General features: G+C 61.1%; 28 protein-coding genes and 1 pseudogene (1 of these 29 running past the window's edge). 9 read left to right on the top strand and 20 right to left on the bottom strand.

Annotated elements, in window-relative coordinates; translation table 11 throughout:
* The 8 genes from ACI38B_RS01935 to ACI38B_RS01900 form a co-directional block, all read right to left on the bottom strand.
* Nucleotides 1-1952, bottom strand: partial view of a PD-(D/E)XK nuclease family protein gene (locus ACI38B_RS01935; protein WP_439729293.1) — the beginning only. The gene continues 2575 nt to the left of window position 1, outside the view; 1952 of the gene's 4527 nt are visible here — the first part of the coding sequence; its start codon is at nucleotides 1950-1952; its stop codon lies beyond the left edge, outside the window.
* Nucleotides 1953-2127: 175 nt separating this feature from the next.
* Nucleotides 2128-3021: a class C sortase gene (locus tag ACI38B_RS01930; protein ID WP_439729292.1), complete on the bottom strand. Its 894-nt coding sequence runs from the start codon at nucleotides 3019-3021 to the stop codon at nucleotides 2128-2130.
* Nucleotides 3022-3072: 51 nt separating this feature from the next.
* Nucleotides 3073-4701, bottom strand: coding sequence for a SpaA isopeptide-forming pilin-related protein (locus ACI38B_RS01925; protein ID WP_439729291.1), 1629 nt, complete (start codon nucleotides 4699-4701; stop codon nucleotides 3073-3075).
* Nucleotides 4702-4808: 107 nt separating this feature from the next.
* The gene (locus ACI38B_RS01920; protein ID WP_439729290.1) at nucleotides 4809-8111 is read right to left on the bottom strand and encodes a choice-of-anchor A family protein; all 3303 of its coding nucleotides are present in this window, start codon (nucleotides 8109-8111) and stop codon (nucleotides 4809-4811) included.
* A 1400-nt stretch (nucleotides 8112-9511) separates the two neighbouring features.
* Entirely contained in the window at nucleotides 9512-13657 is a 4146-nt protein-coding gene (locus ACI38B_RS01915) for a DNA-directed RNA polymerase subunit beta' (RefSeq protein WP_439729289.1), read from the bottom strand.
* 92 nt (nucleotides 13658-13749) lie between these two features.
* Entirely contained in the window at nucleotides 13750-17319 is a 3570-nt protein-coding gene (gene rpoB, locus ACI38B_RS01910) for a DNA-directed RNA polymerase subunit beta (protein WP_439729288.1), read from the bottom strand.
* Between the two features lie 221 nt (nucleotides 17320-17540).
* Nucleotides 17541-18173 (bottom strand): hypothetical protein, encoded by a 633-nt coding sequence (locus ACI38B_RS01905; RefSeq protein ID WP_015449986.1) that lies wholly within the window; start codon nucleotides 18171-18173, stop codon nucleotides 17541-17543.
* A gap of 17 nt (nucleotides 18174-18190) precedes the next feature.
* Nucleotides 18191-19096, bottom strand: a complete 906-nt coding sequence (locus ACI38B_RS01900; RefSeq protein ID WP_168973144.1) for an A/G-specific adenine glycosylase — start codon at nucleotides 19094-19096, stop codon at nucleotides 18191-18193.
* A 17-nt stretch (nucleotides 19097-19113) separates the two neighbouring features.
* Between ACI38B_RS01900 and ACI38B_RS01895 the strand changes: the two genes are divergently transcribed.
* Nucleotides 19114-19755 (top strand): tRNA (cytidine(34)-2'-O)-methyltransferase, encoded by a 642-nt coding sequence (locus ACI38B_RS01895; RefSeq protein WP_439729287.1) that lies wholly within the window; start codon nucleotides 19114-19116, stop codon nucleotides 19753-19755.
* 218 nt (nucleotides 19756-19973) lie between these two features.
* Here the strand turns inward: ACI38B_RS01895 and ACI38B_RS01890 are convergent, their stop codons facing one another.
* Both ACI38B_RS01890 and ACI38B_RS01885 read right to left on the bottom strand, forming a co-directional pair.
* A complete protein-coding gene (locus tag ACI38B_RS01890; RefSeq protein WP_439729286.1) occupies nucleotides 19974-20939 on the bottom strand; it encodes a hypothetical protein in 966 nt (321 codons plus the stop codon).
* Nucleotides 20940-20950: 11 nt separating this feature from the next.
* A complete protein-coding gene (locus ACI38B_RS01885; RefSeq protein ID WP_439729285.1) occupies nucleotides 20951-24586 on the bottom strand; it encodes a starch-binding protein in 3636 nt (1211 codons plus the stop codon).
* Nucleotides 24587-24806: 220 nt separating this feature from the next.
* Here ACI38B_RS01885 and ACI38B_RS01880 point away from each other — a divergent pair, with 220 nt between their 5' ends.
* Both ACI38B_RS01880 and ACI38B_RS01875 read left to right on the top strand, forming a co-directional pair.
* A complete protein-coding gene (locus ACI38B_RS01880; protein WP_015449977.1) occupies nucleotides 24807-25076 on the top strand; it encodes a hypothetical protein in 270 nt (89 codons plus the stop codon).
* Between the two features lie 11 nt (nucleotides 25077-25087).
* Nucleotides 25088-26605 carry a hypothetical protein gene (locus ACI38B_RS01875; RefSeq protein WP_439729284.1) on the top strand — a complete coding sequence of 506 codons (1518 nt, stop codon included), beginning with the start codon at nucleotides 25088-25090 and terminating at the stop codon, nucleotides 26603-26605.
* Between the two features lie 293 nt (nucleotides 26606-26898).
* Here ACI38B_RS01875 and ACI38B_RS01870 read toward each other — a convergent pair whose 3' ends face one another.
* From ACI38B_RS01870 to ACI38B_RS01845, 6 genes and pseudogenes are all read right to left on the bottom strand, one after another.
* Nucleotides 26899-28263: a PFL family protein gene (locus ACI38B_RS01870; protein ID WP_439729283.1), complete on the bottom strand. Its 1365-nt coding sequence runs from the start codon at nucleotides 28261-28263 to the stop codon at nucleotides 26899-26901.
* A 67-nt stretch (nucleotides 28264-28330) separates the two neighbouring features.
* A complete protein-coding gene (locus ACI38B_RS01865; protein ID WP_015449974.1) occupies nucleotides 28331-28603 on the bottom strand; it encodes an ACT domain-containing protein in 273 nt (90 codons plus the stop codon).
* A 304-nt stretch (nucleotides 28604-28907) separates the two neighbouring features.
* Entirely contained in the window at nucleotides 28908-30131 is a 1224-nt protein-coding gene (gene galK, locus ACI38B_RS01860) for a galactokinase (RefSeq protein WP_439729323.1), read from the bottom strand.
* A gap of 172 nt (nucleotides 30132-30303) precedes the next feature.
* Nucleotides 30304-31587 (bottom strand): galactose-1-phosphate uridylyltransferase, encoded by a 1284-nt coding sequence (gene galT, locus ACI38B_RS01855; protein ID WP_439729282.1) that lies wholly within the window; start codon nucleotides 31585-31587, stop codon nucleotides 30304-30306.
* Between the two features lie 356 nt (nucleotides 31588-31943).
* Nucleotides 31944-32735, bottom strand: a pseudogene (locus ACI38B_RS01850) (DeoR/GlpR family DNA-binding transcription regulator); the annotation flags it as partial.
* 310 nt (nucleotides 32736-33045) lie between these two features.
* Entirely contained in the window at nucleotides 33046-33819 is a 774-nt protein-coding gene (locus tag ACI38B_RS01845) for a polyprenol monophosphomannose synthase (RefSeq protein ID WP_439729281.1), read from the bottom strand.
* Nucleotides 33820-33995: 176 nt separating this feature from the next.
* Here ACI38B_RS01845 and ACI38B_RS01840 point away from each other — a divergent pair, with 176 nt between their 5' ends.
* Nucleotides 33996-35141, top strand: a complete 1146-nt coding sequence (locus ACI38B_RS01840; RefSeq protein ID WP_439729280.1) for a quinone-dependent dihydroorotate dehydrogenase — start codon at nucleotides 33996-33998, stop codon at nucleotides 35139-35141.
* A 1428-nt stretch (nucleotides 35142-36569) separates the two neighbouring features.
* On the opposite strand, the gene ACI38B_RS01835 is transcribed toward ACI38B_RS01840, so the two are convergent.
* On the bottom strand, nucleotides 36570-37241 hold the full coding sequence (locus ACI38B_RS01835) for a hypothetical protein (RefSeq protein ID WP_439729279.1): 672 nt from the start codon (nucleotides 37239-37241) through the stop codon (nucleotides 36570-36572).
* A 948-nt stretch (nucleotides 37242-38189) separates the two neighbouring features.
* Between ACI38B_RS01835 and ACI38B_RS01830 the strand changes: the two genes are divergently transcribed.
* The 5 genes from ACI38B_RS01830 to ACI38B_RS01810 are packed head-to-tail and all read left to right on the top strand — an operon-like array spanning nucleotide 38190 to nucleotide 51372.
* Nucleotides 38190-39791, top strand: a complete 1602-nt coding sequence (locus ACI38B_RS01830; protein WP_439729278.1) for a serine/threonine-protein kinase — start codon at nucleotides 38190-38192, stop codon at nucleotides 39789-39791.
* 50 nt (nucleotides 39792-39841) lie between these two features.
* Entirely contained in the window at nucleotides 39842-46042 is a 6201-nt protein-coding gene (locus ACI38B_RS01825; protein WP_439729277.1) for an Ig-like domain-containing protein, read from the top strand.
* On the top strand, nucleotides 46039-47628 hold the full coding sequence (locus tag ACI38B_RS01820; protein WP_439729276.1) for an AAA family ATPase: 1590 nt from the start codon (nucleotides 46039-46041) through the stop codon (nucleotides 47626-47628). Before ACI38B_RS01825 ends, ACI38B_RS01820 begins: the two co-directional genes overlap by 4 nt.
* A 43-nt stretch (nucleotides 47629-47671) precedes the next feature.
* Entirely contained in the window at nucleotides 47672-48892 is a 1221-nt protein-coding gene (locus tag ACI38B_RS01815; protein WP_439729275.1) for a DUF58 domain-containing protein, read from the top strand.
* Nucleotides 48889-51372 carry a DUF3488 and transglutaminase-like domain-containing protein gene (locus ACI38B_RS01810; protein WP_439729274.1) on the top strand — a complete coding sequence of 828 codons (2484 nt, stop codon included), beginning with the start codon at nucleotides 48889-48891 and terminating at the stop codon, nucleotides 51370-51372. The genes ACI38B_RS01815 and ACI38B_RS01810 overlap by 4 nt, the downstream gene beginning before the upstream one ends.
* A gap of 184 nt (nucleotides 51373-51556) precedes the next feature.
* Here the strand turns inward: ACI38B_RS01810 and ACI38B_RS01805 are convergent, their stop codons facing one another.
* The 3 genes from ACI38B_RS01805 to ACI38B_RS01795 all read right to left on the bottom strand — a co-directional run bounded on the left by ACI38B_RS01805 (nucleotide 51557) and on the right by ACI38B_RS01795 (nucleotide 56096).
* On the bottom strand, nucleotides 51557-52729 hold the full coding sequence (locus tag ACI38B_RS01805; RefSeq protein ID WP_439729273.1) for an NADH:flavin oxidoreductase/NADH oxidase: 1173 nt from the start codon (nucleotides 52727-52729) through the stop codon (nucleotides 51557-51559).
* 328 nt (nucleotides 52730-53057) lie between these two features.
* Nucleotides 53058-55184, bottom strand: coding sequence for a transglycosylase domain-containing protein (locus ACI38B_RS01800; protein WP_439729272.1), 2127 nt, complete (start codon nucleotides 55182-55184; stop codon nucleotides 53058-53060).
* 192 nt (nucleotides 55185-55376) lie between these two features.
* Nucleotides 55377-56096 carry a Crp/Fnr family transcriptional regulator gene (locus ACI38B_RS01795; protein WP_439729271.1) on the bottom strand — a complete coding sequence of 240 codons (720 nt, stop codon included), beginning with the start codon at nucleotides 56094-56096 and terminating at the stop codon, nucleotides 55377-55379.
* Between the last annotated feature and the right edge of the window lie 1575 nt (nucleotides 56097-57671).

The following is a 57671-nucleotide window of genomic DNA, read 5'->3' as shown; positions in this document are numbered from 1 at the left end:
GCTTCATTCCGAGGTTGTGCGGCCGAATCTGCACCAGCCCCACCGGCATTTTCAACACCCTCAACGTGACCGGTACCCATAGCATTACCGGTATCAGAAGTTTGGTCTGTCTTTCCGGCGGTCTGCTGCCGTATGACTGTGGACAGCGAGACCAGAGACTGCATGGCCAACTCCACGGGTTCGATACGCGCCGGGGACTTACCACTCTTCCGCCGAGCGGTAATCAACGGCGAACCCATGACCATGCGCACACGGGAACGGATGAACGCAGCCAGCCTCGAAATATTGTCCCGCCCGGCTGCATCCGCATCAGAAGCTCCAACGAATCGCGCATCATTGACGGCGGATGTGCCACGCAGACGCACTTGGGCGAGTTCAATCAACGCGAAGAGTCCTTGGACGAACGGTTCGTCCTTCAACGGCGTGGTCACCGACGAGTACCGCACCGGCACACCGTCACGACGCAGCCTCTCACCGAACGCCCGCACAGTCGCGTTGTCATGCGCAATAACCGCCATATCATTCCACGCACGCCCATGATCGAGATGCTCTGCCTTGATGGCGGCGACCACAGCTTCGAGCTCTTCATTCGCCGAAGCATACAGCCGGGTGCCCACGCTGCCGTCCTGGGTATGGTCAGTGATGCTTCCGTCCGACGTTTCAGTGTTGATAGATGCAATCGGATAGCTTCCGGGCACGACCGCATTCTTCCACGGACGTTCCGGAATCGGCATATCGAGTTGTTCTTCAGAGGCGATGTCAAGGCTCACCCGCGAGGCGACCAGATTGCGGTACCCACCCTGCTCAGGCTTGTCCAGCGCACCTACCGCGGCATGGAATACGCCCTGCGCCGCCAACAGACGCCCCAACGCATATTCTGGATGCGACCCGCGGAACGCCTGCACTGATTCGTCCGGATCGTCCACAATGAGCAACCGTGCACCGGCACCGGTCGCTTGCTTGAGGAAAGCGAGACCTGCGAGCGTCAAATCCTGCGCGTCGTCGACCACAATGAGTTCGGGAAGATCCTCTCCACTCAACGAGGGCACCGCGAGCGCCCCTTCAACAAGCAGCATGGACGGGTCAAGCCGGTATTGCCCCGGATAATTGTGCTCAATCGCCGCCGCATATTCCTGCCGCAATGCGAAGGCTAAACGCCACTGGACATCAAGCCGTTTCGCCTGCGGTCCCATACCCGCGCCGGAAGTCCCCGTCGCTCCGGCAATCGTGTGCAAGCGCCCAATCAGCGGCTGCTCGTCTGACTCACGCAGTCCTAGCTCATTGATGCGGGAGATGATATCGCGCAACTGGATGATGAACGCGTCGCTGATACCTTTGGTGAACATCGCCAGCGATGTGGATTCCGATGCCGCACCACGCCCGGAAACCCCGCTTGGGTTGGCACCCGCACGCACACCTTGCTGCGATACAGGATCGCAGACCATATCTGCCCAGGAATCTTGAGCGAAATACTCGCGCAACAGCGCGCATGTGGGGCATTCGTCTCCACTACGGGCATGCTGAATATGCTCGGCAACCACCAAACGCAGCAGCGCATCTTGTTCGGCGCCGTTGAGCAGACGCGGCAACGCCTTGCCCTCGGCCGACCGCACTGCCGTAATCACCCTGAACGCGAGTGCCGACATGGTTGTCACCGGACGGGCCTGAGAAACCGCCCCGAGCGCACGAATGGCCTCGTTACCCAATGCATCCGCCGCAACGCGTCCCGATACGGTCATCACCGCGCGTGTGTCCCCAAACGCGCGGATGCCCCCAAGCAGCGCGCGATAGGCGAACTGCGTTTTGCCGCTGCAAGGCGCTCCCAAGACCACCAACGTCCGGGTAGGATTCCCGGAGCTGTTCGTCAGCGTGCCGGCGAGCAACGCCTGCACCAAATCACCGCAGGGCTGCCCGCTTTCGCTGCGCCCGCCGAACGTCGTGTTGCTTCGCATAGATGTACCTCCTATGAAATCCATCATATGTGCGCGACACGCCGATGATTCGAAGCGGAACATCTACCGCAACCGACGTCCGGCATGACGTCAAACCCGGCACAACCGACGTCCGGTGGGGCACCAAACCGAGCGCGGCACCAGACCCGGCATAACACCAACCCAGCGCAACGCCTCAGCGTCCCGTCGTGCCCCTATGCCGCACCGGAATCGGCCCCTCCTTACCACGCCGCCGCCAACCGGCAATCAGCAGCGCCAACCAGCCCGCGGCGAGCGTGCCGACCCCTGCTCCAAGGCCGCACAACCTCGCAAGCATGGTATTCGGCGTGTCGTACGCCGTGTGGTCGGGACGGTTGGCAATCCGGTGTCCGCGCACCAGCAGGCGATGCGTGTTGACTCCGTAGGGCGTGCACGTGATGAGTGTCGCCTCGTCTTTGCCATAGTCAAGCGTGAGTTTGCTCAAATCGCTCGGCAGAACCACGTCGATGCGGTCAACCTGATAGGTGTAGGTCTCCCCCAGCACGTGGAAGGCGAAAGTATCGCCTTTCCTGAGCCTGTCAAGATTGCTCAGCAGAGTCGCCGACGGCAACCCCGTATGCCCGGACATGGCAGCATGTGTTGAGACTCCGCCCACCGGAAGCGACGAGCTTTGCAGATGCCCGATGCCAACTTGCAACACCGATGGGTCCGTACCGTGGTAAATCGGCAGCTGCACATGGATTTTCGGAATGCTCAGGTAGGCCATCACCCCATCCCCGGTCACGTTCAGCGTGTTGTCGTAGCGTTGGGTGTCTTCGCTGCTCGGATGCCACCGGTCGGGCACCGTTGCAAGCCACGCATTGTAGGCTCTCGCCTGATCGATGGCCTGCTTGCGTTGCGTGGTGGAAAGGCGGTCGGAGCGGCTCACGTAACCCGCGACCGCCGCGGATTGATGCCAACGGTTCCACCAGTCGCTGACCGTCGGGTACGCCAGAAGTCCCAATCCCACAATCAGGACGACAAGGAACGCCGCAATCACAGCGTCATAGATGCCGAAACGGCGCCGGGCCGTCTTGTCCTCATCAGACAAGACGGTTCCAACGCCGTTCGGCTCTGTCACGTAATCGGTCATACCAGCAGATTAATCGCGATCACGACGACGTGCGGCTACGATGATGCCAGCAAGCGAAACACCGACCAGCAGCGCTCCGCACACATACATGATGACCACGCCGATACCGCCGGTGGACGGCAGCAGGCCGCCGCTCGACGTGTTCTTCATTTGGATGACCATCGATGCGTCCGTAGTGGTGACTGCAGGGTTATCGCTCGTCAAGGTGACGGTACCATCCTGGAAGTTCGGGGTCACTGTAAAGTGCACCGGGCTGGCGGCAGAATAGCCCGCAGGCACAGTGGTTTCTCGCACTTCATAGGTGCCGGAGTCCAATCCGCTGAACACAGCTGACGCATCGGTGCCAGAGACTTCGGTCTCAGTGCCGATCTGGGTGTTGCAGCCCTTGTCATCGCAGCTGTAGAGCGAATATTTCGCGCCATTTGACAACGCTTTGTTATCGTTGTTTATGTTGTTGATCGTCAGCTTGTAGGTGTACAACGTCGCGGTGCTCGGGGCGGTAGTACCGGTCATGGTTGAATCGAGTGGATTGCTGGAATAGCTCACGCTTGAGCTGATGATGTTGCCTTTGTTGCCGAGAGTCGCACCAGATGTGAGGTGCGCTTTCATACTCAGGCGGATGCTGGTGCCTGCGGCGATGGTGAGCGGGGCTGTGGTATCTGAAGCTGTAGCGGTCTTCAGGTCGCCGAAACTATAGGTGCAACCGGTTCCGTCCGCAAGCTTCTGGACGGTGAAAGCACCGGAAGCAATCGGCGTCTCGTTATCGTCGTTGACCGCCGAAGCGGTGACCACAGGGCAGCCATTGTTATCAGCTGAAACAGCGGCGACACCAGCAGGAAGCTTCACAGTAAACGCGTACTTATAGGCATCATAAAGCGAATAGTTGGCCGGCAACGTGCCGGTGGCACTCCATGTGAAGTTCTTACCGATTGCAAAATCGTCATGATATTGCGCGGCTGGATTGCCGTTGTCGGTAGCAGAAAGAAGCTGGATGGTATCGGTTTTCACTTCCACATCGACACCGGGGTTTCCGGCATTATCATTCGTACTGTTCGCAGTATTGGCAATCAGCAAGGAGACGGTCGATCCTGCTGCGCTGCTGTCGTCGGTTTGTGCAATCAGATAGTAGCCTTGTGGCATATTGCTGAACGTCGCTTGGTAGGCACCGGGCTTCTGCGCGTCGGTAGTATCGGCGGACGCGTTAGCATCTGGAGTGATCGCGGAGTTCGCCTTGATTGCCTTGTAGATGGTCTTCATCTGCTGGTTGAGACCTTGTTGGCTTGAAGCCTTGCTTCTCAGCAAATCGTAGATTTCGCTCGCACTCGTCTTTCCGGTTACCGTCGTCAGCACATTGGTAATATTCGTATCGTTGTCACTCACCTGGATATCGCTGGTGCTGGTATCGCGGACGTTACGTAGCGTGTATGAGTAATTCGTACCGTCATCCGTGGAATTGAGTAGGCGGTAAGCAGTAAAAGTCGCGCCCTGCATGGCGCCGTGAACAACGATCTCCGAAGTAGGCCAAGCGTTCGTCACAGCTTGTGCCTTACGTGCGGGTGCCGTCGCCATAACCGCGGATGCGGCGAGCGTGGCGACGGCCAACATGGCCGCTGCAAATCGACTGGTTATCTTTCTCATAATTTTCCTTTCTCTACTTTGTGATGGTCTTGTGTTTTCGCAACGCCTTACTGGCGCTGCGTCTTACCCAGGTGCATGGAAAGGTGCCCGCAATCGAATCATCTCCGTCATGCGTGTCTCCTGCCCCTGAGCCGAATGGTCACGGCAAGCAGCATCGCCGCGATACCGGCGACCAGCGCAATCAGCGCGACCGGCCAATGTCCGCCGTGGCCACCTGCCGAAGGCAGCAGCACGTCGGAAGTGTTGACCCATGTTCCGGCGTCCGCCTTGGTGGTCAGCCCCGAAAATCCGCTGTCGGCGTTGATGGCATCGGTTCCCGACGGGCCGACCGTAATCGTGGCCACCCGCGTGTCGGTGTGGTACCCTTTCGCAGCGGCGGTCTGCCGGATTTCGTAGGTTCCCCAGTCAAGCGAATCCACCGTAAGACTGCCGCGCGTATGGTCGGCATCGGCGAGCGTCCCGGTTCCCGTTGCCGTGCACCCCTCGGACGACCCGGCGTTCCCGCCCTGCCCATCAGCACAATCAACGACGGCGACGGCATGGCGGGCATCTGCATCAATTGGCTGGTAGGCGTATGTTCCGGTGTTGGCATCGTAGCGGACCGCGCTGGTCTGGGTGATGGTCCACTGCGAATCGCCGAGCGCGTCATTACTGGTGTTCGTCACCTTCCAAGACATCGTGCCGCCGACACGCGAATTGCCGACCGTCAACGCTTCGCCTGCGTTGTGTCCGCTCCATGTGGCGATGCCGTTCGACAGCGTGCATATGTACTGTGTGCCATCTGCGACAAAGCCTTTACCCGCGGTCAGTTGCGTGATCCGGTAGGTTCCGTCCGCCAATGCGGAGCCGCTTGCGCCAGTGTGCAGGGTGACGATACCACGGGACGGGTCGGCGTCACACGAGGCGGTGGAGGCATTGCAGATAACGGATCCGCGCGTGTTGTCAGCGACTGTCCAGTGTTCGACGACCTTTCCGGTGGAGTCAAGCCGTTCCACTTTCCATGTCGCGCCAGCCACACCGGTATGGGATGGGTCAGAATCGTCGATGGCCTTCCAGCTGATGGTCGGGTCGTAATGGTTGACGATTGCCGGATTGCCGCCAATCTCAACGAGTCCCTGCGTGCTGCTCCACGAGTTGTTCGCGTCAAGCGAATAGCCGACCCAGTTCGGCGTGTCGGCAGTGTAGGCGGCAGTGACACCGTAAATATACGGGCTGACGTCATAGGCGCCTTCCGCCCCGAGCTGGCGCAGATAATACACAGCTCGGGGCGTAACGCCTTTCAGTGTGATCACCCCCGGCGTCGAATCCCAATCGTTGCTGCCATCGTCAGTGACGGTGGTAATCGGATTCTTGCCGTCGCGCGCGTCATCGGGAGATGCGTACACACCCCACGACGAACCGCCTAACAACGGGCTGCCGGATTTGTCGCTGGCCACCTGCCATTGCAGCATCGAGCATTGCGTGGTTATTTGGCCGCTCCACGGGAGGTTGTAACGCACCTGGTCCATGTCGATTGCGGAGGCGGAATTGCCGCCCTCCCAGTTGACGAATTTCTTGTTATTGAAGGACACCGGCGTTGGATTGTACATCTGGAAATCGCCGCCGACATAGACACGCCCTGCGGTGGAGACATGAGATTCGAAATCGCCGTTTGGCAGCAGGACAGACCCCATCCAAGTGGCGCTGGGATCGTCATACACTGTCATCGCGCCGCTCTTCTTCGGAATATAGGCCTCTGAGGACGCCTTCGAATACTGTGTTCCTGTCGCCTGGCCACCGCGAATCGTCAACGAAGGGGTATCTGTGAAGTTCCAGAGCACCTGCTGCGCACGCTTTGAATATTCGGCCACGCGATCGGCGTCGGAATTGCTCTGTCGCGCATAATCATTTGAAATATCGCGGACACCGTTCGTTTTACTGTCTGGATTGTAGACGCTACTATCCGCCTGGGTGATGAAGGTGTCATCGGATGTACTCGCGTCCCCACCCCACCAGAAACGCCATCCGTTATGGAAATCGATGGCTTGGCCGCCGGTCACATTCACGACGACCGAAGCGTATTCGGGAATCCCGCGGAACCAGAAGTCGATGCCAGTGTATGTTGACGCGTTCAGCTCACTGGCAGGCAAGTCGAACACCTGTAGTGAAGAGTGGCCGTCACCGGTGAAGGTGATGAGTTTCTCATTCTCAAGCGAAGAATCTTTGAAAATATATTCATATGTCTCTACCGGATTGGCATTCCAAACTTCACTTGCGAACCAATCGTATTTGTAGTTGACATAATCAATCTTGTAGTTGCTCTTCGAACTCTTGTAGTCCTCGTTCGGACGCGGCGCGATATCATACGACACGTCACCCGTGGGCGTCAAACTGGAAAGATCGGTCGAATCCTGCCTTATTTGCGAGCCGAAGGTGCTGTAATCGGTGCCGTTCACCGTGAAATCCTGCGCAAACTGGTTGGTCTGGCTTGCCGGCAATGGCTGAATAGTTCCTACGCCGTTCGAGTTGAGCGTGTCCTTGTTGTACTGGTACAGCGATGGTGCAAACGGGTAGCCCCACGCGTAGGTCTCGGGGCCGGCGATGCGGATGTTGTAGTTCATATTCTCGGTTTCGCCGCCCGAGGGGAATCCCGCCCAGCCGCCACCCAGATTCATATGGCTGCCGCGGTTGGTGTCGGTCTTGAAAGTGTTGTCGGGGGCGTTCCACGACAGTACCGCAATCTCACCTGCATTTGCGCCAGAGCCGAGAGTCACGCTCTTGCCGTTACGCCGACCGACCGCAAGAACGGTATTGTTCGCGGCAGGACGATATTGCGTGCCGTACCCCGTGTTGCCGAAACGGAAGCCCATGCCGCCCCAGCTGTTCTTGATCTGCTTCATGGCGAGTTTGCCGTTGACGACGGTCAGTCCCTCCGCTTCCGCCGCATAGGTGCCGTTCGGACCGGTGGCGTTTTCAAGCGAGCTCAAGTTCGAGGGCTTGCCGCCGATGTACATGTCCTTGCCGACGTACGTCGCCACGCCGGTGTCGGCTTGGGCGAGTGAGGTGCTGCCGCCGCCCAGTGCGACGGTTTGTTCGGTGCAGGTGCCGGGGGTCGCGTCTGCTGATCCGGTTGAGTTGCCCAAACCGTCTGATGACGATGACGTTGGCGCTGACGCGGATGTGCCGGTGGAGTCGTTGGCGAACGCCGACGCAGGCTTCCATCCCATAGCGAACACAGCGCCGGTCGCCAGCAGCGCGATGACCACAACACATGCCCACAGCCGCTGCACACCGAAGCGAAGGGTGGCGGCATGACGGGCGCGGATGACCGTGCCACCTGCATGACGGGCGCGGATGGAAGTTATTCCGCGATGACGGGCATGGGCGCGGCGAATCACCCCCTTGTTGGACGAAATGCCGGCAAACGGCAACCGTCCAACGTGCCGTCGGCTTATTGCCGGTCTGCGACTTGCGGACGATTCACCGCATGCGGTATGACGTGCGTTCTCCATGCTCTCACCCCCTGGAATTGTCCGGCAATCGATTGATCGCGATGCGAATGGTTACGCAAACATTCCGATGGGCCAAGGGATTCATTTCAGCAACGCGCCAACTTCTTCAAGCCGGTACAGCTTCAATGCATTTCTATTTCTATTTCCCCATTGACCACCCCCTATTTATAGAACACACTTGCGACCACGTCAAACGTTTAACGACATTTTCGTCTGTTGTGTGGCGAAAGTTACATCATGGTGACATACATCGGGCGCTCAATCATTATCCGAGCAATCCCAAGTATTCCTCAACGTTCCCTTGCACTCCTCTGTATTCCCTACTGCCGATTGGGTTCCGCAGCTTCCGGCGCAGCTGTGGTTCCGTCTGTCCCCTCCACCGATACCCCCTAATCTTCCGCGCTCTCGGCGTGTCGTCTCGCTCGCTATCGGCGAACGCGGTATGAGAAGCCTGGTGTCGCGGACATTGCCGACTGCCGCGTACCATCATTGCCACAACTGTCCAGAATCGTCGATGATACCGCCCGTCCCAGTGCGAACAACTCTGCCGTGCGACACGTCAGTCGCACAGCACCGAGATATCCCAGCTCCCAAGGCGGAAATCCACCAAAACCACCCTGCCGTGCGACCTGCCAGTCACACCGCAGCCAGATAACCAACCAATCAACCCCAACCCCGGCGACACTCACCCGCCATGCAACCCGCCAGTCACACGGCAGCCAGATACCTTGTCAGAACCGTGGAAATCAGCCAGAACCTAGCTGTAATGCTACCTGTCAGTCACACAGCAACGAGATACTCCAGCTCCCGCGGAGGAAACCCAGCCGCTGTGCAACCCGCCAGTCACACAGCGGACAGATATCCCCCACCCCAAAAACACAATCCGACCAGCATCTCCCCGCCATGCAACCCGCCAGTCACGCGGCAGCCAGATACCTCACCAGAACCGCGGAAATCAGCCAGAACCTAGCTGTAATGCGACCGCACAGTCACACGGCGACGAGATAGCCAACAGATCAACCCTCTACCCGGCAACACTCACCCGCCATGCAACCCGCCAGCCACACAGCAGCCAGATACCTCACCAGAGCCGTGGAAATCAGCCAGAACCTAGCTGTAATGCGACGCGTAAGCCGCACAGCAGCGAGATACTCCAACCCCCAAGGCAGAAACCAAACAAAACCCGCTCACCATGCGACCGCACAGTCGCACATCCCCGAGATACACGAAGTCGGGCCGGGCGACTGCGTTTCCACAGTCACCCGGCCCGACTCGAATATACTGAGCGCTCTCAGCGCGCCCAGTGGATCACAGGTCTATCAGGCCTGTTGCCCGTCACCGTCAGCGCCATCCGACGCATCGGCACCATCGGCACCAGCCCCGTCAGCACCATCAGCGCCCTTGGCTGCGTCACCAGACGCATCATCACCGGCGTTGTCGATATCTTCCTGACCACCCTGGTCGTCCAGGAAGTCGTCAGGGTTGAAATCGTCGGCGTTGAAGTCGTCGGGGTTGAAATCGCCACCGAGCTTCATGTCGCCGAAATCAATGTTCGACAGGTCGATGTCGCCGTTCTCGTCGCCGAAGTCGAGCGAAGCGTCGGCATCGCCACCCAGCCCGAAGTTCGGGTAGATGGTGTCGCGGATCGCCTTGTCCGGCTCGACCGTCGCGTTGCGGTAACGCGCCAAACCAGTACCGGCCGGGATCAGCTTGCCGATGATCACGTTCTCCTTGAGGCCCTTGAGATCGTCTTCCTTCTCGTTCAGGGCGGCCTCGGTGAGCACGCGCGTGGTCTCCTGGAAGGAAGCCGCGGACAGCCAGGAATCGGTGGCGAGCGAAGCCTTGGTGATACCCATGAGCTCCGGACGACCGGCGGCCGGCTTTCCACCGTTCTTGACGGTCTGCTTGTTGATCTCCTGGAACTTCTGGCGATCGACGAGCTCGCCCGGCAGCAACGCGGTGTCGCCCGCATCGAGCACGGTCACGCGATGCAGCATCTGGTGCACGATGACCTCGATGTGCTTGTCGTGGATATCCACGCCCTGGGAGCGGTACACATTGTGCACTTCCTCAACGATGTTGACCTGAGCGGCACGCGGTCCAAGGATGCGCAGAATCTTCTTCGGATCGACAGAACCTTCGCACAGCTGGGTGCCGGCGGCGACATGGTCGCCATCCTTGACCAGCAGCGGGGCACGACGCGACACCGGGTAGACGATTGGCTCGATGCCTTCGCCGTCCGGAGACAGCGTGACCTGACGGCCGCGATCGGTGTCCTGCACCTTGACGGTACCGGCGTAATCCGTAATCGGAGCCTCGCCCTTAGGAGTACGAGCTTCGAACAACTCGGTGACACGCGGAAGACCCTGCGTGATATCGGATGCCGAAGCGACGCCGCCGGAGTGGAAGGAACGCAGCGTCAGCTGAGTACCAGGCTCACCGATGGACTGGGCAGCGACGATACCAACGGCCTCGCCGACATCGACCAGCGTGTTGGTGGCCAGCGACCAGCCGTAGCACTTCGCGCACACGCCGCGCTTGGATTCGCAGGTGAGCACGGAACGCGCCTTGACTTCCTCCACGCCGTGAGCGACCATGTCGCGCAGCACATCCATGGACATTGCTTCGTCACGCTTGTAGAGCACTTCGCCGGTCTTCGGGTCGAGCACATCCTCAGCGAGCAGACGCGAGTACGGACCACCGTCGGCGGCCTTGACGAGCACGAGATTGCCGTTCTCATCACGCTCGGCGACCTTCATGACAAGGCCGTGCTTGGTGCCGCAATCCTCTTCACGCACGATGACTTCCTGCGCGACGTCGACCAGACGACGGGTCAGGTAACCGGATTCTGCGGTACGCAGTGCGGTATCGGCCAGACCCTTACGCGCGCCGTGCTGCGAGATGAAGTACTCGAGCACGGACAGGCCTTCGCGGTAGTTGGACTTGACAGGACGCGGGATGATCTCGCCCTTCGGGTTAGCCACGAGGCCTCGCATACCTGCGATCTGGCGAATCTGCATCCAGTTGCCTCGTGCACCGGACTGAACCATGATGTTCACATTGTTGTCATCATGGAAGTTGTCGCGCATGGCTTCGGCGACCTTGTCGGTGCATTCGGTCCACAGGTTGATGAGCTCCTGGCGGCGCTCCTCGTCTGTCAACAGACCGAGGTCGAACTGGGAGTTGACCTTGGCGGCCTGGCCTTCGTAGTCCTTGATGATCGGCTCGCGATCCGGCGGCTCGACGATGTCGGAGAATGCCATGGTCACGCCGGACCACGGTGCGCGGGTGAAGCCGAGATCCTTGAGCGCGTCAAGGGATGCGGCGACCTGCTGCGTGGAGTAGCGAGTTGCGATGTCATCGACGATCTTGGCGAGACGGCCCTTGGGGACCTGCTCGTTGATGAACGGGTAGTCCACCGGCAGGGTGCCGTTGAACAGGACACGTCCGTAGGAGGTGGCGAACAGGTAGGTGCCGTCGGAGAAGCGCTCCTCCTTGACGACATCCGGGCTGCCCGGCTCCGGGTCGGTGACCTTGAGCTCGCCCGGCTCCCAACCGGTCGGCAGCACGAAGTCCTTCGGCATGCGAATCAGCACCTTGGCCTGCATGTCGATGTCATGCTTGTCCAGAGCCATGATGACTTCGTCCAGAGAGCCGAACACACGGCCCTGGCCCTTGGCTCCCTCGACCACGGTGGTCAGGTAGTACAGACCGAGAATCATATCCTGGCTCGGCATGGTAACGGTGTGGCCGTCTGCCGGCTTCAGGATGTTGTCGGACGCCATCATGAGCGTACGGGCTTCAGCCTGTGCCTCGGCACTGAGCGGAAGGTGGATTGCCATCTGGTCGCCATCGAAGTCCGCGTTGAATGCGGCGCATGCGAGCGGCGGCAGGTGGATGGCCTTGCCTTCGACGAGGATCGGCTCGAAGGCCTGAATGCCCAGACGGTGCAGCGTAGGTGCACGGTTGAGGAGCACCGGATGCTCGGAAATGACTTCCTCGAGCACGCCCCACACAGCCGGGTCGCCGCGATCGACCAGATGCTTCGCGCTCTTCATGTTCTGCGCATAGTTGAGGTCCACAAGACGCTTGATGACGAACGGCTTGAACAGCTCAAGCGCCATCGGCTTCGGCAAACCGCACTGGTGCATGCGCAGGCTCGGGCCGACGACGATCACGGAACGGCCAGAATAATCCACGCGCTTACCGAGCAGGTTCTGACGGAAGCGGCCCTGCTTGCCCTTGAGCATGTCAGCCAGGGACTTGAGCGGGCGGTTCGAAGCGCCGGTGACCGGACGGCCGCGACGGCCGTTGTCGAACAGGGAGTCGACGGCTTCCTGAAGCATGCGCTTCTCGTTGTTGAGCATGATTTCAGGGGCGCCGAGCTCGATAAGGCGCTTGAGGCGGTTGTTACGGTTGATCACACGACGGTACAGGTCGTTGAGGTCTGAGGTCGCGAAGCGGCCGCCGTCCAGCTGGACCATCGGGCGCAGATCCGGCGGGATGACCGGAATCACGTCAAGCACCATGGCCTCCGGCTTGTTATCGGTGGTCAGGAACGCGTTGACGACCTTGAGACGCTTGAGCGCACGTGCCTTGCGCTGGCCGGTGCCCTTGTCGATCTCCTCGCGCAGCTCTTCCGCAGCAGCCTTCAGATCGAAGTCCTGCAGGCGCTTCTTGATGGCTTCGGCGCCCATGCAGCCGTCGAAGTAATCGCCGTAGCGATCCTTCATTTCACGCCACAGATCGACGTCGCCTTCCATATCGCCGGGCTTGAGGCTCTTGAAGCGGTCGAACACGGCGGTCAGACGCTGGATCTGGTCGTCGTAACGCTGGCGGATGGCCGCCATATCGCGTTCGGCGCCGCTGCGCAGCTTGGCACGTGCGCTACCCTTGGCCTCGCCGGCCTCTTCCAGGGCGTGCAGATCCTCTTCGACCTTCTTGGCGCGCGCCTCGATGTCGCTGTTGCGGCGACGTTCAAGGTTCGCGATCTCGTTGTCGAATTCTTCCTGGAGGTCAGGCAGATCCTGATGACGCTGCTCCTCGTTCACTTCGGTGACCATGTAGGCCGCGAAGTAGATGACCTTTTCGAGGTCCTTCGGAGCGATGTCCAGCAGGTAGCCCAGACGGCTCGGAACGCCCTTGAAATACCAGATGTGGGTGACCGGGGCGGCCAGCTCGATGTGGCCCATGCGTTCGCGGCGCACACGGGAGCGGGTGACTTCCACACCGCAGCGTTCGCACACGATGCCCTTAAAGCGCACGCGCTTGTACTTACCGCACGCGCACTCCCAGTCGCGCGTCGGGCCGAAGATCTGCTCGCCGAACAGACCGTCCTTCTCAGGCTTGAGGGTACGGTAATTGATGGTTTCAGGCTTCTTGACCTCGCCATAGCTCCAGCCGCGGATGTCGTCGGCGGTGGCCATGCCAATGCGAAGCTTGTCAAATGCGTTGACGTCCAGCACTCTTGATTCCTGTCTTTGAAATTGTTTCCATCACGTTTGCGGGAGCTGTCCGCGCCCGGCCCGCTTCAGGCGGGACGCGGACAGCTGTGTCGTCACTTGTATTCGGGCTCTTCCGCGGCCTGGTCCTCCTTGGCGGAGGCGTCCGGGCGGGCACCGATGTTGAAGCCGAGATCGTTGGAGTTGGAAGCCGGGTCGTCGTCTTCCTCGCGCATGTCGATCGCCTGGCCGTCGGCGTTGAGCACCTCGACGTTCAGGGCGAGCGACTGCATTTCCTTCAGAAGCACCTTGAAGGACTCCGGGATGCCTGCCGGCGGCAGGTTCTCGCCCTTCACGATGGCTCCGTAGGCGCGCACGCGGCCGTCGACGTCATCGGACTTGGTGGTCATCATCTCGTGCAGCGTGTAGGCGGCGCCGTAAGCCTCGAGGGCCCACACCTCCATCTCGCCGAAGCGCTGGCCACCGAACTGGGCCTTGCCGCCGAGCGGCTGCTGGGTGATCATCGAGTACGGGCCGGTGGAACGCGCGTGGATCTTGTCGTCCACGAGGTGGTGGAGCTTGAGCATGTACATGTAGCCCACGGAAATCGGCTTCGGGAACGGTTCGCCGGTGCGGCCGTCGAACAGTTGCGCCTTGCCGTCCTCGCCCACGAGCTTGTTGCCGTCCTTGTCCGGCAGCGTGCACTTGAGCAGGCCCTTCAAGGTGTCCGGACGGACGCCGTCGAACACCGGGGTCGCGACCGGGGTGCCAGGCGCGCCCTTTTCGGCGCCCTGAGGCACGTACTTCTTCCAAGCGGCCTCGACATCCGGGTCGATGCTGATATCCCAGCCGGCGTGTGCAATCCAGCCCAAGTGAAGCTCGAGCACCTGGCCCAAGTTCATTCGGCTCGGCACGCCCAGCGGGTTGAGCATGATGTCAATCGGGGTGCCGTCGGCCATGAACGGCATATCCTCTTCCGGAAGGATCCGGGAGATGACGCCCTTGTTGCCGTGGCGGCCGGAGAGCTTGTCGCCCTGCGTGATCTTGCGGTGCTGGGCGATATACACGCGAATCATCTGGTTGACGCCGTTGGGCAGCTCGTCGCCATCCTCCTCGGCATCCTCACGGGTGATTTCCTTGACCGCAATGACAGTACCGGTCTCGCCGTGCGGCACGCGCAGCGAGGTATCACGAACTTCACGGCTCTTCTCGCCGAAGATGGCGCGCAGCAGGCGCTCCTCCGGGGTCAGCTCGGTCTCGCCCTTCGGGGTGACCTTGCCAACGAGGATATCGCCGGCCTCGACCTCGGCACCGATGCGGATGATGCCGCGCTCGTCGAGGTTCGCGACCGCGTCCTCACCGACGTTCGGCAGGTCGCGGGTGATTTCCTCAGCGCCGAGCTTGGTTTCGCGGGCGTCGATCTCGTACTCCTCGATGTGGATCGAGGACAGGGTGTCGTCGCGCACCAGACGCTGGGAGATGATCACGGCGTCCTCGTAGTTGTAGCCGTTCCACGGCATGAACGCGATGAGCAGGTTCTTGCCCAGTGCCAGATCGCCCTTCTCGGTGGCCGGGCCATCCGCGAGAACAGTGCCCTTCTCCACGCGCTCACCGTGCTTGACGAGCGGAACCTGGTTGTAGCAGGTGGTCTGGTTGGAACGCTGGAACTTGGCGAGCTTGTAGCTGGACTGCGTGCCGTCGTCGTTCATCGTGCGGATGATGTCGGCGGACACGTAGGTGACCACACCGTCCTTCTCGGCGAGGATCACATCGCCGGAATCGACGGCTGCACGCCATTCGGAGCCGGTGCCCACGAGCGGGCGCTCGGACTTGACCAGCGGGACGGCCTGACGCTGCATGTTGGTACCCATCAGCGCTCGGTGGCCTTCATCGTGCTCGAGGAACGGAATCAGGGAGGCGCCTACGGACACCATCTGACGCGGGGAGACATCCATGTAGTCGACCATCTCGACCGGGACATCTTCCGCCTCGCCCTGGGCGTCACGCACAAGGGCTTCCTTGGAGACGAAGTTGCCGTTCTCGTCAAGCTCCTGGTTGGCCTGCGCGATGACGTGCTCGGCTTCGCGGTCGGCTGTCATGTAGACGACCTCGTCGGTCACATGGCCATTGACGACCTTGCGGTACGGGGTCTCGATGAAGCCGAACGGGTTGATGCGGCCGAAGGTCGCCAGCGAGCCGATCAGGCCGATGTTCGGGCCTTCAGGGGATTCGATCGGGCACATACGGCCGAAGTGGGACGGGTGCACGTCTCGCACTTCCATGGATGCGCGGTCACGGGACAGGCCGCCGGGGCCGAGGGCGGACAGACGACGCTTGTTCGTCACGCCGGCCAGCGGGTTGTTCTGGTCCATGAACTGGGACAGCTGGGAAGTGCCGAAGAACTCCTTGATGGTCGCGTTGACCGGGCGAATGTTGATCAGGGACTGCGGGGTGATGGCCTCGGCGTCCTGGGTGGTCATGCGTTCGCGCACGACACGCTCCATACGGCTCAGGCCAGTGCGCAGCTGGTTTTGGATCAGCTCGCCGACCTGGCGGATACGACGGTTGCCGAAGTGATCGATATCGTCGACGTCCACACGCAGATCGACCGGCTCACCGTCACGCATGCCCGGGAAGGTCTTGTCGCCGGCATGCAAAGTCACCAGGTACTTGATGGTGGCGATGATGTCCTCGCGGCTCAGGCTGCGATCGTTGTAATCACGCTCAAGGCCCAGCTTGCGGTTGATCTTGTAGCGGCCGACGCGTGCCAGATCGTAGCGCTTGGTGTTGAAGTAGAAGGAATCCAGCAGGTTCTTGCCAGCCTCGGGGGTCGGGGTGTCCGCCGGGCGAATCTTGCGGTACAGGTCGATGAGGGCCTCGTCCTGCGTGTTGATCGAGGTTTCCTTCGCCAGCGCGTCAAGCACGAGCGGGTAATCCTTGAAGGACTCGGCGATTTCCTGCTTGGTCATGCCGATGGCCATGAGGAACACGATCGCGGACTGCTTGCGCTTGCGGTCCACGCGCACGCCGAGGACGTCACGCTTGTCGATCTCGAATTCAAGCCATGCGCCGCGGCTCGGAATGATCTTCGCGCCGAAGACCTCCTTGTCGGAGGTGCGGTCCTGCTGGCGGTCGAAATACACGCCCGGGGAGCGCACGAGCTGCGAAACGATGACACGCTCGGTACCGCCGATAATGAAAGTGCCGTGCGGGGTCTGCAGCGGGAAATCGCCCATGAAGACGGTCTGGCTCTTGATCTCGCCGGTGTCGCCGTTTTCGAACTCAGCGTTCACATACAGCGGCGCGGAATAGGTGTAATCCTTCTCCTTGCACTCCTGGACCGTGTGACGCGGCTCTTCGAAGTACGGGTCGGAGAAGGTCAGGCTCATGGTCTGGGTGAAGTTCTCGATCGGAGAAATCTCCTGGAAGACCTCGTCAAGGCCGGAGACGTGCGGCACGGTGTTGGTGCCGTTCTTTTCGTCTTCCTCGACGCGCTTCTTCCAGCGCTCGTTGCCGATCAGCCAATCGAAGCTGTCGGTCTGCACGCCCAGCAGGTAGGGCACATCGATGGGCTCACGGATGGAGCCGAAATTCACGCGATCCGACGCCTTGTGCAGTTTGATGTCATGCTCGTCGGCACGTGCGATGACTTTGGTGGTGTTCGTCGTAGCTTGTTCAGCAGCCAATGGACGTTCCTTATCGCTCGCTTTGTCGTTTGTTCCCCGGAAACGCGGGCGGACGGCCACTATATGCTGTTCGCGGGCGCTTCTTCACTGTCAGCATGCCCGCAATATGACACACTTTACGCAAATTCAATAGGATAGCCGATTGTTATACGATACGCAACCACGACACGCTCGACGTCACGGTTGTGGGAGCTGATTCATGCGCCACCGCATCCCACCCGCTACTGGACCGTGATGGTGACCTTGTTGCTGACGATTTTCGGATGGTCTCTCATCGACAATTGCGCGGTATACGTACCCGCGTCGACCTTCGGCAATTTCGAATCCTCGGTGCAGGTTTGCCCGGAACGATTCGTATTCCACGTCATCGTCTGCGTATCGGTGTCCCCCGCCGCGAGCAGCAGTTTACGCGAATCGACATCGCACGCGTCGGAACGCCATACAGTGTCGCCGCCCGAGGTGATGGTCAGGACCCGCGAATGGTCCGAAGCGTCAATCAGGCAACTGCTGCTGTCTTTGGGGACGAATGTGATCGTCGCAGTGAATTTCATCGCCCCGCCGACAGGCACCGACTGCGAATCCGATTGCAGTGACAGTTTGACGTTCGACGCCGTGCAATCCTTCACCTTGCTTTTCTGCTTGGGAGCAGGCACAGCCTTGCGTGACAACGCCATCAGATCGTCATGCCGGATTGTCGCGTCAATCGCCGCCATGCCACGGCCGAGACTGTACACGCAGAACACCGTCAGCGCAACGGCCAATACCAATGCGATACCGACGACGATGCGACGGCGACGATACACCGCCCGCCGCCGCTTGCTGAGTTTGCGCTTGCGCTTCTTGCCCTGTGTCATAACGTACCCCAGTCTACCTACTGCGGCAGGCGCAACGAGCCGTCGGCAAGCATCTCGACAAGACCGTCATCATCCAGTGAGGCGATGCACGCGTCAAGCTGGATACGATCCTTCCAGAGCCGTTCTGCCTGCTCGCGTTCCAATACTGAGCCAGCCGGCAGCCCGCGCAACGCCTCAAGCACCAGTCCGCGCACCTGCCGGTCCGTGCCTTGGAACCGTTGGCGAGGCCTGGTACGCCGCTCCCCCAAGCCCGGCCTGCCATTGCGCAGAAAGGCGCATTGCCCAGCGATCGGGCACCGGTCGCATAACGGCGCTTTGGCGGTGCATACCGTCGCACCAAGTTCCATCAGCGACTGGTTCCAGACCACGGATGCGCGGTCGTTCTCTGGAAGCAGACGACGCGCCGTCTCACGCTCCACCGGGCTTGCCGCGCCGCCAAAGGATTCCCCACCACGGAATACGCGCGAGATCACGCGACGAATATTGGTGTCGATCACGGCGATACGTTCACCGAAGGCAAAGCTCATCACCGCGCTGGCGGTGTAATCACCCACACCCGGCAGCGCCAGCAGCTCGCCGTAGGTGCGCGGCAGCTGATTATCGTATTGGCTGGCCACAGTACGGGCGCATTCCTGCAAGCGCAAGGCGCGGCGCGGGTAGCCGAGGCGCCCCCAAGCGGTGATGACCTCAGCCTTGGGCGCGGCGGCGAGCGCACTGGCGTCGGGCCAACGCTCCATCCATGCCGTCCAATACGGTACGACACGGCTCATCTGGGTCTGCTGGCTCATCACTTCGGAGACAAGGATGCCCCAGGCGCCGGTCCGTCCGAAGCGCCACGGCAGGTCACGCGCATTGGACCGCCACCATGCGGCCAAGCACAGCGCGACTTCGGTTGCGTTAAGGTTCTTGGTGTCATTCATCATTCCTATTCTTAGCATTCATGACTAACGAAGCAGCAAATCCCGAGGATCATGTCGAAAAGATGTTCGAATACGGGTACCGCAAGTCCAATTACGGGCCGGACGAGCTGGTGACCGACGCGCACGGCAACCCGATTTCCGTGGTGGACGCCATGCTGAGCGCGAAGGATGCGGCCAAAACGGAAACCTCCACGCCGCATCTGTGCTACTACTCCCCACGCATTCCGGGCAACACGGGTTCCGCAATCCGCCTGTGCGCCGTAACCGGCACAATCCTGCACTTGGTGGAGCCCTTGGGCTTCAATCTACGCGACACCAAGCTGCGCCGCGCGGGGCTTGACTACCACGACATGGCACATGTGGTGCTGCACCCGAATTTCGAGGATCTGGTGGAATCGATGCCCGATTCGCGCATCATCGCCTTCACCGCGCACGCCACCAAGTTGTACACCGACATCGAATACAAGCCGACCGACATTCTGCTGTTCGGCCCGGAACCGGGCAATATTCCCGATCCGATGGACATTATGGCCGGCCCGCATGTGGCTGAGCAGGTGCGTCTGCCGATGCGCCCGAGCCTGCGCAGCTTGAACCTTACCAACTGTGCTTCCATCGCCATCTACGAAGCCTGGCGCCAAATGGGCTTCAAGGGCGGGGCGTGACGTAGAAGCCCGGTGGGCTTCTACGTAGCCCCGCCGAGAGAGGCACGACAGTGCCGAACGAGGAGATATGACCGTCCGGCCGCAAGGCCGGTCAATAATTGCAAACGGAGCGTGACGCAGAAGCCCAGTGGATTCCTTATGCTCCACAATAATCGCGGTGAAAGCAATGCAAACGCTGCTTTCACCGCGATTATTGTTTTCACTATTGCCTCACATTCTCAAGATTCCGTTTTGCCTGGTCGGATGGTCGCGGCGCGTGCGATCCGATGGAGCTCTTCCTCCCAGCGCCCCACGGCCTTGGGACGACGCCCGGGCCGGGCCGCGTCCAGGCACAGCATGACGGCCAGGCCGTCCGGCCGGGGCGCGAGCAGCGCGACCGTCAGACACGAGCCGTTGCGCGCCTCCCAGCGGCGGGTGAACGGGCCCTCCCCGCACGGCTCGCGCGAGACCGAGCGCGCGGGCCCGTTATCCCCCTCCCAGCGCTCCAGCCACTCGTCCCACGCCTCCCTGCCGTCCGCCTCCGCGTCCCACTCCGCCTCGGCCAGGTACAGGGACGCCACGGGATCCCCGCCCCGTCCGGTCCGTTCGAAGGCGAGCAGCACCTCGCCCGCGGCCGACGTGCGCTCCGCGAACCCCTCTCCCGGACCGGGCATGACCACCTCGCCCCCGTCGCACAGTCCCGCGCTCCGCGCAACCGGCACGCGGGGCGCGGGCCTCCGGCCGTGCGTTCTCTTCCACTCGTCGATGGCCGCGTACGCGTCCAGCACCGCCTGTCCGAGCTCCTCGGCGGACGCGCCGGCAGGCACGGTGCCCCGCCACACCTCGTCGTCCCAATCGTCGCCGATTCTTGGCGGATATGCGTACACCCAATATTCCTTGTCCTTGTAGTTGGTGACCTCGACGAGGTCGTTGTTCCGGACGAACGCCCGATACGTCCTGTATCTGGTGTCGTGCCGCCAGAAGTTCTCCTGCTCCTCGAGGCTCAGCTCGAGCGGGCCCGTGCGCTCGATGAACGCGAACGAGTCCAGCAGCGCCACGCCCACATCCCCGGCCGTCACGCCGGGGCCCTTCAGACTCCGAAAGAACCGGTCCGTCACCCGATTGATGCCCCAGCTCATCACGAACGGGCAGACCAGGAACCTGTCCTTCTCCCTGTTTATGGAGACTATCCTTATCTGGCTCATGTATTTTCCTCCTATTTCGCGATCTTGTACACGATGCGTATGCCCGTGCCGGCATGCTCCCTCTGGAACGCCCTCAGCGCCCCGGCGATGTCGTTGCCGATGGCGGTGTCCGGGAACACGACCTCCAGCATCTTGGAGTCATAGTCCTTTTCGGACAGACGTTTATCCCTATTTCCAATCTTTCTGTACCTGTGGCCTTCACTATCCACCTTATTCAGATACTTGTCCTCGAATCCCTCGAGATCCTTCACGTACTTGTTGAGTCTGGATCTCAGCCTGCCGGGCGTCTGGTAGCTGCGCGCGTCCAGGTCGAGGCTTTTCGTGCTCACCAGGACCCTGTTCTCCAGCCTGTCCGCGACCGGGAACGTGCGGCCCAGGCCGCGGCCCGTGGAATGCCCGTTCAGGTGTTCGTCGATGATGTCGCCGCGTTTCAGCCACCGCTCGTTCCAGACGTTCTTGCCGGTGTCGATTGTGGCCGCGATGGGCAGGTCCCTACCGGATGTGACCAGATGCTTGGCGAGACCGGCCTTGTTGACGGCCTTGACGAGATGCTGCTTCTCTTTTTTGGTGAGTCTTGCGTGGCCGGTCTGGGAGAAGCTGGCGGCGGCCTTGACGAATCCGTCGCTGCCGCCGAGCTTGGCGACCACGCTCGGGCAGCTCTCCTCCAGTATGGCCAGCAGTCTTGCGGCCTTCGCCGGGTCGTCTATGTTGCGCAGGATGAATCTGCCGGCCTTCGCCGCGCCCTTGGCCGCGTCGCCGGCGGCGGGGACGATGCCCGCGGCGCTGATCGCGGCGAATGCGTAATCGCCGTGCTTCACGTTCGCTATGGCGTCGCGAACATCGGATGTGGGGATGACGCCCCCGATGATCTGGCCGGCCAGGGTGACGGGGTCGTCGTCATCGGTGATGAAGTCCCCCGCAAGCGCTCCGACCACGAAGCAGGCGAACTGCTCGTACCATGCCTTGTCGTACACGTACGGGCTGGTGTCGTCGGCGAGCTCCCTGTCGTCGCGCCGCCCGTCGCCGTCTGGGTCGGGCGAGGTCGGGTCGAAGTTGCGGCGCACTTCGTCGCCGTCGGTCAACCCGTCGCCGTCCGTGTCGGGATTCATCGGGTCGGTCGTCGGGTCCGGTTCGTCCGCGTCGGCGATGCCGTCACCGTCCGAATCGACCAGTGTGGGGTTCGTGATGAGCCGTCCGGTGACAATCACCTTGGTGCGGTCGGCGTTGTACCGGTAGTCGAGGCGGTCGATCTCCTCGCCGTCGGGGATGCCGTCGCCGTCCGTGTCGGGATTGTTCTTGTCGAGTTTGAGCGAGACGCCGTTGAACAGCACGAGATGGTCCTCGTACCAGTCGGCGATGCCGTCGCCGTCGTTGTCGGTCTCGATGTCGATGAGCTTGCCGATGTTCTCGTAGATGCCGGCCAGCGCATCGGCGTCCTGGGCGAGATAGGATTCGCCGCCGGTCTGGCTGGCCAGCGGTTTCATCCATCGCTCGAAATATGATCCGGGGCCGCCTCCGCCCAGTCCGACCGCGTTGATCTTGACCTTGCGCTTGTTGGCTTCGGCGACCACGCTGTCATGCAGCCGCGTATCGGCAGTCTCCCCGTCGGAAAGCACGATGATGTTGCGTAGCGTCGCATCATCGTCGCCCTGGAACATGTTCAGGGCCTGCCGTACGGCCAGGTACATGCTGGTGCCGCCCGAATCGTGGAAGTTCGCATCCGCCAGGGCGTTCTTCGCGGTCTGCGCATCCGTAAGCCCGCCGGTCAGGTCCGTGGCTCCGTCCGCGAAGCGCACGACGCCGGTGCGGGTGTTCCCCGGGAAGCGCCCTACAAGGTCGCGGGCCACGGAAAGGCGCTTCTTCCCGCGGTCGTTGCTCCACATGCTGCCCGAATCGTCTATGACGAACACCGTCTGCACCGCGTTGAACTGTTCGTCGCCCCACACGTCCTCCCATGAGAACGAGTCGTGGAACGTGGTCCGGTTCACCAGCACGTATTTCGAGAAATGCGAGACCGTCGCCGTGGCCTCGTTTCCGGTCACGGTGGTATCGAGTTCCTCGAGCCGCTGTTCCTTTTCGTCGAACCAGCAGATGGCCGGGTCGAACGACGAATCCGACAACAGCGATTCGTCGAAGCGGAAGCGCAGCGTCGCGGACCCCACCTGCCCGTCAACGGTGAACTCGTACGCATCCCCTATGAGCCCCGGCATATCGTCCGGGAAATACGACGGGTTGTCGTATCTGCGCACGTCGAGGGTGGCGGCCTGGCTCGCGGGGAGATTCACCGACACGGACACGTCCACGTCGCCTTGCCCAACATCCTCGGCGGGTGCCGTCACATCGAACGTCTCCTGAGGTACGAGCGGGTCCGTGCCCCATTGGATCTCACGCCGGTCGTCCACGCCATCGCCGTCCGTGTCCGATTTGAGGGGATCGGTATGAGTGCGCGTCGTTTCCTCGCCGTCGGTCAGCCCGTCGCCATCCGTATCGGCCGCCATCGGGTCCGTGCCGATCTCCCGCTCGTTCAGGTTCGTCAGCCCGTCGCCATCCGGATCCTCATCGCCATCCGCCACGCCGTCGCCATCGCTATCGGCGCGGGAGGGGTCCGTGCCTGTTCTGATGGTTTCGAACGCATCGGGCAGTCCGTCACCGTCGGTGTCGCTATCGCCGCCGAGCATCATGCCCAGTACATCGGGCACGCCGTCATCGTCGCCGTCGATGGCCGGATCGCCGCAGGACCAGTCGCCGCCGTCCCAACGGCATACCCCGGACGCCTCGTAGCCGGGCGCGCTCTTTGCGGGAACCTGATGCCCGCCGTCGTTGAACAGCACACGCGCCTTGGCGTATTTCGTTATCGTGTAGGAATACCAGCCGTCCGCCATGTGCTTCATGGCGTTGCCCGGCCAGGCGGGCCCGGTGTCGGCATCGGACGTGTAATAGTAGATTCGGGGGCTGCCCCATCCCGATGGCTTATGGAACATGACGAGCACGCCGTCGGGTCTCGTGTCGGTCCATACGCCGTTGCGGCACCATGCCTCGGCCGTTACCAGATGACCTTCCTGACCGCTTGCCGGGGTCTGCCTCGAGCCGCCATCGTTGAACAGCACGCGGGCGGGCTGCGTTCCGAAGATGGTCGCGGTATACCATCCGTCACCGTCTGCATGCATGGCCTCGCCCGGCCACGTCGGCCCTCTGGCCGCTTCGGAATAGTAGTACAGGCGGACCTTGCCCCAGTTCGCGTAGTCGTAGAAGTGCACCTTCATGCCTTCCGGCATGGAGTCGTGCCGCGTGCTCCCCACGAACCAGGCTTCGCCATTGACCTCGTACCCCGGTTGGTTCGCTCCGGGGTGCTGCGATTTTCCGTTGTCGCTGAACAGCACGCGCAATCCATGCGGCGCGTCCACGGTGACGCTGTACCAGCCGTCGCCGTCGTCCGTCATCCGTTCGCCCGGCCAGGACGCGGAGCGCACGCCGTCGCCGTACATGTACGCGAACGGCTTCGCCCAGCCGGCACTGTCGTAATAATGAATCGTCACTTCGCCTGATCCGCCGCTTCCATCGGTGGCTGCGGACGCCACCGAGGCGGGCATCACCATGAACATCGAAAGCAGCGCGCACAGCACGCATGACAGACGGGAACCTCTCATAGGCCCTCTTCCCTTGACCTCATCGCATGGGCGCGTGCGCCGCCGCGGACGCCCCACGCATCCCTCACTTCCCTGCGGGCCCGCACGGCCGCGGCCCGCAACCGATTACAACAGACAAACACCCCGGAACGCAAACGACGGCAGAACACAAAACGCCAACGGAACCATTGGAACCACAGCCGTCAAACCTTTGACCCACCAACCAGGAAACGTCCAGAATATGAGACAACACAACAACCAGCCACAGGGATTAGACAATCTGAACACAGATAGCAATCGTGCATCTAATGAGGCTTCCGTTCCCGTAGCCACCGCCGATACCGGGGAGCGGAAGACGGGGAAGGCGATACACGGCAATGCCTTCACCAAGATGCTTGAGGTCGTGTTCCCGGACACTGCGATCGGCAACGACATCGCCGAGGCGCTGAGGGCGTTCCAGAGGGAGCATGCCGGCACGGGCATACGCATCGTATACAAGATCGCCAAGTGAAAGGACCGCATATGGAACCGGACTTCGATCCCAGATTCGTGTTGATAGACAAGGAGGGCAGTCGTTTCTTGATTCGCCCATGCGTAGAATCCTGGGGCGTCAATCGGGTGACGGACCGATTCTTCAGGAGCCTGAAGGGCCCCGGCATGACGGCCGGGGACATAGGCGGGGCGGTGCTGGACGCGTTCGCGTTCATCGAGCGCACGGGCCAGCTCGAGCTGAGCCTCGAGGAAAGGAGGAATTCCTGGAGGTATGACACGAGGTACAGGACGCATCGGGCGTTCGTCCGGAACAACGATTTCGTCCGGGTCTCCACCAGTCCCGGCGGCAGGTATCTGGTGTGCGCCTATGCGCCAAGGTCGGGCGGCGACGATCCGGGAGACTCCATATGGCACGCCATCGTGCCCGCCGGCGCGTCCGCGGGGGAGCTCGGGCGGGGCAGTGATGGACGCGTACGGGGCGATCGACGAGTGGAAGAGGGCGCGCGGCGAGCGGGGAGTGAACAAGGCTCCGGATCGTGTACAGGATTACCAGAAGGAAAGGAAGCAGATGATATGGGTGTGATGACGGTATCGGTGAACCGGGAGGGGAATAGGCTCCTGCTTCTACCTTATGTGGAGTGTTGGGGCGTTGATCGATTAACGGATCGGTTCTTTGCGAGTCTGAAGGGCCCCGACGTGACGGCCGAGGACGTGGGCGGGGCATTGCTGGACGCGTTCGCGTTCATCGAGTGCACGGGACCGCTCGAACTGAACCTCGAGGAGCAGGAGAACTGCTGGCGGCACGACACCAGATACAAGACATGGAGGGCGTTCGCCCGGAACAACGATTTCGTGGACGTCACCTACTACGAGGATAGGTACTACTGGGTGTGCGCATATCCGCCGCGTACCAGTGATCTGGTGGGCGACGAGGTGTGGAAGGGCACCGTGCCTGCCGGCGCGTCCGCCGAGGAGCTTGGGGATGCGGTGATGGACGCGTACGGGGCGGTCGACGAGTGGAAGAGGACGCACGGCCGGCGGGCCGGGGGACGCGAGCCGGTTGCGCGGAGCGCCGCACTGTGCGACGGGGGCGAGGTGCTGCTGCCCGGGCCGGGGGAGGGGTTCGTGGAGCGCACGTCGGCCGCGGGCGAGGTGCTGCTCGCCTTCGAACACACCGGCCGGGACGGGGATCCCGTGGCGTCCCTGTACCTGGCCGAGGCCGAATGGGACGAGGGGCCGGACGGCGGGGAGGCGTGGGACGAGTGGCTGGAACGCTGGGAGGAGGAGAACGGGCCCGCGCGCTCGGTCTCGCGCGAGCCGTGCGCGGAGGGCCCGTTCACGCGCCGCTGGGAGGCGCGAAACGGCTCGTGCCTGACGGTCGCGCTGCTCGCGCCCCGGTCGGGCGGCCTGGCCGTGATGCTGTGCCTGGACGCGGCCCGGCCCGGGCGAAGGGCCAGGGCCGTGGAACGCTGGGAGGGCGAGCTCCTGCGGGTCGCGCGAGCCGCGACCATCCGACCAGGCAAACCCGAAACGGAAACAGACGAATAAACCAGCTGCATTAAGAAAATATGCAATCAACAGAAAAGCCCGGAGGCGAACGCCTCCGGGCTTTAGAGAGAGAAGAGAGAAGAAGGGGATTCAATTATCGGGAACCTTGCGGTTCGAGGCTTTTTGCAGCTGAGACATAGTTAACCTCCCTAACCTTCAGGAACCACCATGTTTTTCTGCGAGTTTCCTGTGAATCCGCACTCCCCTACCAAGCTCGCATCTCACATCCATGCGCAAACACAACGGCCCCTCCGCGGAGGGGCCGAAGCAATGCACTCAAGCGTGAAGATGCGCTAGTTCTTGAAGGAGTGGATCGGTGCCGGAATGCGGCCGCCACGGGTCACGAAGGCCTCGCAGCTGGCGGTGTTGACCGGCATGATCGGCGCGTAGCCCATAAGACCGCCGAATTCCGCAGATTCGCCGACACCCTTGCCGATGACCGGAATCACGCGCACGGCGGTTGTCTTCTGGTTGACCATACCGATGGCCGCCTCGTCGGCGATCAGGCCGGAGATGGTGGACGGCGTGGTATCGCCCGGAATCGCAATCATGTCAAGGCCGACCGAGCATACGCAGGTCATCGCCTCAAGCTTTTCGATACGCAGGCAGCCGGATGCCGCCGCGTCGATCATGTTCTTGTCCTCGGACACCGGAATGAACGCGCCGGACAGACCGCCGACATACGAGGACGCCATGATGCCGCCCTTCTTGACCTGGTCGTTGAGCATCGCGAGCGCCGCCGTCGTGCCTGGAGCTCCGACCTGTTCGAGGCCGCACTTCTCCAGCACTTCGCCGACGGAGTCGCCGGCTGCGGCGGTCGGGGCGAGCGACAGATCGATGATGCCGAACGGGATGCCGAGTCGGCGCGACGCCTCCTGGGCGACCAGCTGGCCGACACGCGTGATCTTGAACGCGGTACGCTTGATGGTCTCGCACAGGAATTCGAAATCCTTACCCTTGGCCTCGTCAAGCGCGCGGGAGACCACACCCGGGCCCGAAACACCGACATTGATGACCGCGTCGCCTTCGGTGACACCATGGAAGCCGCCCGCCATGAACGGGTTGTCATCCGGCGCGTTGCAGAACACCACAAGCTTGGTGCAGCCGTCACTGTCGGTCTCGCGGGTGGCGTAGGCGACATCCTTGACGATGTGACCGAGCAGGTAGACCGCGTTCATATCAATGCCGGTCTTGGTGGAGCCGACGTTCACCGACGAGCACACGATGTCGGTTTCGCTCAGTGCCTGCGGCAGGGAACGGATGAGCATCTCCTCGGCGGGCGTCATGGATTTGGAAACAAGTGCGGAGTATCCGCCAATCAAGTCAACGCCGACAGTTTTCGCGGCTTTGTCAAGCGCATGGGCGATGCGCACAAAATCCTCGGAGCTCTTGCAAGCACTGGCTCCGACCAGCGAAATCGGCGTGACGGTGATGCGCTTGTTGACAATCGGAATGCCGTAATCGCGCTCGATGGCCTCGCCTGTGGAAACCAGGTCCTTGGCGTACGTGGTGATCTTGCGGTAGATGTTGTCACACACCTCGTCCACGGTGTCGGCCGCGCAGTCAAGCAGGCTGATGCCCATGGTGATGGTGCGCACGTCGAGCTTCTCCTGCTCGATCATCTTGTTGGTCTCGTGGACCTCCATGATATTCAGCATGGTCGTGTCTGTCCTTTTCGATTCGTTCGGTTGCGTTCTTGCGCGTCGATCCGCGTGATAACTGGACTCAGACGCGATGCATCTTGGTGAAGATCTCTTCGCGCTGGCAGCGGATGCGCACGCCGATTTCCTCGCCGAGCTTGTCGAGGTCGTTGACCATGGTGCCGAATTCGTTGTCGGCGTTGCTGTAATCGACGATCATCATCATGTTGAAGAACCCGTCGATGATGGTCTGCGAAATGTCGAGGACGTTGACATGGTGACCGGAAAGGTACGTGCAGACGCGGGCGATAATGCCGACGGTGTCCTGGCCTACGACGGTGATGATTGCCTTGTTCATGGATCTCCCTTGGAAAATCGGTGCGATGGTATCCAGATGGATTCAAGTATAGGGAATGCACACGTCATCGGGCCGGGAATGTCCGTTTCGGGACGATTTGCCTAGGGCTGAAGGGCACCGACTCGCTGTGAGAATAACGGACGCCAAGTCAACGACGCCTGAAGCGGGGACACGCGACACAACAGGCAATCGAAACAACAAACACCCGAAATAACAGACGCCCGAAACGAACTCGGCATTGTTGCCGACGGTCCGTTCCGGGCATCTAGGCGTTGCTGACGTTCCCCGTGTCAGTCGATTTGTATCAGTCGACGCGGTGCGCCGAAGCGGATGCGACCGCGGCGAGCGCCCGAGGCTGGTGGAATCCATGCACTGCAAACGCGTCAGCGATCTTTTGCGCGACCTCACGGCTGCGTCCCTTGTCTACCAGCGCGATGATGGAGCCGCCGAAGCCGCCGCCGGTCATGCGGGCGCCGTACGCGCCGTTGGTCCGCGCGGTGTCCACGGCGACATCGAGCTCCGGCACCGTGACTTGGTAGTCGTCGCGCAGGGAATTGTGGGAGGCGTTGAACAGTTCGCCGGCACGCTTGATATCCCCAGCTGCGAACGCATCGACGAACTGTCCGACACGACCGATTTCGGTGATGACGTGACGTACACGCCGACGCTCCACGTCATCATCGAGCTTGCCGAGAACGTCCGCAAGCGCGGCCTCGGGGTCGTCGGCGGCGTTGACCCGGTCGGCAATCACCCGCAGGTTCTCCACCCCGAGCCCGGCAGCCGCCTGTTCGCAGGTGGCGCGGCGCTGGGCGTATTGCCCGTCGTTGAGCTGATGCGGGGCCCGCGTGTCCACGACCAGCAGTTCAAGCCCATACTTGTCGAGGTCGAATGCCTGCTGGGACACGCTTTCGAGGGCGCTCAGGCCAGGCCGGCAGTCCAGCAGCAGGGCGTGCCCCGGCGTGCATCGCATGGAGGCGTTCTGGTCGAGCCCGCCCGTGGAAGCGCCCGCCATATCGTTTTCCGCGGCAATGGCAGCGTTGATCAGGGTGATGCGTCCCGCATCGCTTGAACCGAAGCCGAGCCCGTACACGTCGTCCAGGGCGAGGGCGGTCGAGCAGGTCATCGCGGCGGAGGAGCTCAGCCCGGAGCCGAGCGGCACGCATGAGGCGAAGGCCGCGTCAAAGCCCTTGACCTGTCCAAATCCTGCTTTACGCAGCGCCCACGCGACACCGACCGGGTAGGCCGCCCACCCGTCGACGCCTCCTGCTGCGAGCCCGTCCAGATTGGCTTGTGCGACCTTGTCGGGGCTAACGTCTGAAACCACACGCACTCGCGTGTCTTCGCGCGGCTTCAGCGCGATATACGTGCGGTGCGGCAGCGCGATCGGCAGGCACAGGCCTGCGTTGTAATCGGTGTGCTCGCCGATGAGGTTCACACGCCCCGGAGCCGCCCACACACCTGCCGGCGCCTCACCGTAGGCTTGTTCGAACAGCTTTCGGGCTGCGGCGGCGCCTTCCGCGTCGCTCATCGCGTCGATGAACGGGATGCTTCCGGCGGCATCCTTCGTTGCATGCTGCTGGTCTGGTGTTGTCATGATTATTCCTTTCGAATGATGTTCTGCTGATGTGCCGCTTTGCTGCAGGCCGCCTGCGGCCCGGCCTGCCGACGTTCCGCACGCCGACGCCCGGACCGCCGCGCGTTCAGTCGTCGATGTCAATCGGCCCGAGCTCATGGAACCGCTTGGCGATGAGTTCCGGCGTCGTGTCGGACACCCATGCAGCCATACCTGATTCGGAACCCGCCAGATACTTGATCTTGTTCGCCGCCCTGCGGAAGGAGAAGAACTGGAGGTTGAGCCGGTAGTTCGCGCGGCGGGCGTCATGAATCGGCGCCTGATGCCACGCGGCGATGTACGGCAGATCCATGCCCTTGCCGTCGCCCTTATCGAAGAAGGCGTTGCCACGCTTGAGCAACGTGGAGTACATCTGCGCCAAATCCCAACGCTCCTGGTCATCAAGCTCGTCGATGGTGAGCACGTCGCGCACAGGGGCGACATGCACTTCCAACGGCCAGCGCGCCGCCGCCGGCACGTAAGCGACCCAGCTGTGATTGCGCATGACGATCCGCTCCCCCGCCTCGATTTCGGCGTTCATCAGGTCACACAGCAGGTTGCCGCCGGTACGCTCGTGGTATGCCTCGGTGTGCCGCAGTTCGGTTTCCAGCTTCGGTGCGATGAACGGATAGCAGTAGACCTGGCCGTGCGGGTGAGCGAGCGAGACACCGATTTCCTGACCGTGGTTCTCAAACGGGAAAATCTGCTCAATACCGTCGATATGAGAGATCTCGGCGGTGCGGAAAGCCCATGCCTCGACAACCGTGCGCAAGCGGCGCACCGGCAAATCAGCGGGCAGACCATGCTCGTTGGGGTCGAAGCAGATGACCTCGCACCTGCCACCGGCCATTTTCTGCTGCCACAGCGGGTTGCCGTCGACATTCGTCACCGTGTCAGGCACGCCGGGCACGCGCACCATCGAGGGGAAACGGTTTTCGAAAATGACAACGTTGTAATCGGTATCCGGCACTTCGCCGTCCTGATACGGGTCACCCGGCTTGCGTGCGGCGAGCGGGTTGCCCTTCGCGGTTGCCCCCGGACCGGCGGTGATCGGCCGATTCATGCGCGCAGTGGCCATGGGGATCCAGTCGCCGGTCAGCGGGTCGCGGCGCATCTGCGGTGCGGCGTACGGCACCTCGTTGCCGTCGGCGTCCAGATGAGGCGCGAAACGGTAGGCGAGATGGCGAGGATCATGCAGTTCGCGGGTCTTCTTGCCGCTGACGTACTCGGGGTCGTCGTCGAGATAGAAGAAGTCGCGCCCGTCGGCGAGGGTGGTCGGCGTGATGCGGATATTGGCGCTCGCGTATGCGCCGGGCTGGTAGTACTGCCATGCTGGCGTCTGCTGAGCCGATTGAGATGATTGGGTGGTCATGTCGTCTCCTTTGTTGGACGGTTGAGCTTGTGTTGTCTGTTTCTTTCGCGGCAGAGCCGTTGGTATGCGTCGCAAAACGCTGAATACGCCGCATTGCGCCCCTGCCACGGCGACGGGCTGCACTGCCCGCCGCCGGGTCTGGTTGTGGTTGTCTGTTACTTGCCGGCCGGCTTCGGCGCCCCCGCCGTCCGGCTGCCCTTCGTCTCCCTGCCGCGAGGGGCACGGTCCGCCGGAAGGTCATACTCGTCAGCGACGGGATCGGGATACCCCGGGCTTCCCGCGGCCGCATGCGCCCCGACGTGTTCGGCGACCACGCCGTTCTCGTTCGGGTGAATCCGGCGGGGCGAACGAACCGATTCATCCGACTCGCCCTGCTTGGCGAGCACGAGTTCCTTGACCAGTTCGCGTGTTTTGGCGACGGAATCAGGGTCGAGCCCATCATCGGTGATCACGGTGTCGACTTGGTCGAAGTTGGCGAACAGGGACAGCGAGGTGCTGCTCCATTTTGTGTGGTCGGTGAGAATGATCGTCCGGTCGGCGATATCCATCATCGCCATATCGGTGGCCGCTTCCAATGAGTTCGGCATGAGGAATCCGCGCGGGATGGACACCGAATGCGTGCCGAGGAACACGGTGTTCACGCGCAAGGATTGCACGACCTTGTCCGCAATCGGCCCGACCAGAGAGTTGGAACGGGTGATGACGCCACCGGTGACAATCACCTCGACATCCTTGGATTCGAGCGCCTGGACGAGTTCAGCGACGGGAATTGAGTTGGTGAGGATGGTGACGCCGCTGGATTGCTGGGATTCAAGCAGATGCTGGGCGAACACGTAGGCGGTTGTGCCGCCGCCGATGGCGATGACGTCGCCCGGGGAGACGTAGTTGACTGCCTCCTGCGCGATGGCATCCTTGAGGCCGATGTCCATCTGCGATTTGACGGAGAACAGTGGCTCGCTCAGCAGGGTGCTGGTGGTCACTGCGCCGCCGTGGACGCGTTTGAGCAGGCCCTTGTCGGCGAGTTCGGCAATGTCCCGACGCACGGTCATGGCTGACACGCCGAGCTCTTTGGACAGCGCGGTGATGCGCACCGCACCGCGGGTGCGCAATCTGCTGAGAATCAGATGCTGACGTTGTGACGAAATCATATGAACATTATCGCACACAATTGCGCACACAAGTGACAGGCTTGAGCGGATAACGCTCGACAACGCTGATAAAACTCACAAAAACGCTAAGTTTTCCGCACTTTCCATAAGCAAGACGAACAAAAACGAACGCATCCTTGTTATGGCTATCGGCGTGTCGCCCGCTGCGCGTCGCCCGCTGCGCGTCGCCTGTTGCGCGTCACCCGCTGGGTGTCGTCTGTCGGATACCGTCTGCTGGCTATCTTCTGCTGCGTATCACAGGCTGAATGCTCTCTACCGCGCGTTACCCGGCACCCCGCCAGTCGATCCGCTAATCGGCACGACGGCCATGGGCAAAACGTATCCGCGCAATCCCCCACAAGGTGACATTCCGCATCGCCTCAACGACAATCGCCGAATCCATCTTCGACACACCACGGCGACGCTCAGGGAAGACAATCGGCACCTCGAGAATCCTGCCGCCGACCGCCGCAGCGCGCCTAGTCATATCAATTTGGAAGACATAGCCGTTCGCCTCAACGGACCGCAAATCCATCCGCCTGAGCAAATCAGCCCGGTACGCGCGGAACCCGGCGGTCATATCGCGCACACCCAACCCCAGCATCCTGCGCGCATACCATGATCCACCCCTGGAAATCAAGTCGCGATACCACGGCCAGCCTTCTGTGCGCCCGCCCGGCACACGCCTCGAGCCGATCACCAGATCCACGCCACGGTCGCAGCGCATCACCTTGAGCATGCGCGCCAGATCCTGCGGGCGGTGCGATCCATCCATATCCATCTCGCATATCACGGCATACCCGCGATCCAGCGCCCACGCGAACCCGGCCAGATACGCCGGCCCCAGGCCGCCTTTGCCAGCGCGATGCAGCACATGAATGCGCCCGTTGTCCTGCGCCATCCAATCGGCGAGCTCACCCGTGCCGTCCGGGGAGGCGTCATCGACAATCAACACGTCGACACCCGGATTGTAGGCGAACACGCCATCAAGGGTCGTGCGGAGGTTCTCACGCTCGTTATATGTCGGCATCACCACGCACACGTTGCCCCCCGCCATGCTGGTTCCGCTCGCAGATGCTGTCATGACTCCCCTTTCAGTCTGCTTCACGTTGTTTTCCATCATTTCATGTCACATCAAACGATATTCAGGCCGTCTGTGCCGCCTCAAGCCGTTTGATGCCACCAGTCCCAATTGGACTCTGTGTTCAGAGTACCCGCGTTTGTTGCGAACACGCTGACAACAGTGCCACAATATGAGGTATGAGTTACGTTTCCGAACAGCCGTTGCACGACGCCGTCAACAAGGCGACCACAGACCTTTTCACTTTCGGCTACAAGCACATCGTCAAGCCGTTCTTCGTGTTCAACCACACGCCCGACGTGGCGCACGACCAGATGATTGAATTCTGCCGGGTTACCCGCAACATTCCGCCGCTTATGTGGCTGTTGCGCGAAATGCTCAACTACACCGACCCAATCCTCGAGACCGATGTGATGGGCGTGCATTTCGACAACCCCTTCGGTCTGTCCGCCGGCCTCGACAAGAACTGCGACATGCCGGTGCTGCTTGACAACGCCGGATTCGGTTTTGAAACAGTCGGCTCGACCACCGCACGCCCGTGCGCAGGCAATCCGCGGCCATGGTTCCACCGGCTGCCGGAATACGATTCGATGATCGTCCATGTCGGGCTTGCCAACGACGGCAGCGAACGGATCATTCCGCGGGCAGAACGCGCATGGGATAAGGCCAAAAGCATGCAGGTGTCCGTGTCCATCGCGCGGACGAACGACAAACTGTGCGGAGACATCGACGAAGGCATCGAAGATTATTGCACGTCGATGCGTCGGGCGGCCGGGCACACGGCGATGATCGAAATCAACATCTCCTGCCCGAACACCTATGTCGGCGAACCGTTCGGCAAGCCGGAAAACCTCGATCGGTTGTTCAGCGCGTTGGACAAGATCGACCGCCCGCAGCCAGTGCTCGTCAAGATGCCACTGAACAAGACATGGCCCGAATTCCGCGAGCTGCTTGACGTGCTGGCGGAACACAATGTGCAGGGCGTCAGCATCGCGAACCTGCAAAAGGACCGCAGCGGCATGGAGATCCCGGCGATGTGGAAGGGCGGACTAAGCGGCGGGCCGACCTACCGCGCGAGCAACGCAATGATTCGGCAGGCCTACCGCGAGTACGGCGACCGGTTCGCCATCGCAGGCATCGGCGGCGTATTCACCCCCAAGCAGGCGTACGAGAAGATTCGCGCGGGCTCCAGCCTGGTCATGTTCATCTCCTCGCTCATGTATCGCGGACCGCAGCAGATCACTGTACTCAAGCGCGGGCTCGCCGAGCTGCTGCGGCGGGACGGGTTCGAGCACGTCAGCGAAGCGGTCGGCGTCGACGCTTGATTGGGGTTTGATCGGGGCGGCTTGATCGGGCTTGATGGCGGTGTTGTGCTGCGCCTTGATTGCGTTTGATTGTGCTTGATTGTGCTGGGATTCACGTGGCAGGGTTCGCGCGACGGATGAACTCCACATCAAGCATGTCACCACATACAAAACGCGACAGATAACTGACGGTCCGACACTAACCCGCGGCATCTGCCAAGTTGCGCATGCCCCGACATACAAAACACTACAGATAACCGACGGTCCGACACTGACGCGACGGGCTCGGCGGGTACGGCGGATCCGACGGGTGCGACAGGTGCATGAAGCGCACTGAGCAAACGCAACGTCAAGCATGTCGCAACATACTAAGCGTCCCAAAGTATGCATGCCGGACATGCCATGCACGCGAAACGCGGCGGATGAGCGCCGCATCAAGCATGCCGCCACATACAAAACGCGACAGATAGCTGACGATTCGACACTAACCCGCAGCATCTGCCAAGTTGCGCATGCCCCGACATACAAAGCTTGCCAGAAAACTGATGATCCAACACTGGCGCGCGGCAGTTGCCGGGTTGCGTATGTCGGGGCACGCACAATCCAGCAAATGCCTCGGAAATCAGCCGCCGAACAAGCCAATCAGACGGTTCGCGTATGTCAGGAGATACACGAACTGACACCACCGAACCGCTCACCAACCTATCCGACAACTCACTGACCCACTGCACCGCTGTGACCCGCCGAACCGCTCAGCGACCTACCGCACCGCTCTCACCACCCCACAGATCCACTGCACCGCTGCAATCACTCATCCGCTCTCTTTCTACAAACTGGTTACCCTGACAAGGGAGTTAGCGTAACCAGTTTGCAGAATGTGCGAAGTCCCCGCATTGGTCCCGCAAGAGGCGGGATTGATGACTGGTTGATGCTCCACCATGTGAGTCAATCCTCACACAATGGCCTTCAAGGACCACCACACCAGCCTCCAAAGACCACTCGGCCCGCCATCATGTGAGCCAATCCTCACACATTGACGCTCGGAGCCGCCCAGAACCCAAAGCCCGGCCGCCCGACCCGCCACCATGCGAGCCAATCCTCACACAGACACGGCATACCAAGCCAAATCAGCTCTCCCCGCGCACCCAAACCGTCATTGTGTGAGCGAATCCTCACACAACGGCCTCCGGAACCGCCAAATCAGCTCTCCCCATGCTCCTGACCCACCATCATGCGAGCCAATCCTCACACATTGACGCTCGGATCCGCCCAGAACCCAAAGCCCGGCCACCCGGCCCGCCATCGTGTGAGTCAATCCTCACACAGGCGCGCCTTCACGCAGATCGGAATCAACAGACATGGCAACCGCAACCACCGCGATCAAAACGGCGGCACCCGCAGACACCCGCAGACACCCGCAGACATCCGCAGACGCCCGCGCCACCCCGCTCATTCGGCGAGTGTTGGCGCGGGATCGGGCACCAGGATTCCCGTCCGCGAGTAGTACGTCAGGGTGACGCGCTGACCGGATTCGAGGTCTGCGGGCATGAGTCCCTCGTCACCGTTCGCCAACGAAATACGGAATTTTCTGCCGTAGTCAGTGCGGAATTCGTAATAGGCACTTGTCGTGGAGCCGCTGAGCGTGCCCCTTTCCACGAATGTGGCCATGTCGGTCACCGGGCCGGTTGAATAATCCGAGACCGTGAACGCCGTCAAGACTCCGCCTGCCGCCAGCACAATCGCTGTCAGCACCACCGCCGTCCGCCCGGACATGCCGACCTTCCAGCCGCACCCCACGTCTTTGGCCAGACGCAGTCGCGGCACCGCCTTGACAAGCATGTAAACGATTCCAACCACACCGACCACAAGCAGCACCACTGCCAATATGAGCTTGCCGCGCAGACCACTGGCGCCGACGCCCCAAGAAAGGCCGGGCAGGAACATGATGAACAACGATACGACACTGAACACGATATTGACGATTCGATTGGGTAGCAGGTCGAAACGATGATCCTGTGATTCAGTCGCCACCACACCAGCCGCAGGATTGGGATTGCTATTCGGCCCGCCTTGCTGCAGGACTTGCTGCGGGACTCGCTGCGACCAAGGTGACCGTTGCATGGGTTGCGGTTGCTGCGATATTGGCGATTGTTGCAAAGGCTGCGGTTGCCCGGAAACCACCGACTGCTGCGACCAAGGTAACCGTTGCGGAGTCTGAGCATACCTCGGCATCGATGGCGCGGGAGTGCCCGGACGGAAGGAAGATTGCGCCGGCGGACCAGGCTGTTGCGGTACTGATGGCATCGCAGGTTGTTGCGATATCTGCCGCTGCGCTCTAGGCATCGACGGTATCGACTGTTGCTGCGGTGCCGGCGGCTGCTCCGATGACAGCGGCTGCTGCGGATACGACCCGTACGGAGATGGCGCCTGCACATACCGCCCTTGCGAATACGGCAGCTGACCGGACGAACCGAGCTGCCCCGGTACTTGGCCGCCGGACGGCATCCGCCCATCGTGCGGCATCAGTCCACCGCGGCCAACTGGCGGCATAATATTCGGATTGCCCATACCCTTCCTCCATGCATCGTGACAGTCATCACCGACCAATCATCACCGACCAACCGGCCACCAGTCTCCGTTGTCCTTCCATACATGTCAGCCGATTGTCAGCGACATCAATGCTCATGAATATACCTCAGCAGTACCAATCACGCATTGTCATTCCCTCCTATATACGCCGCTTTTGTACGCCGACGCCCCGCTTCAACGTCGGGACATCAACTGCACGCGTCCGACACGCCGTCTCAACATATGGGCACCGCACCGTTTCAAGGAAATCAATAGCCCCGTCCAGCGGACAAACACGAATGCGAACAAATGAAGTGAAACGTTTGACGACGCAGAACATCGCTGTTTTCCAGAATCATTGCTTCGCGTCAGAAGGCAATTCGTTACCGGCGAGACACGTCATCGCAATCCCCGGCACAGGATACGATTTCAACCAATACATTCGCGCGAACACCAACGCGCATGGGGGACAATGTATGCACAATTGCAGGGGGAATTGTCATGACTATCAGTGCACCGCTGTCACTTGGTGGCCCACACGAGCGACCTGTTGCAAGGCCGGATGATGCCAAGGCCTGGTATTCGTCATCGAGCACAAAGAGCACGCAAGTACACCGAATCATCGAAGCATTTCGAACAACCCAGGCTGCCCAAACTGGCATCACAGAACACGCAGTCGGGCGCATCCCCGGCTACACACCCATCACGCGGCTCGGCTCAGGTTCCGAGGCCGAGGTATGCCTGTACCGCCAGCATGTCCCCGATCGTCTGGTTGCCATCAAAATCAGCAAGCAGATACTGGATTCGCAGGTGGCGAACCGTTTCCGTTCCGAGTCCGATTTCATGGGCCAGATTTCTGCGCATCCCTATATTCTTTCCATTTACGGAAGCGGCATCACCGCGACCGGACACGGATACACCGTGTTCGAGTACGCCCCGGGAGGCAATTTCAAGGCTTTCCTCGAACATGACAGACTCACCGCGGACCAGATGCTTACCATCGGCATCGATCTGGCGAGCGCACTGTTCGCCGCACATCGCAAAGGCATCATTCACCGCGATATCAAGCCAAGCAACATACTTATCAACGCGCAGCATATGCCCATGCTCGCCGATTTCGGTATCGCGGGCACTATCTATGGAGGCCCCGGCGTGGGATTCACCGTCGCTTGGGCGCCGCCCGAGGTACTAGCCAACGGCGGAGGAGGCAATGAGGCGTCTGACATTTATTCCCTGGGTGCCACTTTGTTCGCTATGGTGACTGGGCAATCCCCGTATGAATACGCGTATGCCGACGATTTGGGCGATTCCCACAGGAGGGAACGGGCGGAACGATTGCAGGCCATCATCTTGGCAAAGCCGTTGCCGGCATTCCACCGTCCGGATATTCCCGCCCCCGTTGAGCGCGTGTTGCACAAGGCGATGAGCTGGGCTCCCGAGGACCGGTATTATTCGGCGCTGGAATTCGCTCGCGATATGCAGCGCGCGCAGCAAGAAGTATATGGTCATGCCACACGTACGACCATCGAAGGTGAGGCGGACGCGCCGGCGGATTTGCGCCCGGTTTCGCAGGCCTCCCCTCAGTCCCTGTCTACTGCGATTCCTCACAAACGCTCATCGTGGGTGAAGCCGCTTGTTGCCGTGCTGTCTGTGGTGGCAGCGATTACGGTTCTCGCGCTGGTGTTTGTCTTCGCCGTCGCGCCGAATATGGACACGGCTTTGGACAACAGCGCCATGCAGGTCTCCAGCGGCGGTATCGGCGACAATCACGCCGAGGAACAACGCAAGGAGGATGATCCGGATTCCGCGGTCACTTCCGGATCCGTACCCCAGGTGCATGATCTTACCGGCACTTACAACGCGGTCGGAGACAAAGTGACATTCACGTGGATTAATCCAGAACCGCAGGACGGCGACACATATGCGTGGGCGATTGTGGGTGACACGGACGCGCCCGCGGGCGCACAGGGCACGCTGAACTCGTCGACTTCCATCGAAATCGATTCGTCCGGTGAAGCACACACTTGTATCCAGGTGAGTCTGATCCGTGCGGACAGACGGATGTCCGACACCCCCGCGATGGCATGCGCCATCAGACCGTAATCGTGAGCACAAGAACACAGTACATTTCACGCCCAAGGAAGAGCCAGGATATGAGCAGCAGCAATTTCATCGAACGTCAACCGTTGCCGCCGCCCAGCGAGATGCGGAAGCGTTTCCCTGCCCCGATGCGCCGGTTGGTACCGTCCGGCAACCGGCGGTGGATCACCCCGGTCGTCATGCTGGTTCTGCTGCTCGGCATCGTCGCCGGTTGCGTCATTGTCAGTTCGGTGACACAGCCGCATGTGCAGCTTGATGACGGCACGGTATGGGTCACTTCGCTCAAAGACCATAAGGCCGCACGGTTCAACGTGAAGAACAAGGACGCCGATGCCGGAGTCGCCTCGACTGCAGCGCGTTTCGACATAGCCCAGCACGATGGTGACACCGTGATTGCCGAGGGGACAAAAGCGAGCAATATCGCGGCCTCCACCGTCAGCGTGCACGGAAACACCAGCATCACCGCCGATATGGAAACCGTGATCGGCGGGAAGACGGCGGCGATTATCAACACGAAATCGGGGAACGTGTGGGTGGGTTCCGCCTCCGATATCGCCTCGGTGAACCCGACAAGCGGCAGTCCGACCATGAAACTCGGCTCCTCGGGTGCGATCGCCGTGACCCATGATGGTGTCGTGTACGGGTATCGCCCGTCCGACCATGCGGTGTTGAGCGTTAATGGCCCGCAGGGCTCGTCGAATGAGGTCGCTCGGATCGAGAACGCTACGGGGGTTGAATCGTTCACAATCATCGGCGGCACACCGGTCGTCGCCGGCAACGGTAAGGTGTTCTGGCCGAAAGGAAGCGCCGACATCGGCTTGCAAGGTAAGGTGACACTACAGGCCCCGTCCACCGATGACAAGCAGAGCAGCTGGGTGGCGGCGGCGACCCCGCGCGGCCTCGCCTTGGTCAATCTGCATTCCGGTGCTGTCAACACATTGCCGAAAGCAGGCAAGGGCGATGTGGCACGACCGGTGTCGACCGGCGGATGCGTCTTCGCGGCGTGGGCGCAGCGGGCTGAAAACTACGTAAGTGCATGCGATGCAAACAGCGAGGGAGCGACATACTCATCGCTGGAATCCATCGACCCCACCTCGCAACTCGTCTTCCGCACCAACCATCGTCTGGTGGTCCTCAACGACGTAATCAACGGCAATGTGTGGAATCCGCAGGATTCCGCCAAAGTCATCAAAATCCAGTGGAACAAGGTGGAAACCAAGGAATCCAAGCAGCAGGAGCGCAACAACGACAGCGCCAGCAATCAGCACCGTTTCAGCAAGAGCTGCTCATCCCAGTCAGGGCAGATCAGGGCGCAAGACGATGCGTTCGGCGCGCGCACCGGGTCCCAGCAGATTCTCGACGTGTTGCGTAACGATGAGCAGACCGACTGCTCGGTGCTGCACATCGATTCGGTCAGCGCACCCGATGGCGCGAATATTACGGTCTTCCCCATTTATGACGGACGGTACCTGCAACTTGACGCCTCGGCGGCAGGGGCGGGCGAGGTGACGTTCAGCTACGAGATTTCTGACGGACACGGCCAGACCGCCAGCGCGAACGTGTCCCTGAACCTCGCCGACGGCGAGGACCGGGCCCCGCAGCAGACCGATATTCCTCCACAAATCGACGTCGAGCAGGGGGCTTCCTATACCGCCAATGCGTTGGAAAGCTTCTCCGATCCTGACGGCGACCCGCTGACCTTGGTGTCGGCATCCCCACAGAACACCGATCAGGTGACCGTCTCCACGCGAGCCGACGGCCAACTTGTGTTCAACGCCGGTTCCATGTCCTCAGGACGCGTGGGCATCGAAGTCACCGTGTCGGACGGAAAGCAGACCGGTACGGGAATGATCTATTTCTCCGTGAAACCGGCGAACACGCTCGCCGCCGTGATCGACCCGGTGGCTATGCAGACCACGCCCGGCACCTGCACCACCATCGCGCTCAAGCAGTATGTGCACGGCACCAGCGCGGAACCCGCCCGACTGACATCAGTGGAATCCGTACCCGGCGTATCCGCCACCATGAACGCTGCGGATATGTCGATTGCGTTTAGCGTGTCAAGCCCGGGCACCTACTATGTGCCGTACACCATCATCCAAGGCACCATCCCGGCGACCGGTCTCGTACGGGTGGAGGTGCAAGCAGTGACCGGCGACGCCGCCAAGCCGGTTGCGGCGAACGATGTGGCGCTACTGGGCGCAGACAACACCGCAATCGTCGAGCCGCTGACCAACGATGTCGACCCGTTGGGAGGCGTCCTGTCAGTGGCCAGCGTCGCCGCGGACACGCAAAGCGGCATCAAAACCGGCATTGTGGGCAACAAGCGAATCTACATCACCGCCCGCCAGGTGCCGACCGAACCGGTGCAATTGACATACACCGTGGCCAATGCCGCCGGATCGTCGACGGGTGTCATCACCCTGCAACCGCCCGCATTGACCAGATCGAACTCCGTACCGAAAGCCGAGAATGTCACAGCGCAGGTGAGAACCGGCGGCATCGTGTCCGTGAATGTGCTCGACCATGTGACCTACTCGGACGGGACCACAGTGAAACTGCAAGACAACCTGCAGGTCGACAAGGCCACGTTCAAGGGCCTGGTGTTCGTCTCCGGGAACACCGTGCGCTATCAGGCCACGGGAGAACCCGGGTCCTACCCCGTCACATACACGGTCAAAGACAATCTGGGTAACACAGCCTCCGCCACAATCACCATCGACGTACACCGCAAGGACGCCGTCGACAAGGCGGCCCCCACCCCCTCGGACACGGAGGCCCAGGTGGCAGCGGGCAGAAAGGTCCAGATCCCGATCACGCTGACCGGTATCGATCCGGACGGCGATGACGTGCAACTGCTTGGATTAGGCAACAAGGCACCGAAACTCGGCCGAATCACCGAAGTGGGCGCCACATACCTGGTGTATGAGGCGTACGCCGATTCGTCAGGCACCGACACCTTCTCCTACGCCGTGGAAGATTGGACCGGTCAACGCGCAACCGCGCAAATCCGCGTGGGCGTCTTCTCCTCCGGCTCCGATTCCGGCGTGTACGCACGCGATGACGAAATCACCCTGCGTCCGAACACGGCGGCGACCGTACCAGTAGCCCAGAACGACATCTGCGGCGACAACACGGACCTCACGGTCGCAAAACACGTCGAATCGCAAGGCATCAACGGCATCACCGTCATCGACGGCATGCTCGCGTTCACCACGCCGAAACAGGCAGGCACCTATTACGTGGCGTATACGGTCAAGAACAAGGCCGGCTTGTCCGACACCGCGACCCTGACGGTGAACGTAGACGCGAACGCCCCCATCGATCCTCCGACCGCTTATGATTACCGCGTTCCCGCAGCCGCCACAATCGACAAGAAATCCGTGGACGTGGATGTCTCGCAGTGGATCGCCAATCCTTCGGGAACCGCAGACGAGCTGAGCGTGGGCGTCGACCCCTCCGCCACGGAGCATGCTCATGTCAAAGGCGGCAAGGGCTCCACAACCATCACCGTGGAACTGACCGACGAGGCGCGTGCGGTCCCGTACACCGTGACGAACACGACGTACGGCATCACATCCACCGCGTTCATCCAAGTGCCGGCGTACGGCGTCTTCCCGCCCACCCTGCGTCCGAAAGCCCCCGCGTTGAAAGTCAACGCACGTGAAACCATCACCATCAACATCGCCAACTATGTTCGTGTGGGCGCGGGTAAAACCGCCTACGTGGACGGCGCTGATTCGGTGACCACCACAAAAGCCGCGGACGACAACCTGTATGTCAACGACCAAACGCTACGTTTCACCGCGCCCAGCAACTATGCCGGCCCGGCTTCCATCACCTTCACCGCAACGGACGGCAAACGCGGCAAGAACGACAACGTGAAAATCGTCAATTCCGCGGTGCTCACCCTGCCGATCACCGTAATCGGGCGTGACGTACCCGCCCCGACCTTCTCCTCCTCCACAATCGATGTGGTGGCCGGGGAAAGCGCTTCGACCATCGATTTGAAAGCGCTGACCCATTCGGCGTCCGGATTATACGATGACGAAAAGCAGTACACGTATTCCGGTGGGGCGAACGCCAACGGCGTCACTGCCAAGGTGAGTGCGACCGGCAAACTGACCGTGTCCGCAGACAAAACTGCTACAGCCGGCACCACCGTCAATGTGCCGATCGCCATCGCCTATTCGAAAGGTACCGTCAACGCCGGCTTGACGGTACGCGTCACCTCATCCACCAGACCGTTGGCGCGTCTGGGCGATAAGACGATAACCATCAAAGCTGGGTCCGTCGGGCAGGTGAATATGCTGTCCGACGCCTACAACCCGTTCCCGAACACCCCCTTGACCGTGACCGGCTGCGTTTCGGACAAGAACGCGAAATTCACCGTGGATTGTTCGCCCGATGGCGTGGTATCCATCAAAGCGGCCTCAGACATCGGTGCAAGCACGAACAGGGTGATCGTCACCGTGCGCGACGCCACCCAGGCCAAGGACCGCGAAGTGACCGGGACCATCAACGTTTCCGTGACGGACAAGCCAGATGCACCGCTCCTGTCCGCGGTTTCCAGCAAACCACAGGACGGCAGGGTTGATTTGAGTTGGACGGCCGGATCGGCCAACGGCAGCCCGATCTCCGAATATCGGGTCATCTGGGGTGGTGAGGGTTCCGGCCAGAAATCCTGTGGCGCGGCTACCTCATGTACGGTGGACGGCCTGAGAAACGGCAAAACCTACACATTCAAAGTGCAGGCGAAGAACGAGGTCGGCTGGTCGAAGGAATCCAACACCGTGCAAAGCACCCCCGACAAACTGCCGGACGCGCCGACAGATGTGACGGCGGAAGCCGGTGAACGCTCCGTCACGGTCACATGGAAAGCCCCGAACGGCAATTTCTCCGCGATCGACAAGTACCGGGTGACGCTGAGCGGCACGAACGCACCCGCTCCCGTTGAAACGACCGGCACCAGCGTCACTTTCACCATCGAAAACAACACAATCGTCGACGGCGCATCCTACAAGGCGACCGTGCAATCGCACAACAACGTGAACTGGAGCCAGCCTTCCAAACAGTCCGACGATGCGAAACCATGGGGCAGGCCGGACGCTCCGACCGTCACGTTGACCAATGATGACACGCGCGGAACCGTCACCGTCGAATCGGTCGGCAATACGCGCAACGCGGGATGCAAGTCCATTGAACTGTCCGGAGACGTCACCATGACGATGTCCTGCTCCGGGTCGGAATCCTTCGACATCCCGGAGCGTAATCTCAACACAAAGGAATACGTCGTTGAAGCGATCGTCATCGGCAAGAAGGCGACGCGAAGCGACCCCGCCAAGGTGACCTTCACCCCGCTGTACACCGTGGAGAAGCCGGAGCGCGTCTCCGTTTCCGGCGACAACGGCATCTGCACGGTCACGTGGAAGATGCGGGGGCACGCCGACGGGTACACCGTACACGCAAGCGGGTTCGATCCCTATGAGGCCGGGGCATCCGAACGGTCGCACGATTTCATGATGGCCCCATGGCAGTCCTGCACTTCGGCCAGCGTAATGCAGCGGTTCAAGGGCGTGACAAGCAAACCGACCGAAGGCAGCGCCTCCCCGGTCTATGTGAATAAGCAGAAAGCGGGCATCCAAGCACCGCAATTGCGCTGGAGCAGTACCGATACGGACACCATCGACGTCATGGGCGGAACCGTGAACATGTACGGGCAGTCAGGCAAAACCATGATTACCTTCACAGCAGAAGGCAAGTCGTACGATGTCCCGTGGACACCCTCCGATCACACGCTCAACGTCAACAACATACTCCCGACGGGAGTCGACTATGTCTGGAAGGCGCGCGTGGTCGGCGACGACCCGGCATTGAGCAATGAGACCAGCGGCGAGCGCCTGAAAGATGCCGACAGGTACCAGCCGCACGCGCAGCCGAACCCGACACCGAGCCCGAGCGCAAGTCCCATCACAAACCTCAGCAAGAACCCGAGCACAACTCTCGGCGTGACGCCCAGCGTGACGCCCAGCGCAAGCCTGAGTGTCCAATCGAACAGGGTGAGCACAGCGAATGAAGGCACGGATACCGTGAACACGGTGAGCCAGAAATCGACACCTTTCTCCCCCATCATGCTGTTCCAGCATCGGCAGCAGGCCCAGGCCTTGGGACTCAGGGCATGGCGCACGCCGTCGACCAAGGAACAATACGTCCTGACCATAATCACCCAACAGCAAGGAGCAATCATCTCATGAGCGACGAATTCGACGAGGAAACCCAACTGGGCTCCATCGGCCATACACCGCGCATTCCCGAGCGCCCGGAGGTGCCACAGCCGTTCCTTGCGCAAACCGGACAACAACCGGCCCAGCCGGCGATTCCGGCTCCGGCGCCGGTTTCTTCCGTTGCCGCAGCCGCGCCTCCGGTCGCGGCAACGGTATCCGCTGCGGCAACGGCTCCAAGCCAAGGACTTCCACCGGCGCATCCAGATGACGATATTGAAGGTACGCTGCTGAGCACTCGCGGAACTCTGCCGTCGACAACACCGCCGGCCGCAATACAAGCGACCCCGGCACCATCGCAAGGCCAACCCACGAGAATCGTTCCCGCACCGAACGAGCAGTCCCAGCGCACCCCGATGACTCCACAGACGCCGCTGACTCCACAGGCATCGCACGCCACGCAATCCATACCCTCTCCCGCCCGACCTACTCAACCTGGCCGCCCCGCCCAACCTACGCGACCCGCCCGACCTACTCAACCTGGCCGACCCGCCCAACCTGCGCGACCCGCCCAACCTGCGCAACCACGGCAGGAATGGCATGGCCAACAAGGACAGGCAGGCCAGGCCGCCTTCTCACCGTCCCTGCTCCCCACACCGTCGGCGGACATCGCCGAATTCCACAGCATGTTTTCCAAACTCGTTGACAACGTCTCCCACGTCGTGGTCGGCAAGGAAACACCGATCCGCCAATGCGCCGCCGCCATGGTGGTCGGCGGGCACATCCTGCTCGAAGACAACCCGGGAACCGGAAAAACCCAGCTGGCCCGCGGTCTGGCCAACTCCATCGATATGCCGTTCAAGCGCATCCAGTTCACACCGGACCTGCTGCCGTCCGACGTGGTCGGCGTCACCTATTACGACCAGAAAACCGGCGAATTCGAATACCGAGATGGCCCCATCTTCGCCTCCATCGTGCTCGCCGACGAAATCAACCGTGCCTCACCGAAAACACAGTCGGCACTGCTCGAAGTCATGGAGGAGCAGAACGTCACTGTCGACGGCGTCACCCATCCGGTACCCCAACCGTTCATGGTCATCGCCACCCAGAACCCGATTGAACAGCTCGGCACATATAAACTGCCCGAAGCACAGATGGATCGTTTCCTCATCAAAACGACCGTCGGCTACCCCAGTCATGACGTCAGCGTGGACATTCTCAGGCAAATCAACGTCACTGACCGAGCCGCCACCGTCCACCCGGTGCTTTCCGGGGAGGATGTGCTGCGCATGCGTGGCATCAGCGAGCATGTGCGTCTCGATGATTCAATCCTTGAATACATCGTGCGACTGGTCGAGGCCACCCGTCACAACGAGCGCATCCGAGTCGGGTCCTCCATGCGAGGCGCACTGGCACTCACCCGGTGTGCGCGCGTCTGGGCAGCAGCCGACAATCGCGGATACGTGGTGCCCGACGATGTGAAGCATCTTGCGGTTGCGGTCCTCGCTCACCGCATCACCCTGACCGCCGAATCCACATTCGCCGGGTCAACCCCTGAACAGCTGATTGGGCAGATCCTCGAAGACGTCCCCGCGCCAACCATTGGTGCCAACGCGTGAACCATATCGAACCGGTAAACCACCCTCATCGAAAGGTCAAGGAATGCGGCAATCGCACACTATGCGGCGCAGAACAGCCACGGTACGCACCCTGCGACGTATCCGGCACCGGGCCAAACGGCTGCTCACCTCGTATATCTCCGTCCCCGGGTGGACGGTCATCGCCTTGGCCATCATCTCGGCGACGGCGTTCCTTCTGTTCGGATGGCACGAACTGCTCGCCATGGCGGCGGCGTTCACGGCCATGATGATATGTGCGGTTGTGCTGTCGCTCGGCAACACCACCTTCAACGCCACCATCGATGTGTCCCGCAGACGGGTCACTGTATCGGACAAGGTGGCCGTCAACGTATGCGTCGACAATCCCGGCCGCACACCGACCGCTTCGGCGCGAGGCGACCTGCCCATCGGCGACGACCACGAGCGCTTCACCATCCCCATGCTCGCCGCAGGCCAGTCCCGCATGACAACCGTGGAATTCACCGCAGTATCACGGGATATTCTGCCCGTCGGCCCCTTATCCATCCGCAGAGGCGACCCATTCGGCCTGGTGCGCCGTGAGAGGCGACTCACCGAGCAGATCACCGTGTTCGTCCATCCGCGCACAGTCGCATTGAATACGCTCAGCGCAGGCGTCCCCAGAGACCTCGAAGGCCAGCCAAGCAACGAAATCGTGGATGATGATCTAGATTTCCACGGTCTGCGCGAATACGCCCCAGGCGACGACGTGCGCAACATCCACTGGCTCAGCTCCGCGAAAACCGGAACACTGATGATCCGCCAATACGAAGCCACCCGACGCACCGACACCTCGCTGACCATCAGTGTGAATCCCCATGATTACGCACACTCGCAGGAGTTTGAACTTGCGGTGTCAGTCCACGCATCCATCGGCGTGCAGTGCCTGCAACAGGACCGGCCGGTGACCGCCCACGCCGGCATCAACCACACGACACCCCGCAATCCCACGGAATTCCTAGATGAATGCAGCGGCATCGACCCTGATATCGACGACAACCCCAATCTCGCACAAGCCACACTGGCCCACGCAGCAGACGCATCCTTCTACTGCTTCACAGTCGGCAGCCTCAAACCCATCGACATCATCACGCGCATGGCACTGGCGCTCCCCCACAGCGCGACCTGCGTAGTCCTGCAAACCGCGCCGGGCCAGCCACGCACCATCAAACACTACCCTGATTTCACCTTGGCAACCGTAGGAGACCTCGACGACCTCCCGATCATCATGGGAGCACTGGCATGAACCCCACCAACCCCATCACCACCATGAACGCCGGCGATGTCACCAGTACCACGGATCTGACCGACACCGCCGCATCGACTGTCACATCCACGGCGACGGCGACAGCCACCGGCACATGGATGGACTCCACACGCTCGGCAATCTGGATAACGCGCCCAGGACAACCCACCCCCTTGGCCGGCACACGGCACTGCGCGGCACCCTACGCAAGCCTGCTTATCGCAGCGCTGCTCACCCTCGTCGCATCCAGCAATCTGATTGATGTCTACGGATCCGCGCTGTCATGGGCCACGGCAGCAATCCCCGCCACCATCATCGGCTCGCTGGTGGCGCTCGCCGGGGTCTTCCCCGCGCTGCGCCTATGGTGGCAGATGCTGTTCATGGCATTCGCGCAACTGGTGGTCGGCCCCGTCCTGATACTCAACGACACCACCATCGCACATATCATCCCGACAGTCCGTACCATCAGGCAGGGATGGATGAGCATGCTGGGCTCGTTCAAATACCTGCTTGCACTCGACCCGCCGGTGGGGACGGCAGATGGCTCACTACTCGCTGTATGGACGATTTGTCTATGGGCGGCGCTGCTAACCGGTATCTTCGCCGTCACCGACAACGGACGGTACACCATAATCGCCGTCATCCCCATCTTGGCGAATACGGCGGCCTGCGCGCTGCTCGGCTCCACGACCGGATTCCACCGCATCATCGCAGGCACCGTGACAGCCATTACGCTGGTCGTCTGGATCAGCTCGCGATGGAACCTGCTGGAGCTGAGCCGGTGGTTGAGCAGTATCATCATCGTGCTGATTTCAGCGTCGCTCGCGGTCGGCGGATGCGCTGTTGTCGGGCAGCACCGCACCATCCTGCGCGACCATTACGAACCGCCGCTGAGCCCCTACCTGTACACAAGCCCGCTCAGCGGCATGCGCTCATACGTCAAGAACCACAAGGATGACGTGCTGCTGACCGTCACCGATCTGCCAGCCGGCTCCACCGTACGCGTTGCCGTCATGGACCGGTTCGACGGCAATGTGTGGAATCTGTCCGACTCGGCAATGGCCTCGGACTCTTCCAACTACCGCCGTGTCGGCACCAGTATCCGCAACACCGCGGAAGGCAAGCGTTTCACCGCCACATTCACAGTGGACAAAGGGCTGACCGACTACTGGCTGCCCATCGCCGGCGCCGCGTCAAACGTACGATTCGCGAAAACATCCGACGCCGATTCGTTCTACTACAACACCGACACCATGTCCTCCATCTACTCCGCACGCACCTACGCGGGATTGTCCTACACGGAAACCGGCGTCATTCCTCGCATGCCGACCGACGAGGAAATCGCTAAGGCGGCGACCTGCCCAATCAGTCAGCCCAAAGCCGAAGACGTGCCCGACAGCGTGGACAAGCTCGCCAACGCCACAGCAGGCGGACAGGCCAGCGGCGGCAAGGCGGCACAGGCCATTGCGAAGCAACTCAAGGAATCAGGCTGGTTCTCACACGGGCTGGACGGGGACTACCCCTCCAGTGCCGGCCACGGCAATTACCGTATCGACCAGCTGTTGGCTGGGTCCGCCATGGTCGGCGACAGCGAGCAATACGCCTCCGCGATGGCATTGATGGCCCGCAGCCTGGGCATACCCAGTCGCGTCGTGCTCGGGTTCTTACCGAAGAACGATGAGGGCGACATCAGCGAGAGCCGCACCGAGAAGCACGGCACATCCACCGTCACACAATTCACCGGCAATGATGTGACCGCGTGGGTGGAAATCAAGCTGGACGGATACGGTTGGGTACCGTTCTACCCGACACCGAAGGAAACAAAAATCCCGGACGACAACCAGAACCTGACCCCGCCGAATCCGCAGACGCTGGTGCGCCAGCCCGCGGTCCCGCTCACCAACCCTTTGCGTGACGACAATCAAGCCACCGGCGCATCATCAATCGGCGGCAGCATGGCCGATGAAACACCAGACAACACGTCTTGGGCACGGTTCCGTACCGTCGCCCGAGCGGTCGCCCTGTATGGCAGCCCAATCTGGGTGTTGCTCGCAGTATGTGCACTGTTGCTCGCCATCAAGGCAATCACGTTGCTATGGGCGCGCAAACACGGCAGCCCATCGCAACGCATCGCAGCAGGCTGGCAGGCGGTCACCACAACCGCACTGCAAAGCGGTCTCAGCGTTCACGGCACCAGAAACGAGCAGGCGCAAGCCATCGCCCAGGAAATGGGCCTCACGCCTGATGCGCTGGTCATGTTGGGCAAGGAAGCGGACTATGTCTCCTTCTCCGGCGACACCATCAATCAGCATCAAGTCGACCGGTATTGGAATGACGTCATCAAGGAACGCACTGCCATGCTCAAATCATTGCCGGCGTTGCGCAGGTGGCGCGCCAAACTCTCGCTGCGAGGGATGTTCCACACGGCATGCGGCACGGGAACAACATGGAAGATACCCGGAACAGGACGGAAACCATGAACCCGACGCACTGCATGAACATCCGGAACCCTCCCGACACCCGCATCAATACCCGACGCATCACCCAGTGACGAGCCCGGCCAAATCCGACGCCAGACTTGACGACATCAATACCCGCCAAACACGGCGTCAAACGTGGCGGCAAGCCCCGCAGCAGAGCCCAGCTATAGGGAAAGCCCAAACCTCAGCAGTAAGCGCCCCGACGGTACTGGTCCGCGTACGGCACCTGGTCGGCGGGCACACCCAGCTTGTAGGCGGCGCGCAACGGCCAATACGGGTCACGCAACGCGGCACGACCGATTTCCACAACATCCGCCTTGCCTTTGCGCACGATCTTCTCCGCCTGCTTAGGCTTGGTGATCAGTCCGACCGCGCTCACCGGAATCTCGGCTTCCTTGCGGATCGCCGCGGCGAACGGTACCTGCCATCCATCCTTGACCGGCACATTCACATGCGGGATGATGCTGCCGGTCGACACGTCGATCAGATCTACACCATGCTCCTTGAGCACACGGGACAGCTCCACGGTTTGAACCAGATCCCAGCCGCCGGCGGCCCAATCGGTCGCGGAAACACGCACCACAAGCGGCATGTAGTCGGGAATCACCTGGCGGACGGCATCCACGACTTCAACCACCAGACGCATCCGGTTCTCCAACGAACCGCCGTACTCGTCTTCACGCTTATTGGTCAGCGGGTCAAGGAATTCCGAAAGCAGGTAGCCATGGGCTGCGTGGATTTCCACCATATCGAAGCCGGCGGCCACAGCGCGCGCCGCGGCATCGCGGAACTGTGCGACGATTCCGTGGATCTCATCAACGCTGAGTTCACGCGGAGCGTCCAGTTTCGCATACGGGATTGGGCTCGGGGCGACGGTCTGCCAGCCGCCCTTGTCCTGCGGCACATTCTCATGGATGTATCCCAGCGAGAAACTGCCGGTATTGCCTTTCCTACCAGCGTGGTTGAGCTGCACGCCGATGCGGGCTCCGGTCGCTTTCGCGCCTTCGACAATCCAACGCCACGCCTGAATCTGGTCGTCGTTCCACAGACCGACATCGCATGGGGAAATACGGCCTTCCGGGCTCACCGCAGTGGATTCGACGATGACCATGCCGAACCCGCCGATGGCGCGGGAGACATAATGCTGATAGTGGAACGGCGTCGGCTTGCCATCCTGCGCATACACCGAATAGGTGTCCATCGGGGGCAGCCAGATGCGGTTTCGCATCGTCAAGCCGCGCAGCTGGAACGGTTCGAACAGCCTGCTATCGACGCGGGACTGTCCCTTGCCGCTCTGCTCCTTGTCACCCTTCCCCTTGATATCCTTCACTTTCGTGGTCTTATCGTCTTTTGCCATGTCGACTCCTTTCAGCGGGCCGCGATGAACCGTCGACGACTGTTCGACGACTGTTCGATGCCGTTCAACGACTGTATCTGCGTAAACCGCCCGTATATGGTCTCTCGTGTGCCTCCATTTGCATTGTATGATGTCAGGCTGCAAATCGCCGACAGATTCGGTGAACAACGGACGAACAAGCGTCCGCCGAGCATCAGCCAAACGTCCGCGCACCGGTTTCGGCGCCGATCCGCGACGGTGAGACAATCCGCGACGAATATGACAGGAGGCGACCCGCAATCGCGAATCGCCTCCTGTCTGTGGCCGTCGTGCCGATGCCCCAGCCGAATCACCTCATATATTGCTCGGCGGGCGTGCCGTAATCGTTATCAATCGGCGCGTTGATTGCGGCAAGATACGTGTCCATGAATTCCTTCCACGCCGGAGACGCGATATACATGCCGTACCAGGTGCCGTGGCTGACCCCGTTGATGGTCTTGCCGGAGAAGCTCTCCTGCACCTCGGCGTTTCCGACGGCGACGAATGCCGCCACCTGGTTGGGCACGAACCCGGCCGTCAACATGTACGTCTGCTCATTGGTACCGGTTTTCGCGAAGGTCTTACGGTTGTTGTCAAGTTGCGCCGCTTTCGCCTCGCCCTTCAACACGCCCTGATTCAGGGCGTATGCCGTGGTCTGGGCGATTTCCGGCGCGATGGCCTGATGGCAGTTCGCGCTTGGCACCTTGACGCTCTTGCCGTTCTGCTTGATGACCTTCTTGATGGCGATCGGCGTGCATTCCACACCGTTCGCCGCGATAGTCGCGTACACGTTCGCCATGGTCAGCGGGGACGCCTGAACGGAACCGATGATCATAGGCGGGTTGAACGAGTTGGCCGAGTAAACATCCTCCTGCCCGAGGATTGCGTTATGATAGCCGACGGTTTTCGCCGCGTCCGCAATCGCGCACAAGCCGATCACCTGCGTCATGGACGCCTGCGTGGTGTTGTGCGATTTGATCAGGCCCTGCAACGGTGTTTCCTGGCTGACGGTGCCGCCTTCGGAGTTGTGCAGCGACCATGTGCCATGTCCGGAGAACTTCGAGCAGTTGAAGGAACTGTTCGCATAACTCGTGTAGGTTCTCAAGGATTCGTTGATGGAATGCCCTTGCAGCATCCAGGCGATCATGTTGATCGGCTTCCACGTTGAACCGACGTTGAAACCGATACCTCCGCCGTCTTTCTGGTCGACCGCATAGTTGATGGACGTTCGCGTCGGATCGGTCTTCGCCGCATCCGTCGCATCATAGGTTCGGTTAATGCCGAAGCCGAGCACCTCTCCCGTCCCCGGTTTGATTGCGGCTATCGTCACTTCGAAGCCCGTAGGGTCATCCACCGGGATGGTGTCACGCGCGGCTTTCATCGCGGCGCTGTTCGCGTTGACATCCATCGTGGTGTAGATTTCCAGGCCGCCTTCGTTCAACAGCTTCTGCCGGGCCTGCGCGGTTTTGCCGAATTCCTTGGAATTGAGGATCTGGTTGGTCACATAGCTGCAGAAGAACGCAGCATCGCCGGCCACCTGGCACCCCTGTTGCACCGACTGGATGTTCAGCGTGTCTTTCAGCGGGGTAGCTTTGGCTTTGTCATGCTGTGCTTTCGTGATGAACTTCTCCTGAAGCATCAAATCGAGCACGATATTGCGCTGTTCCTCAGAAGTCTTCTGGTTGGCTTCGATGGACGGATCGTATTTCTCCGGGTTCTTGGTAATCGCCGCGATGGTGGCCGCCTGGACGACGGTGAGCTTCGCCGCGGTCGTGTTGAAGTAGCGTTTCGCCGCCGCCTCCACGCCGTACAGGCTGCCGGAGCCGAACTGGGCGATATTCAAATACCCTTGCAGAATCTCGTATTTGGAATATTTCTTCTCCATCTGCACGGCGATGAGCATCTCTCGTAACTTGCGCGCGACGGTGTCCTCGGAGGCATGGTATTCGGCAATCGGGTCATCGTCCTCGCGGGCCTTGACCATGAGCACGTTCTTGACATACTGCTGGGTCAGGGACGAGCCGCCCTGGGTGTCACCCTTAGCCACGTAGGTCTGCACGAACGCACGCAGCACGCCCTGGACGTCGACGCCGGCGTGTTCGAAGAATCGGCGATCCTCACGTGCGACCACGGCACGCTGCATGTATACAGAAATGTTCTTGATTGGTACGACCTCGCGGTTCTGCGCGTAGAACGAGGCAATCACCGTCTTGCCATCAGACGCGTACAGCGTGGATTTCTGCGGCAGGCTGGTCACATCGAAATCAATGCCCTCGACAGCCAGGGACGGTGCAAGCGCCTTCGCCGCGTTGTTCGCCCCGAACACGGCGGGCATCGCCATCAGGCTCACGACGACGCCTCCGGCGATGCAGAGGGTCAGATATGCGAGCAGCAAAGCGAGCGCACGTCGAGCAGTCAGGGAGTTCTTCTTGGGCATGTGCCCCATTCTATGGTGTCGCCTGTACCATTACCGCGTTGCCGCTCGCACAACGGCACGGTATTTGCACATTCCGCTAAAAATCCGAAAAAGGCTGAAAACAAGCCGAAAATCAGCCTATCGAAGGGCGGGTGCACTGTGGAAACCGCCGCCTGAAGCCCTCGATTCGATATGACCGGTTCCCGTGCCGGCTCAGCGCTTGGAACGGCGAATCAACGCTCCCGGCTGATAGATGACGATGCTTCTGCCATCACGCGCAATCCACCCGCGGTTCGCGAATTCGGTCAACGCCTTGTTCACCGTCTCACGGGACGAACCGACCAGCTGCGCCAGCTCCTCCTGGGTCAGATCGTGCGGGATCTTGACGCCGGCCTCTTCGGGCACGCCGAAGCGGGACGCCAGATTGATGAGGGTTTTCGCCAGTCGGGCGGGTACATCCATGAATACCAAGTCGCTGATGCGCTCGTTGTTCGCGCGCATACGACGTGCGAGCACCTGCAACATGTCAACGGCGACACGCGGATATTGGTCGAGCCATGCGAACAGTGCGTCATGCTCAAGCCAGACGACCTGGGTCGGGCTCGAAATAGCGACCGCCGATGCCGTACGCGGTCCGCCTTCCGGATCGAACACCGGAATCTCACCCAATACTTCGCCCGGAGCGTGGATGCTCAGAAGTTGCACGCGGCCGTCGCTGGAACGCCGGGTGAGCTTCACTCGCCCCCGCTCCAGCAGATACATGCGATGATCGGTGTCCCCTTCCGCGAAAATCACGCCGCCCTTGCAGAACTGCGCACGTTGCAGGTACGGCAGAAGCCGCGCCGCCTGCTGCTCGGATACCTGCTTGAACAGCGCGGTGCGCAACAAGATATTGTCAGGCTCGGGCATCGCGTTGGGCTTGGGCATGACCATGGGCTCCTCCTTGCCGCTTCGCTTGGCATCGATGCGACACATATGGCACCCATTGTATCCCTTTCCCGCCAAGATCAGATGGTGTCATTTTGATTGATGTACGGAATCGCGTTCCGGCTGGGAGACGGTTACCCGACAAGAACCGGATGCCGGCAGGATGCCGACAACTTGACAGGGCGGGGTGCCGACCGGAATCGGCGGGTATTGGCAGGCATCGGCGAGGCGCAACGGCGCGGTATCACGGTAGATCACGCGCACGGTAGGTGGTTGTGTTCATGTGGATGTTCACACGGATGCGGATGGCTTCGCCTCTGCTCTAGGGCGATTTCGGATGGCCAAGCCATTCATTCTTTCATTGCGTGCCTTGTTGCGCGATTCGGGTATTGGTGTTGCCTAGGTTCACGGTGGATTCCCGGTGCGGGATGCCGTCTCAGGGTTCCAGGGAGGAAAAGGGCCGGCACACGTATGGACTGGATCGGTTTTCGGGTTCCTACTTCCGATTCGGTCCGCAGGTTCGGGCAACCTGGGCGGTTGGCCTAGCAGCGGCAGATTGCCATGGACGCGAGAATCCTTGGTATTCCGCGGGTTTACAGTGTTGTCGCGATTGACGGACCGGGTATGAACGGGAGTGGATTTGGACCGGTTCCGATATCGTCATGTGATTCCCGATTCAGTCCACAGGTTCGGGGACTGGAGCGGTTGACGGACTATTCCTGGAGCCAGTCCCGCCGATGAATCCTTGGAATTCCGCGGGTTTACAGTGCCGTAGTAGCTGGCGGGCGCAGAACGGCGGTCATCCTTATGGACTGAATCGGTTTTCGGACCTCTATTTCCGATTCAGCCCGCGGGTTCGGGCGTCCGGTCGGTAGGTCTGGCGATGCCGGATTGCGATGATATGATCCGGCCATTGGAATTCTGCTGATTTGTCGTGTTGCCGTGATCGGCGATGCGATGCCGACAGACGCGGATACGAACTGGTTCCGATTTCGAGGTGCGATTCCCGTTTCGGTCCGCAATCTAGGTGTCATAGGCGGCTCGTTCGACGATAATCGATTATCGTGGCGTGTGCAGATTCTTGGAATTCCGCTGGTTTACGGTGTCGTCGTGGCTGGCGGTCTGATGCCAAGTCGGCACGGTGTGGACTCAATCGGGTTTCAGGTTCCCACTTCCGATTCGGCCCGTAATCCGGGTGCCACCGGCGGCCGGCCTGGCGATGCCGGATTACGATGGGCGAACTGAGATTGGTACTCCGCAGTTTCGCGTTGGTGACATGACCGGATGTCGATTCAGGCAGAAACGGGCGTGGACCGGTTCCGATATCATAGTACGATTCCCAGTTCAGTCCTTGATCCGGGTATCACGGGCGGCTCGTTCGGCAATGGTCGATTATCATAGTGCGGACAAATCATTGGAATTCCGCTGGTTTACGGTAGTGCCGTTGCCGGCGGCCGGATACCCAGTCCGCACTGGCGTGGACTGGATCGGTTTTCGGGTTCCTACTTCCGATTCGGTCCGCGATTCGGGTGGTTTGGGCGGATGGTCTGATTGGCTGCTCGAGCACATCATGCAGGTGGA

It is taken from the genome of Bifidobacterium sp., assembly GCF_051876855.1.
Classification (GTDB): Bacteria; Actinomycetota; Actinomycetes; order Actinomycetales; family Bifidobacteriaceae; genus Bifidobacterium.
This window is presented reverse-complemented; position numbering and strand designations above follow the sequence as displayed.

Coding starts and splice junctions, on each gene's coding strand:
- ACI38B_RS01800 (WP_439729272.1), bottom strand. CDS start 55,184: ATGCCCAAGAAGAACTCCCTGACTGCTCGACGTGCGCTCGCTTTGCTG.
- ACI38B_RS01880 (WP_015449977.1), top strand. CDS start 24,807: ATGAGACAACACAACAACCAGCCACAGGGATTAGACAATCTGAACACA.
- ACI38B_RS01835 (WP_439729279.1), bottom strand. CDS start 37,241: ATGCAACGGTCACCTTGGTCGCAGCGAGTCCCGCAGCAAGTCCTGCAG.
- ACI38B_RS01895 (WP_439729287.1), top strand. CDS start 19,114: ATGACTAACGAAGCAGCAAATCCCGAGGATCATGTCGAAAAGATGTTC.
- galT (WP_439729282.1), bottom strand. CDS start 31,587: ATGACCACCCAATCATCTCAATCGGCTCAGCAGACGCCAGCATGGCAG.
- ACI38B_RS01825 (WP_439729277.1), top strand. CDS start 39,842: ATGAGCAGCAGCAATTTCATCGAACGTCAACCGTTGCCGCCGCCCAGC.
- ACI38B_RS01875 (WP_439729284.1), top strand. CDS start 25,088: ATGGAACCGGACTTCGATCCCAGATTCGTGTTGATAGACAAGGAGGGC.
- ACI38B_RS01870 (WP_439729283.1), bottom strand. CDS start 28,263: ATGCTGAATATCATGGAGGTCCACGAGACCAACAAGATGATCGAGCAG.
- ACI38B_RS01865 (WP_015449974.1), bottom strand. CDS start 28,603: ATGAACAAGGCAATCATCACCGTCGTAGGCCAGGACACCGTCGGCATT.
- ACI38B_RS01840 (WP_439729280.1), top strand. CDS start 33,996: ATGAGTTACGTTTCCGAACAGCCGTTGCACGACGCCGTCAACAAGGCG.
- ACI38B_RS01885 (WP_439729285.1), bottom strand. CDS start 24,586: ATGAGAGGTTCCCGTCTGTCATGCGTGCTGTGCGCGCTGCTTTCGATG.
- ACI38B_RS01900 (WP_168973144.1), bottom strand. CDS start 19,096: ATGATGAATGACACCAAGAACCTTAACGCAACCGAAGTCGCGCTGTGC.
- ACI38B_RS01890 (WP_439729286.1), bottom strand. CDS start 20,939: ATGAGCCAGATAAGGATAGTCTCCATAAACAGGGAGAAGGACAGGTTC.
- ACI38B_RS01905 (WP_015449986.1), bottom strand. CDS start 18,173: ATGACACAGGGCAAGAAGCGCAAGCGCAAACTCAGCAAGCGGCGGCGG.
- ACI38B_RS01810 (WP_439729274.1), top strand. CDS start 48,889: ATGAACCCCACCAACCCCATCACCACCATGAACGCCGGCGATGTCACC.
- galK (WP_439729323.1), bottom strand. CDS start 30,131: ATGAGCGACGCGGAAGGCGCCGCCGCAGCCCGAAAGCTGTTCGAACAA.
- ACI38B_RS01820 (WP_439729276.1), top strand. CDS start 46,039: ATGAGCGACGAATTCGACGAGGAAACCCAACTGGGCTCCATCGGCCAT.
- ACI38B_RS01805 (WP_439729273.1), bottom strand. CDS start 52,729: ATGGCAAAAGACGATAAGACCACGAAAGTGAAGGATATCAAGGGGAAG.
- ACI38B_RS01815 (WP_439729275.1), top strand. CDS start 47,672: ATGCGGCAATCGCACACTATGCGGCGCAGAACAGCCACGGTACGCACC.
- ACI38B_RS01925 (WP_439729291.1), bottom strand. CDS start 4,701: ATGAGAAAGATAACCAGTCGATTTGCAGCGGCCATGTTGGCCGTCGCC.
- ACI38B_RS01830 (WP_439729278.1), top strand. CDS start 38,190: ATGACTATCAGTGCACCGCTGTCACTTGGTGGCCCACACGAGCGACCT.
- ACI38B_RS01845 (WP_439729281.1), bottom strand. CDS start 33,819: ATGACAGCATCTGCGAGCGGAACCAGCATGGCGGGGGGCAACGTGTGC.
- ACI38B_RS01795 (WP_439729271.1), bottom strand. CDS start 56,096: ATGGTCATGCCCAAGCCCAACGCGATGCCCGAGCCTGACAATATCTTG.